Source organism: Kitasatospora sp. NPDC059827 (assembly GCF_042731675.1).
GTDB lineage: Bacteria > Actinomycetota > Actinomycetes > Streptomycetales > Streptomycetaceae > Kitasatospora.
On sequence record NZ_JBHWIV010000010.1, the window covers coordinates 1 to 57,345 of the forward strand.

The following is a 57,345-nucleotide window of genomic DNA, read 5'->3' on the forward strand; positions in this document are numbered from 1 at the left end:
CCCGCGAGATTTACCAGGTCCTGACCACGCCCGGCACCTCACACGTCACCGCCGAGCAGCTCACCACCGCTGCTTGACATCCATAAGAGCATCCCACCCCCACCCCCTCACCGAAGATCGGAACACCCCGCCATGCGCATCCCCCTGATCGCCCGCGCCGCGGCCGCCGCCACCGCCGCCGTCCTGCTCGCCGCAGGGTGCGGCAGCAGTGGCGGCACAGGCGCCGCGAACGGCTCGCACGGGCTGAACCCGCCGAAGCTGCCGATGCTCCAGTCCCTGGGCGCCGGGGAGGGCCAGGTGAACCTGGTCGCCTGGGCCGGATACGCCGAGGACGGCTCGGACGACAAGAGCGTCGACTGGGTCCACCCCTTCGAGCAGCAGACCGGCTGCAAGGTCAACGCGAAGATCGCCGGGACCTCCGACGAGATGGTCTCGCTGATGAAGACCGGCCAGTACGACGCCGTGTCGGCCTCCGGCGACGCGACCCTGCGGCTGATCGCCGCCGGCGACGTCGCCCCCGTCAACACCGCCCTGGTGCAGAACTACGCGGACGTCTTCGACGGCCTCAAGAACCAGCCCTGGAACTCGGTGAACGGCCAGATGTACGGCATCCCGCACGGCCGCGGCGCCAACCTGCTGATGTACCGCACCGACAAGGTCACCCCGGCCCCCGACTCCTGGAGCGTGGTCTTCGACGGCGCCGCGCCCTACGCCGGCCACGTCACCGCCTACGACTCCCCGATCTACATCGCCGACGCCGCGCTCTACCTGATGAAGACGAAGCCGGAGCTCGGCATCACCAACCCGTACGCCCTGGACGCGAACCAACTCAAGTCGGCCGTCGACCTGTTGAAGGCCCAGCACAAGGCGATCGGCGAGTACTGGAGCGACTTCCAGAAGTCGGAGAACTCCTTCAGGACCGGGGACACCGTGGTCGGCACCAGCTGGCAGGTGATCGCCAACCTGGCCCAGGCGGACAAGGCGCCGGTCAAGGCCGTGCTGCCGAAGGAGGGCGCCACCGGCTGGTCCGACACCTGGATGGTGTCGGCCAAGGCCGCCCACCCTAACTGCGCCTACCAGTGGATGAACTGGATCGTCTCGCCGACCGCGAACGCCCAGGTCGCCCAGTGGTTCGGCGAGGCGCCGGCCAACTCCAAGGCCTGCGACCTGACCACCGACAAGGGTTTCTGCACCACCTTCCACGCCGCCGACGAGGCCTACTGGAAGGACGTGTACTACTGGACCACCCCGGTCAAGAGCTGCCTGGACGGCCGCACGGTGGCCTGCACCGACTACGCCGCCTGGACGTCCGCCTGGACCGAGATCAAGGGCTGATGACCGCGACCGGCACGACCGGCCCGGCGACCGGCCCGACCGACACGGCCGCCGCACCTGCCCCGGAACCGCAGCCGCGGCGGGGCGGCGTGCGGCGGGCCGCCTCCGTACTGCACCGGCACGCCGGGCTGCGGCTGGCGCTGCTGCTGTCCGCCCCGATGGCCTGGCTGCTGCTCGCCTACCTGGGCTCGCTGGCCGTCCTGCTGCTCTCGGCCTTCTGGGCGGTCGACGACTTCACCTATGACCTCGTCCGGGTCTGGAACACCGCCAACTTCCACACCGTCCTCACCGAGCCGGTCTACCGGACGATCGCCCTGCGCACCCTCGGCATCGCCGCCGCCGTCACCGTGATCGACGCCGTGGTGGCCTTCCCGATGGCCTTCTACATGGCCCGGATCGCCCGGCCGCGCACCCGCAAGCTGCTGGTGGTGGCGGTCCTGACGCCGCTGTGGGCCAGCTACCTGGTGAAGGCCTACGCCTGGCGGGTCATCCTCGGCCAGGGCGGCGTGCTGGACCGGCTCGGCGCCCCGTTCGGACTGTCCAGCCCGGGGTACGGCACCACGGCGGTGATCCTGGTCCTCGCCTACCTGTGGCTGCCGTACATGATCCTGCCGGTCTTCGCCGGACTGGAGAACCTGCCCGGCAACCTGCTCGACGCCTCCGCCGACCTGGGCGCCTCCGCCTGGCGGACCTTCCGCTCGGTGGTCCTCCCGCTGGTCCTGCCCTCGGTGTTCGCCGGGTCGGTGTTCACCTTCTCGCTCAGCCTGGGCGACTACATCACCGTACGGATCGTCGGCGGCAAGACCCAGGTGCTGGGCACCGCGATCGCCGACAACGTGACACTCAACCTGCCGCTGGCCGCCGCGCTGTCCTGCGTCCCGGTGGTGATGATCGTCGGCTACCTGCTCGCCGTGCGCCGCACCGGCGCCCTGGACTCGCTGTAGGGCCCGTCTTCGAACTCCCGCCTGCGGGCCGACGCTCCCCCAGCCTTCGGCCGGGAGGTACCCCCAGGGCACAAGCGCGCCTCGCCGCGTTGTCGTCGGTCGCCAATGCGCTGCATTGGGCTCCCTCCTCCGCCTTGCGATGCACGCACCCCAACGCCGCCCCGCCCGCCCTCCGGGCGAACGACGCGAGTTCGAAGACGGACCCTAGACACCCCTCGGAGGCGTACCCCCGTGATCCTCTCCCACCGCACCCGGATCGCGCTGCGCGCGGCCACCGTCCTCGGCCTCGCCGTCGTCTACCTGCCGCTGCTGCTGGTGCTGGTCAACTCGTTCAACCGGGACCGCTCCTTCGCCTGGCCGCCGACCGGGTTCACCACCGAGTGGTGGGTCCGGGCCTGGCAGTCCGAGGGCGCCCGCAGCGCCCTGGTCTCCTCGCTGCAGGCCGGGGCGGGGGCCACCCTGGTGGCGCTGGTCCTGGGCACCATGACGGCCTTCGCCGTCCAGCGGTACCGGTTCTTCGGCCGCCAGGCGGTGTCCTTCCTGGTGATCCTGCCGATCGCACTGCCCGGCATCGTCACCGGCATCGCGCTCAACGCCGCGTTCCGCACGGTGCTGGGCCCGGCCGGCATCGGCTTCGGCCTGCTCACCGTGGTGATCGGGCACGCCACCTTCTGCGTGGTGGTGGTCTTCAACAACGTCCTCGCCCGGCTGCGCCGGCTGGCCCCCTCGGCCGAGGAGGCCTCGGCGGACCTCGGCGCCCACACCTTCCAGACCTTCCGGTACGTCACCTTCCCGGCCGTGCGGTCGGCCCTGCTCGCGGGCGGCCTGCTGGCCTTCGCGCTGTCCTTCGACGAGATCGTGGTGACCACCTTCACGGCCGGCCCGGCCGTCCAGACCCTGCCGGTCTGGATCTACGCCAACCTGGCGCGCCCCAACCAGGCCCCGGTGGTGAACGTGGTGGCGGCGGTGCTGGTGCTGCTCTCCGTCGTCCCGGTGTACCTGGCCCAGCGGTTGTCCGCGGACAGCGCCGGCGGGCGGTTGTGACGCGCGGCTGTGACGGGCGCTTGTGACGGCTGGTTCCGGAAAAGCTGCAATGTTGAAACGGTGACGTTTCACCGAATGTCGAAACAGTCTTCCGAGCGATATTCAGTGAATGCGAAGGGCTGTGAATTGACTTCTCATCAGCCCCTTCACCTGCCCGAACGCCGTTCTTAATGTTTCCTTACCCGCAGCCGTTGACCACCGTTCATCAACTCTGCTTTCCTTCATGCCCAAGCAGCTGGCCCCACCGAGAGACCGTCAATTCCGGCTGTCCGGAAGATAGAACCGGATTCGGCGCTCGGTGGATTCCGCCTGCTGCTCCTTCCCCACAAAGGGATCGTTCGCGGCCCCCCGGCCGCAACGGGCGATCGGTAAGCAGAGAGGCACCCTCACCCCATGGGTCACTCCCCCAGAATGCGGCGCGCGAAGAACGCGGCGCTCACCGGCCTGGCGTCCATCGCGCTCGCCGCCGCCGGTCTCGCCGGCGCGGCCGGACCGGCCGCCGCCCAGGACATCTCCAGCTCCTCGGGCAGCGTCAACAACGAGTTCAACCCCTGGAGCCCCCAGGCCGGCCACCCGTACCGCCACGGCGCGGTGATGGGCAAGCAGCAGCAGAAGAAGTACAAGGAGTGGATGGCCGCCCACAACCAGGCGGCGGCCACCGGCCAGGAGACGCTCTCCTACGGCGGCGGCGTCGACGGCATCGGCGTGCAGAGCGGCCACTCCAAGGTCTACCTGGTCTTCTACGGCACCCAGTGGGGCACCCAGAGCACCGACGCCAACGGCAACGCCAAGTTCTCCGGCGACTCGGCCGGCGCGGCCGGTGCCACCCAGCAGATGTTCAAGGGCATCGGCACCAACGGCGAGACCTGGTCCGCCGACCTGACCCAGTGGTGCGACGGCCCCAACGTCGCCTCCGGCGCGGTCAGCTGCCCGTCGAACGCCAACTTCATCCCGTACCAGAGCGGCGGCGTGCTCTCCGGCGTCTGGTACGACAACGCGGCCGCCTCGCCCGCCTCGGCCAGCGGCAACCAGCTGGCCCAGGAGGCCGTCAAGGCCGCCGGCCACTTCGGCAACACCACGGCCGCCGCCAACCGCGACGCGTACTACATCGTCCTGTCGCCGCACGGCACCAACCCGGACGACTACCAGAACCCCACCACCGGGTACTGCGCCTGGCACGACTGGAACGGTGACACCACCCTCAACGGCGGTGCGGCCAGCTCGCCCTACGGCGACATCGCCTTCTCCAACCAGCCGTACAACGTCGACCAGGGCAGCAGCTGCGGCGTCGGCTTCGTCAACTCGCCCGGTACGCTGGACGGCTACACGATGACCCTCGGCCACGAGTGGCACGAGATGATGTCCGACCAGAACCCGGCCGGCGGCTGGACCAACCACGTCTCCGGCAGCTCGTACAACGGCCAGGAGAACTCGGACGAGTGCGCCTGGATCCAGCCCGGCTCGACCGGCGGCGCCGCCAACATCTCCTTCGGCTCCTACGGCACCTTCGCCGAGCAGGCCAGCTGGTCGAACGACACCAACTCCTGCGCCATCTCGCACGCCATCCTGAACCACGGCGGCGGCACCACCAACACCGTCACGGTGACCAACCCGGGCAACCAGTCGGGCACCGTCGGCACGGCGGCCAGCCTGCAGATCGGCGCGAGCGACTCGGCCTCCGGCCAGACCCTGACCTACTCGGCCACCGGCCTGCCCGCCGGCCTGTCGATCAACTCCTCGACCGGCCTGATCTCCGGCACCCCGACCGCCGCCGGCACCGCCAACGTGACGGTCACCGCGACCGACACCACCGGCGCCGCGGGCAGCACCACGTTCAGCTGGACCGAGTCCGGCGGCTCCGGCGGCGGCAACGCCGTCACCAACGGCGGCTTCGAGACCGGCAGCCTGAGCGGCTGGACCGCCGCCGGCACCACCTCCGCCACCACGGGCGCGGCGCACAGCGGCAGCTACGGCGCGATGGTCGGCTCCACCAACCCGACCGGGGACTCCTCCGTCGCCCAGACCTTCACCGCGCCGACCGGATCCAGCAAGCTGTCCTTCTGGTACAGCAACACCTGCGACGACACGGTGACCTACGACTGGGCCACCGCCACGTTGAAGGACAACACCACCGGCACCACCACCACGGTCCTCGCCAAGACCTGCACCACCACCGGCAGCTGGACCAACAAGACGGCCGCCGTCACCCCGGGCCACTCGTACACGCTCACCCTGAGCAACCACGACGACAACTACCCGGGTGACCCGACCTACACCTACTACGACGACGTGACCGTCTCCTGACGATCGCCTCGGCTCGACGCACCGGGGTGGGCCTCGCGCCCGCCCCGGTGCGGTATTTCCGCATTCGGGGGGATCCGATCCGGCGTCCCGCGCGTCGAACCACCACCGCTTCCACCCCGACCCGAAGGAACCCCGTGAATCTCGGCAGACCCCTCACCCTCGCCCTCGGCTGCGCCGCCGCCCTGCTGGCCCTGACCGGCTGCGGCTCCACCGGCGCGTCCGCCCCGGCGTCCCCCACGGCCCTGGTCACGATCAAGCCGGCCGCCGTGACCGCCGACGAGAAGGCCAACCACACCACGGTGAAGGCGACCGTCGGGGCCACCGTCTCGGTCGAACTCCAGGGGACGTACTGGTCCGCCGCCACCAGCTCCGCCCCCGAGGTGCTCTCCCCGGTCGGCTCCCCGACCACCGCGCCGTCCCCCTCCTGCCGCCCCGGCGGCGGCTGCGGCACCGTCATCACCTCCTTCACCGCCCGCACGGCGGGCACGGCCCACCTGACCGCCTCCCGCACCGTCTGCGGCGAAGCCCTCAACTGCACGCCGAAGCAGCGCGGTTACGACGTGACCGTCGAGGTCACCGGCTGAGTCACCGGCTGAGTCCCCGGCGCGGTGCGCAGCGCCGCTGTGAGCCGGGTCACGCTTGAGCCCGCCCCTGGGGCAGGGTGGAGATTCGTCGCGGCAGCCGGACAGCGGTCCGGGCACGACGAACACCGGGGAGCACCCATGACCACCACCCACCCTGACCGGTCCGCCTACTCCGACCAGGGGCAGGACCGACCGGAACTGCGGCGGGCGATCGAGGAGCTGGCCGGCTCCGGCTTCCTCGGCGTGCAGCTGCGGGTGAGCGACGAACGGGGCAGCTGGGCCGGCAGCGCCGGAGCCCGCGAACGGGGCGGCGACGCCCCGGCGCTGACCGACGGGCACTTCCGGATCGGCAGCAGCACCAAGAGTTTCGTCGCCACCACCGTGCTGCTGCTGGTCGCCGAGGGCCGGATCGGCCTGGACACCCCCGCCGACCACTACCTGCCCGCGTTCGGGCTGGACCACCGGATCACCGTACGGATGCTGCTCCAGCACACCAGCGGCGTGTTCAGCCACACCGGCGAGCTGCTGGCGGACGGCACGGTCGAGCCCGGTGTCCCCTGGCGGGGCAAGGAGTGGGTGGACCTGCGCTTCCACACCTACCGGCCCGAGGAACTGGTCCGGCTGGCGCTGTCCCGGGCGCCGAGGTTCGCGCCGGGGGAGGGGTGGAGCTACTCCAACACCAACTACGTGCTGGCCCGGCTGGTGATCGAACGGGCCACCGGCCGGACGTTCGCCGAGGAGCTGCGGCGGCTGGTGCTGGCCCCGCTGGGGCTGACCGGCACCGTGGCGCCGGGCAGCTCGCCCGAGCTCCCCGAGCCGCACCACCACGGCTACTACCGCTACCGGGACGGCGGGCAGGAGCGCACGGTCGACGTCACCCGGCACGACCCCAGCTGGGTCGCGGCCGGCGGCGACATGATCTCGACCACCCAGGACCTGCACACCTACTTCACCGCGCTGATGGGCGGCCGACTGCTGCCCGCCGGACTACTGGCCGAGATGCGCACCCCGGAGGAGCGGGCCGGCTACGGCCTCGGCCTGTTCGCCCAGGACCTCGGCCCGGCCGGCGGCACGATCTACCACCACAACGGCGCCACCATCGGCTCGGCGGCGCTGATGTACGGCTCCGCCGACGGGAGCCGGGTCCTGACGGCCGGTCTGAACTTCGTGGACGACCCGGAGATGTCCGTGGCCGCGGGCTTCCAGCGGGCCCAACAGCTGCTGGTGGGCGCGGTGTTCGGCGGCGAGCAGGCGCCGGCCGGGCCGACCGGGTCGGCCGGCTGACCGGTCGGCGGGCTGACCGGCCGGCCGCCGGACCCGATCGCACGGGAGACTTGGCGCATGATGAACGGAGTCACGATCGGTCAGGCGGCGTCCTTCCTCGGCGTCTCGGTGAAGACGGTGCGGCACTACCACGAGCACGGGCTGGTGGCGGAGCCGCCGCGGGACGGCTCCGGCTACCGGCGGTACGGCTCGGACCAGCTGCTGCGCCTGGTGCAGGTGCGCACGCTGGCCACCGCCGGGGTCCCGCTGGCCGAGATCGGGCCGCTGCTCGACGCCGGGGCCGAGGAGTTCACCGCCGCCCTGGCCGACGTCCAGCGACGGCTGGCCGAGCGGATCGCCGAACTGGAGGAGCGCCGCGCCACGCTGCACCGGCTGGCCGAGGGCGACCGGGCCCTGCTGCCCGACCGCGCCTGCGCCGTCCTGGACCGGATGGCCGGACTCGGCTACGGCCCGGACTACGTGGCCGGGCAGCGCGAGGCGCTGGTGCTCGCCCGGGTGCTGGTGCCGGGCGGCTTCGACGCCTTCCTCGCCCAGCTCGAACGACAGCTGGACGACCCCGGGTTCGTCGACCTGGCCCAGCGGGCCTGGGAGGCCGAGGGCTGGGAGCCGGACGATCCCAGGATCGAGGAACTCGCCGACGCCATGGCCGAGCGCTACCTCGCCAACCCCGCGCTGCTGGCCGATCCGGCCGGCCTGGAGGCCTGGAGCAGGGCCGCCACCCAGTACCGGCTGATCGACCGCCACCGCGAGGACCAGACCCCGAGCGCGGCCCGGCTGACCACCCTCACCGAGGCCAGGCTCCGCTCCGCCGGGGCACCGGCGCCCCGGGTTCCCAGACGGTGAACCGCGCTTGGGCCGCCCCGACGGTGCGCCCCGCCCCGGAGGGCAACAGCCTTGCCCCCGGCGGCCGGCGGGGCTCGGCGCGGCCCCGCCGGCCGCCGTGGGGGAGCGGGCCTCAGTCGGTCGGGGCGCCGGTCTCGGTCAGCGTGCCGTCCGCCAGCCGCAGCCAGCGGTCGACGCCGATGCCGGCCAGGAAGCGTTCGTCGTGGCTCACCACCAGGAACGCCCCCTGGTAGGAGTTGAGGGCGCCCTCCAACTGCCCGACGCTGACCAGGTCGAGGTTGTTGGTCGGCTCGTCGAGCAGCAGCAGCTGGGGTGCGGGTTCGGCGCACAGCACGCAGGCCAGGGTGGCGCGCAGCCGCTCGCCGCCGGACAGTGCCCGCACCGGCAGGTGGGCGCGGGCGCCGCGGAACAGGAAGCGGGCGAGGATGTTCATCCGCTCGGCCTCGGGGCGCTCCGGCGCCGCGGCGGCGAAGTTCTCCGCCACGGTGCGGTCCTGGTCCAGCAGGTCCAGCCGCTGGGAGAGGTAGGCGACCCGGCCGTCGGCGCGCTTGACCTGGCCCTCGTCCGGGGCGAGGTCCCCGACGAGCAGGCGCAGCAGGGTGGTCTTCCCCGCGCCGTTGGCGCCGAAGAGGGCGATCCGCTCCGGGCCGCGGACGGTCAGGTCGATCCCGCCGTCGGCGAACAGCGGGCTGCCGTCGCGCCGGACCTGGAGCTGCTCGCCGATGAAGAGGTCGCGCCCGCTGGGCACCCTGGTCCCGGAGAGGTCGAGGGTGAGTCGCTGTTCCTCGCGCACGGCGCGCCCGGCCTCGTCCAGCCGGGCCTTGGCCTCGTCGACCCGGGCGGAGTGCACCTGGCCGGAGCGCCCGGCCGACTCCTGGGCGCCGCGCTTCATGTTCCCGGCGAAGATCCGGGGCAGTCCGGCGTTCTTGAGGTTGCGCGCGGCGTTGCCGGCCCGGCGTTCGGCGCGTTCCCGGGCCTGCTGCATCTCGCGCTTCTCGCGCTTGAGGTCCTGCTCGGCGTTGCGGACGTTCTTCTCGGCGACCTCCCGCTCCGCCTGGACCGCCTCCTCGTACGCGGTGAAGTCGCCTCCGTAGAGGCGCAGTTCGCGCGAGTCGAGTTCGGCGATGCGGTGCATCCGGTCGAGCAGGGCGCGGTCGTGGCTGACCAGCAGCAGGCAGCCGTTGAAGTCCTCCAACGCGTCGTACAGGCGGTGCCGGGCGCCGAGGTCGAGGTTGTTGGTGGGCTCGTCGAGCAGCAGGACGTCCGGTCGCTTCAACAGCTGGGCGGCGAGGCCGAGTCGGACGACCTGGCCGCCGCTGAGGGTGCCCAGTCGGCGGTCCAGCGGCAGCGCGCCGAGGCCGAGGCGTTCGAGCTGGGCGAGGGAGCGTTCCTCGACGTCCCAGTCGTCGCCGATGGTGGTGAAGTGCTCCTCGGCGACGTCCCCGGACTCCACCGCGTCGATGGCCCGGATCACCCCGGCCACGCCGAGCACCTCGGCGACCGTGAGGCCGGCCGTGAGCGGGAGGTCCTGGGGGAGGTAGGCGGCCGTGCCGTTGATCGTCACCGACCCGGTGGACGGGCGCAGTTGACCGGCGATCAGCTTGAGCAGCGTGCTCTTGCCCGAGCCGTTGGGCGCGACCAGGCCGGTGCGGCCGGTGCCGACGGAGAAGGAGAGGTCGTGGAAGACGGGGGTGTCGTCCGGCCAGGAGAAGGACAGCTGGGAGGCGACGACGGATGCGGAAGACGCAGAAGACGCAGAAGACATGGAGAACTACCTGGAAGTGAGCGGGCGGAGACGAGTCCGGCCCGGATGAGACAGGGGGACTGGGTACGACGATTCCGACCGCTGCACCGGGCGCCCTGCGCCCACAACGGTCAAGAAGCCCGGGACTCACCCGGAGATGTCGTCGTCACCCGCCATGTCTGCTGCACTCCTCGAAAGGGGGTAGGTCGTTCGCCAGCGTAGCAGTCCACTTCGCCCCGCGCCGTTCGTTTTTCCGGCGCGAGGCGAGGGACTCGGCGTCAGAGCCGGTCGGCGTCGACGACGGCCTGGGCGAAGGCCGTCGGCGCCTCCTGGGGGAGGTTGTGGCCGATGCCGGGCAGCGTCCGGTGCTCGTACGGGCCGGTGAACATGGCCCGGTACGAGGAGCCGTCGCCGGGGGCGGGGGTGAACGGGTCCAGCGCGGGGTCGAGGGTGACGGTCGGCACCTGGATGGTCGGCTTGCGGGCCAGCAGGTGCTCGTCGTGGTCGTAGCGGCGCTCGCCGTCGGCCAGGCTCAGCCGCCAGCGGTAGTTGTGGACCACGATCGCGGCGTAGTCGGGGTTCTCGAAGGCGGCCGCGGTGCGTTCGAAGGTGGCGTCGTCGAAGTTCCAGGTGGGGGAGGCGGTCCGCCAGACCTCCCGGGCGAGGTCGTGCCGCAGCTTCGGGTCCTGCATGGCACGTTCGCCGCGGTCGGTGGCGAAGTAGTACTGGTACCAGAAGGCGTGCTCGGTGACCGGTGCGATCGGGTTCCGCTGGGCGTCGCGGTTGGTGATGAGGTAACCGGTCACCGACACCAGGGCCTTGACCCGCTCGGGCCACAGGGCCGCCAGGATGTCGGCGGTCCGCGCGCCCCAGTCGAAGCCCGCGACCACGGCGCGGTCGATCCGGAGCGCGTCCAGCAGCGCGATGATGTCCCGGGCGATGGCCGACTGCTGGCCGTTGCGCACGGTCCGGGCGGAGCGGAAGCGGGTGCTGCCGTGGCCGCGCAGGTAGGGGACGATCACGCGGTAGCCGAGGTCGGCGAGCAGCGGGGCGACGTCCAGGTAGCTGTGGATGTCGTAGGGCCAGCCGTGCAGGCAGAGCACCACCGGCCCGTCGGCGGGCCCGAGTTCGGCGTAGCCGACGTCGAGCACGCCGGCGGTGACCTGGCGCAGCACCGGGAAGGTGGTGTGGGTGCCCGGGGTGATCGTCGGGACCACCGGGGCCGGGCCGGAGCGGCCGCGGGTGGGTGCGGGGGCGGCGCCGGCCGTGCCCGGCAGGCCGGCCAGCGCGAGGGCGGCCGCGCCGGCGCCGAGTCCGACGGTCCTGTGGAAGCTGCGCCTGTCGATCATGAGTTGCCCTCCGGAAGCTGCGGGGCCGGTACGGGAACCGGACCCGGGCGGAACGTTACTGGTCTGGACAGTGATGGAGCGGGCGACGCGGCGCATCGCCGTCGGGAAGTCCCCGGGAGGCCCGGGGAGGCCCGGGGGAGTGTGCCGGGCATTGCGTTCGGGGCGGTGACTGGTCAGTATGGTGACGTGATGCACGCCTTCCCCTGCGGGACCCTGCCCCTCGACTTCGTCGGCACGCTGCGCGCCCGGCGCAACGCCGCGCCGCTGGAGAAGCTGGCCGCCCCCGAGCAACTCGACGCCTGGTTCGTGGAGTCCGGGATGTTCGACGACGGCGCCGGTGCCGACGAGACCGACCTCGACATCGCGGTCGACCTGCGCGAGTCGATCTACGCCCTGGTGGCCGCCCGGCTGGACGGGCAGCCGATGCCGGCCCGGGCGATCGCCGAGCTGAACCGGCACGCGGCCGGACTGCCGGTGACGCTGCGCCTGCACGCCACCGGGGCGACCAGGAGCGGATCCGTCTCCCAGGGCCTCGCGGCCCTGGCCCGGGAGGCCGTCGAGATCCTCGGCGGCGACGACGCCGCACTGCTGCGGGAGTGCGCCCGGCCGGAGTGCACCCAGGTCTACCTGGACCGCTCCCGCGGCCACCGGCGTGAATGGTGCGCCATGCGGACCTGCGGCAACCGGGTCAAGGCCGCGTCCTACCGGGCCCGCCAGCACGGCGGTGCCGACGACTGACGCCCCGCCGCAGGGTCGGTCCTCCGCCCCCGCCCCGGCCGCTGCTGCGGCCACCGGGCGGGGGTTCGGCATTTCCGCGTCCGGTCGGGGGCCCGGACGCGACCCGTACCGGTGGCGTCAGCCGGACCGTGCGGCCCTCGCCCGTCACGATGACCGTTCCGGTGCAGCTGACTGCCATGGCTGTGCCTCCTGGTGAGTGCTCGTCCGATGAGCCCTTGTCGGCGTCACCGTTCTGACTGGTGATGAGTATTCGTGGTGACTTGAGAGAGTGTCAAGGCAAGGGCTCTCAACTGTCCTTGTTTCCTCCGGAAAGTGAGGATTATCAACCCAGGCTCAACCTTCATTCGATAACTCCCCCGATGGGTTACCCGATCTGGCGTCATGCTCGCCAGAAGGGAGGCCGACGGCCGCCACCGAGTCGACCCTCTGCTGTTCCCCCGGAGTTCAACCGCGTGCTCCTGACGCCACCCCGTCAACCCCCTACCTTCCCTGGGGGACTGCGAGAAGGAGCCATGGAAGACACGCAACCTGCCGTACGGGCACGGGGATTGACGAAGTGCTTCGGTGACGTCGTGGCGCTCGACGGAGTCGGGCTGGAGCTGCTCCCCGGGCGGATCCACGGGCTCGCCGGGCCGAACGGCGCGGGGAAGACCACCCTGCTCGGGCTGCTGCTCGGGCTGGCCGTCGCCGACGGCGGCGAGCTGGAGGTGCTGGGCAGACCGGTCGGCCGGGCGCTCGCGGCACCCGACGGCGTGGCGGGCTTCGTCGACGGCCCCGGCCTCTACCCCTCGCTGACCGCGCGGCGGAACCTGGCCGCGCTGGCGGCGCTGCGCGGGGAGGACACCGGCGCGGGCCGGATCGACGAGGTGCTGTACGAGGTCGGGCTGCGGGACGTCGCCGACGACCGGGTGCGCGGCTTCTCCCTGGGCATGCGCCAGCGACTCGGCCTGGCGGCCGCGCTGCTCACCCGGCCGCGGCTGCTGGTGCTCGACGAACCCTCCAACGGCCTGGACCCGGCCGGCCAGCAGCACGTCCACGGGGCGCTGCGCCGGCTCGCCGAGGACGGCGTGACCGTCGTGCTGTCCAGCCACCGGATGGACGACCTGGAGTCGCTCTGCTCCGAGGTGACGATCCTCGCCACCGGGCGGGTCCGGTTCTCCGGCCCGCTGGGCGGGTTGGCCGCCGACACCCGCGCGCTCCAGCACCGGCTGCTCACCTCCGACCTGGGCGCCGCGCGGCGGGTGGCCGTCGGGACGGCCGGGGTGACGGTGCTGGACGGGGCCGGGGCGTGGCGCGGTACGGAGGCGCTGGTGGTGCGCGCCACCGGGCCGGCCGTGGAGCGGCTGGTGGACGGACTGGTGCAGGAGGGCGTCCGGGTGCGCGAGGTCGCGCCCGTGGTGTCGCCGCTGGAGGCCGCGTACCTGGCCCTCACCGAGGAGCAGCAGGAGGACGGGCGATGAGCACGGTCACGGCCGGGGAGACGGCGGCCGGTGCGGCGGCAGGGGCCGGTGCGCGCCGGGTGCCGGTGGGCCGGGTGTACCGCTTCGAGCTGGTGAAGCTGGTCTCCCAGTGGCGGATCCGCCTGCTGGTGCTGGCCTGTTGGGCGCTGCCCGGGCTGTTCGTGGCCGCCGTCGCCCAGCAGGGCACGCTGCCCTCCGACACCCTGTTCGGCCGCTGGATGCACGCCACGGCGTGGGCCGGCCCGCTGGTGCTGCTGGGCTTCGCGGGCTCCTGGGCGCTGCCGTTGCTGACCTCGGTGGTCGCGGGCGACGTGTTCGCCGCCGAGGACCGGCTCGGCACCTGGCGGCACCTGCTGGTGGCGGTCCGTTCGCCGCGCCGGATCTTCCTCGCCAAGACCTTGGCGAGCGCAACCGTGATCGTCCTGCTGGTGGCCGGACTGGTGGCGTCCGGTACGGCGGGCGGGCTCGCCGCGGTGGGGAACCAGCCGCTGGTCGGCGTCGACGGGCACCTGCTGGCGCCGTCCGACGCGGCCGTGGGCGTCCTGCTGGCCTGGGCCGCCGCGCTGGCGCCGACGATGGCGCTGGCCTCGCTCGGCCTGCTCGGCTCGGTCGTGCTGGGCCGCTCCCCGATGGGCCTGCTGGTCCCCGCGCTGTCCGCGGTCGCGATGCAGCTCGCCCAGACGCTGCCGCTCCCGGTGCCGCTGCGGTTGGCCCTGCCCGGCTACGCCTTCGTCTCCTGGAACGGGCTGTTCGCCGATCCGAACCGGCTGCCGGAGCTGCTGATCGCGGTCGCGGTCAGCCTGGTCTGGGCCGTGGTGGCGACCGCCGCGGCCTACCGGCTGTTCGTCCGGCGGGACTTCACCAACGGCAGCGAGGACGGCGAGAAGCGACGCGCGCTCACCCACGGGGTGCTGCCGCTGGCCGGGCTGCTCGCGCTGACCACCGGGGTGGTCGCGGTGGCCGCGCCCTCGACGGGCTCGGGGATCAGCCGGGCGAAGGTCCAGCGGACGGTCTCCACCGTGTTCGCCCACCTGTACCGGCTGCAGACCGAGCAGTTGCACCGCCCCGCCGTGACCGAGGCCGACCTGCGGGTGGCCGCGGACTGCAACCGGGGCGACGGCCAGGTCGAACCGGAGGGCCCGGGCAACGACTGGCGCTGCGTGGTCACCTGGCACCTGCCCGGCACCGAGGCCCCCGGTACGGCGGTCTACCAGCTCGACGTCGCCTCGGACGGCCGGGTGATGGCCGACGGTGACGGGCCGAAGGAGGTCAACGGCTACTTCCTGGTCCACACCGGCACCGGGGACGCGCCGAACCCGCTCTGGCAGTTCGACGGCCAGATCGACCTGCTCGACTCCTCGACGGACTGAGCGCACTGAGCGCACTGAGCGCATGACCCGCACCACCCGCATCACCGGCACCACCCGCACCACCCGCACCACCCGCAGCGAAGACACCGGAATCAACGCAGCGCACTCACCACGAAGGGCTGACGCCATGCAGGTAACGCGTCGTCGACGAGTCCAGAAGGAGCACCCGGTGCTCCTCGGCCGCAAGGTCGGCCGCCGGGCCACCCTGGCCACGGCGTGCATCACGGCGGTGGCCGTGGCCACGGGCACCGCTTTCGCCACCACCCACCAGTTCGGCACCGACCAGGTCGGCCAGGTCACCGCCGACGGCCAGGTGATCTCCAGCGACCAGTACCTCGCCCCGTACGGCGACCGCCTGGTCATCGACAACGGCAAGCTGATGGGCTCCCGGGTCAGCCCGGACGGCACCCACCTGGCCGCCTCGCTGGCCGACGGCGACGCCTCGCTGGTCGTGGTCGACCTCAGGACCGGCAAGGTGCAACAGCGCGCCGGCAAGGCCAAGACCGCCGACCTGCACCTGACCGACGGCTCGGTCGGCCAGGAGGCCCCGGTCTACTCACCGGACGGCAAGCAGCTGTGGCTCGGCCAGCTCGACGGCTACACCAGGTTCACCGTGAACGCGGACGGCTCCCTGGCGAACCCGGTGAAGGTCGCCATCCCGGCCGACGGCAGCAAGCACGCGCTGGCCTCGGGCCTGGTGTTCTCGGCCGACGGCTCGACGGTGTACGCGGCCGTCAACGGCCAGAACCGGGTGGTCGAGATCAACACGGCCACCGGAGCGCTCGGGCAGAGCTGGACGACCGGCAACGCACCGCGCGGCATCGTCCAGGTCGGACACAAGCTGTACGTCAGCAACGAGGGCGGCCGCGCCGCCACCTCCGACGACGACACGCTGAACTCCTACGGCACCCAGGTGCCGGCCGATCCGGACACCGGTGCCACCACCACGGGCACCGTCAGCGTGATCGACCTGGCGGACCGCTCCGCCGCCGTCGGGTCCATCGAGGTGGGCCTGCACCCGACGGCCGTGTACGCCAAGGGCGGGACGGTCTTCGTCGCGGACACCTCCTCCGACCAGGTGTCCGTGATCGACGCGGTGCGGGGCAAGGTGGTGCAGCGGATCTCCACCAAGCCCTGGCCGGAGGCCTCCGTGGGCTACGAGCCCACCGCGATCACGCTCACCGACGACGGGCGCCTGCTGGTCACCCTCGGCCGGGCCGACGCCGTGGCCGTCTACCGCTTCGCCGGTGCCCAGGAGCCGGTGAGCTACGTCGGCCTGCTGCCCACCGACTACTTCCCGGCGGAGGTCACCACCGTCGGCTCCAAGGTGGTCGTCTCCAACACCCGTGGCATCGACGCGCGCCGCCCCAACTCCACCGGCGCCCACAACGCCCACGACACCACCTCCAGCCTGACGCAGTTCACCCTGCCGTCCGACCAGGAGATCCGCTCCCGGACGGACCAGGTCTTCCGGCAGAACGGCTGGACCAAGGGCGCCGTCCGGACGGCGGACGGGCACAAGGCGAAGCCCGTCGCGGTGCCGGCCCGGATCGGCGACCCGTCGACGATCAAGCACGTCTTCCTGATCGTCAAGGAGAACCGGACCTACGACCAGGTCTTCGGCGACATCGGCAAGGGCAACGGGGACCCGAAACTGGCCCAGTTCGGTGCCAACGTCACGCCCAACCAGCAGGCGCTGGCCAAGCAGTTCGGGCTCTACGACAACACCTACGACATCGGCACCAACTCCGCCGAGGGCCACAACTGGCTGATGCAGGCGGACAATCCGGAGTACACCGAGTCCTCGGCCGGGGAGTACGAGCGCAGTTACGACACCGAGGACGACGCCCTGGGCCACCAGCGCTCGGGCTTCCTGTGGACCGGCGCCCAGGCGGCCGGCCAGGACGTGCGCGACTTCGGCGAGTTCCACCAGTTCCTCACCAAGCCCGACGGCGCGAGCTGGCAGAACCTGTACTGCGACTCGAAGAACATGGACGCGACGGGCGACGACACCGCCTACCCGCTCAACTCCTCCTCGCCGATCCCCTCGCTCAACGACGTGTCGGTGCCCGGCTTCCCGAAGTTCGACACCGACGTGCCGGACCTCTACCGCTACCAGATCTGGAAGCAGGACTTCGAGCAGAACGGCCCGGCGGCCCTCAACATGCTGTGGCTGTCCAGCGACCACACCGGCGGTCCGGCCAGCCCGGCCGCGCAGGTCGCCGACAACGACCTCGCGGTCGGCAGGATCGTCCAGGAGATCTCGCACAGCGAGTACTGGAAGGACACCGCGATCTTCGTGGTCGAGGACGACTCCCAGGCCGGCCTCGACCACGTCGACGGCCACCGCGCCCCGATCCAGATCATCAGCCCCTGGGCCCAGCACGGCGCCGTCGACAGCCGCTACTACTCGCAGATCACCATGGTCCGCACCATCGAGCAGATCCTCGGGATCCACCCGATGAACCAGAAGGACAGCGCGGCCAGCCCGATGACCACCGCCTTCACCGACAAGCCGGACCTCACCCCGTTCACCGCGGTGCCCAACCGCACCTCGCTGACCGACGGCCTCAAGACCCCGCCGTCCTGCGGCGTCGACGTACCCGGCGCCCCGGACGCGAGCGCGGCGGCGGCGCCGGTGACCGTCGCCCCGCCGACGGCCGAGCGGCAGGTCGCTGCCCAGTGGGAGGACTGGAAGTCCAAGCAGCAGCTGACCGGCCCGAACGCGGCGCCGGACCGGGCCAACCCGGCCCAGATGAACCACCTGACCTGGTACCAGACGCACAACTGGCGGACCCCGTACCCGGGCGAGGACGCGATCCACGCCCCGAACGACGTCCCCGGCGCCTACATCCCCTCCGCGGAGAACGACGGCTGACACCCGCCGCTGACATCCGCCGCTGACACCCCGGACCGGCACTGCTCGGACCGGTCCGGGGCGTCGGCCCGCTCTCACACCACGATGACCCGGCGCCCGCGGGTGTGCCCGGCCCGGCTGTCGGCGTGCGCCGCCGCGGCCGCGGCCAGCGGGTACGAGGTGTCGACGGGGATGTGCAGCCGGCCCCGGGCGATCAGGTCGGCGGCCTCGGCGAGCGCCGCCGGGACGCTCCCGGCCGTGCCGGAGAACCGGACCCCGAGCCCGGGCGCGTCGAGGTCGGCGATGGACACCACCCTCCTCGGATCCCCGGTCAGTTCGACGAGTTCGCGGATCACACCGTTGCCGGCCAGGTCCAGGGCGGCGTCGACCGGGCCGAGCCCGTGCACCCGCTCCACCCAGCCCTCGCCGTACGTGGTGGCCAGCGCACCCAGGCCGCGCAGGTAGTCCTGGTTCGCGGCGCCGGCCGTGCCGATCACGGTGATGCCGCGGTCACGGGCGATCTGCAGCACCGCCGAACCGACGCCCCCGGCCGCACCGCTGACCAGCAGCGTCTGCCCCGGTCGTACGCCGACCTCGCGGAGGATGCGCAGCGCGGTCTCCACCACGGAGGGGTATCCCGCCGCCTCCTCGAAGCCCAGCCCCTCGGGCATCCTCGCCCAGGCGGACAGCACCGCGAACTCGGCGTAGGTGTCGACCCCCTCGCCGAACACGTGGTCGCCGACCTCGACCCCCTCGACCCCCGCCCCGACCTGGTCCACCACCCCGGCGGCGTCCAGTCCGACCCCGGCGGGCAGTCGGAGCGGATGGGCCCCCAGTACCTGGCCCTCCCGGAGCCGCCAGTCCACGGGGTTCACGCCCGCCGCCCGTACGGCGATCCGAATGCGGCCGGGGCCCGCCTCGGGCCGCGCGGCGTCCACCAGGCGCAGGACCTCCGGGCCGCCGAACTCGGTGTAGCTGACCTTCTTCATGGTCTCCATGCGGCCGACCGTAGCACTAACGGTTAGTATTTTGGAACTGTTCCGTTTTCATGGCTGATAGCATCACGGGCATGACCGAGCCGACCGGGACCACCGCCGTGACCGAGCCGACCGGCCGCCGCGAGCGCAAGAAGGCCGCGACCCGCCGGAAGATCGCCGACACCGCCCTGCGGCTCTTCCTGGAGCGCGGCTACGACGCGGTGGGCATCCGCGAGGTGGCCGCCGAGGCCGACGTCGCCGTCACCACGGTCTTCTCCCACTTCGCCGCCAAGGAGGCCCTGGTCTTCGAGCAGGACGAGGACTTCGAACAGCGCCTCGTCCTGGCCGTCACCGACCGGACCCCCGAGGAACCGCTGATCCCCGCCCTGCGCCGCGAGATCCACGCCATGGTGCGGCACTGCACGGCCGACGGCGCCGCCACGATCTGGCGCCTGATCGACTCCTCGCCCGCCCTGCGCGCCTACGAGGAGTCGATGCGGCTGCGCCACGCCGCGGCCCTGGGCGCGGCCATCACCGCCCTGCCCGGGCAGACCCGCACCCCCACCGCCTGCCGGGCCGTCGCCCGCTTCGTGATCGACGCCTTCTCGCTGGCCCGCGACGCGGCCGACCCGGCGGCCACGGTGGACGAGGTCTTCCGGATGATCGAAGCCGCCTGGGCGCCGCACCCCGCCTGACCGGACGCCGGAGCCCGGGGTGGGGCGGCCGCGTTCAGGGCCGCCCCACCCCGGGCAGTGTCAGGTCGCCGGTCGGGCTCGGTTCGGGCTCAGTACTGGCGGGACTGCTTCCACATGACGTACCCGTTCAGGTTGGTGGCGACCAGGTAGGCGCGGTAGGCGTCCATGATGAGCCGCGGGCCGTACGCCGAGGCGAAGGCGATGGCCTCGCGGGTCCAGTCGCCGTGCGAGCCGGTGTCCTGGACGTCCTCCAGGTACAGCACGCCCGTGCCCTGCTGCCGGACGGCGACCTGCCCCCAGCCGGAGCCCGCCATGGCGATGGCCGGCTCCGAGTCGGTCTGCACGCCGTCCAGGATGCTCCGCCCGTACCAGGCGTTGTCCTGGTAGTACGTGCGGATGACGTTCACCCGGTTGTCGAGCCCCCGGTAGGCCATCAGCAGCAGGTTGTTGGCGGGGCTGAACGCCAGCGCCGGGGAGGAGTTGCTCGTCGCGCCGGCGACCCGCACCGGGTCGCCCCAGAGGTTGTTCGGGATGTTGAAGATCATGCTCCAGATCTCGTTGCTGTTCGCGCCGTGGAACGCCAGCGAGATGTTGTTGTGCGGCAGCGCGGCGATGGCCACCGGGCGGCCGTCGTTCGTCTGGGCGCCGTTCGGGACCTGGATCCAGTTGCCGAAGTTCAGGTACCGCTGGCCGTTGTTGGCCTGGTTCACGGTCAGGACGCAGTAGAAGATGAACCCGTTGGTGCCGGTGTGGAACAGCACGAACTGGGCCCCGCCCATGTAGACCACCTGCGGGCTGGCATTGGTCGTCCCCGCGAGGCGGACCGGTCGGCCGTGGTCGAGCGAGAGGTACATGCCGGGGTTGTCGTATCCGCGCCACACCTGGATGAGATCGCCGTTGGTGGCCCGGGCCTCGCCCATGAAGCCGTTCGCCCGGACCGGGACGTTGTCCTCGATCTCGCTGGCCCAGGTGCTGCTCTCGCCGAACACGGCGGCGGACGCGGGGGCGTTGGAGAACATCAGCACGGCCAGGGCGGTCGTCGCGGTGACGGCGGCCATGCGCCACTTGGCGCGAAGGGAGCTCATGGGAATTCCTTGGAAGAGAACATCGGGGGACCGACGGCCGGGGGTGGGGCACCCTCCGACCGCCGACACCGATGCTTCCCGCTCCGACGCACACGCAGCATCAGTCATTTGACTGTCGAGTCCCGGACGTCGCGTCGGGGCCGCCCTGCTCGGCGGCGACGCCGAGGAGATCATCGCCCGGAACGCGCGCAATCCGACCTTCACCGACGTCCGCCACGGAGTGATGCCCGGGTAGCCGGGCCGCCCGCCGTCGGACTGCCGTGATTCCTCCGCTTCGTAGACGGAGTTCCCTTGTCCGTAAATGTCTGGCCATTCGGGCTGCGTCGGGGGAGACTCCGGACCATGGACATGGGTATCTCCGGTTTCGAACCGTCCTTCCTGATCGGGATCGAGGCGGTGCGGCAGGCGCACGGCCCGCGCCTCGCCGCGCTCGCGGGCAGGCGGCTGACGGGCTTCGCCGTGGTGCGCTTCGCCGAGGACGGGGAGTGGTTCGCCGACTGTCCGGTGGTGCTGGACTTCGACGGTGTCCGGGTGGAGGTCTGCCACCGGTACCTCGACAGGCTGTCCATCGGCTGGGGCACGATCGACACCGGGGCGCACATCGTCAACTGGGAGTGGTTCGAGTTCTCGCCCGAGTGGTCCCGTGCCGACGAGGTCCTGGAGCCGTTCGTCGGGCAGGAACTGCGCGAGGTCCGGCTGCTGGAATGGCGACCGGCGGGGCCCGATCTGGCGAACGGAACGGTGGCGGTGGAATTCGACTTCGGCGGTGGCACCCTGCGGATCGTCAACGGGCTGGACGAGAACCATCTGGAGGTCGGCGCGGCCCATCCTGACTACGTTGCGTACGAGTTGGTCGGCTGATCGGTCGGGCGGGTGCGGAGCGTGAACCTGGCCTTGGGGCGGCTCAGGGCCCCCGTCCGGTGGTAGAAGCGGATGGCGTCGGTGTTCCAGTCGGGTGTCTGCCACTGCACCTGCGCGGCGCCCAGTGCTGCGGCCGCTTCCCGTACGGCGTCGAGCAGGGCGCGGCCCCACCCGCCGCCCCGGTGGGCCTCGGTGACGAACAGGCAGTCCAGGTGGACGTAGTCGGCGGCCTGCCAGGTGGAGAACTCCCGGGAGAAACTCGCGTAGCCGGTCAGTTCGCCGCCGTGGTCGACCACCAGGCACCACGCCCTCGGCTGCGCGGCGAACAGTGCGGGCGCCAGCCGGGCGGCGAGGTCCGCGGGCACCGGCTCGGCGCGCTCGTAGGCGGCGTGGTCGGCGCACAGCCGGGCGAGCGCGGGCAGGTCGGCCGGGGTGGCCGGGCGGATCGTGCCGCCCGGCCGTGCGGCGGCGCTCAGCATGCGCAGGAGATGCCCGAGCGCGGGGCGGTCAGGTCGTCGACGGGGCGGCTCTCGGGGCCGGTGGCGGTGTCGTACGCGAAGCCCTCGCGGACCCAGTACTCGAAGCCGCCGAGCATCTCCTTGACGGGGTGGCCGAGGAGGGCGAAGGCCAGGGCCGCCCGGGTGGCGCCGTTGCAGCCGGGGCCCCAGCAGTAGGTGACCACGGTCCGGGTGGCCGGGTCGATCAACTTCGGTGCGAGCTCGGCGATCCGCGCGGTGGGGATGTGCACGGCGCCGGGGATGTGGCCCTGGTTCCAGGCGACCTCGCTGCGGGTGTCGACCACCACCACACCGGGTGCGCCGGACGCCAGGTCGGCGTGGACGTCGGAGACGTCCGCCTCGAAGGCGAGTCGGGCGGCGTAGTGGGCGGCGGCCTCGGCCGGGGTGGCGGCGGGCACGGTCAGGACGGCGCTGGCGGACATCGGAAACCTCGTGTTCCTGCTGGTGGGGAGGGGTTCGGTGCGGCCGTTCCGGGTTTCCCCGGTCGGCGATGACTCCATCCTCCGGTCCCGGGGCCCACCCCCACGAGTGGCGTGAACGCCGAAGGCCGTCAAGATCCCGCCAGGTGCTGTCGGCCCGTCGGGAGAGGATGACGACATGACGATCACACCCACGCTGGTGGCCAGCTACCCGATCCCGAGCGGGAGCAACTCCCGCTCCTCCGTCGATCCGACCGGCCCCGTTCCCCGCCTGGAGGTCCACGACGGCACCTCGCTGCGCCTCTACGACCTGCGGGAGCAGGCCGAACTGACGGCCGAGTTCCCGGCCCCGGGCCCCGAGTGGTGGGCGCCGGTGTGGACGGCTCCCGACCTCTCCTTCGCCGTCTTCGGCGCCGGGGACGGGTACGTCGCGATGGCCCAGGACGGCACGGAGCTCTGGCGGCAGCCGTACGGCACCTGGCGGGTGGACCGCTGGGGCCACGTCCTGTTCACGGTGACCGGTGCCGACCGGGAGCTCCGGATCTGGCTGCGACTGCCCTCCGGACTGCCGGACGCCACCGTCTTCCTGACCCTGGACGCCGAGGGACGGGTGCTGGCCCGGAGCGTGCTCGAGTGCGGCGGCTACGAGCGGTACGCCCACCTGCTCCTGGACGCGGACGGCGAGGTCATCGGGGTGGACGTCTCGGGCGGTTCCGGGCCGACCACCCGCCACCGGCTCCGCCGGGAGTCCGGCGCCCTCGTCCTGGCCGAGCCGCTGCCGCAGGACACGGTCCCCCGGCTCCCGGCGGACCGCGACTACCTGGACGCGGACTCCGGCAACACCCGCTGCATGACCGTCGATCGGAGGGGCCGGGACATCAGCTGGCACGCCGTGCCCTCCTACGAGGTCACCGCCACGCTCCGGCTGAGCGACTTCCCGGCCCCCGGCACCGGCGACTGCTCGGTCCACAACGACCCGTCCATCTCCTCCTGGTGCCGTTTCGTGGACGACTCCACCGTGCTGGTGACCCTGCACAACCGCTACGACGAGGGCGCCGTGCTCCTCTTCGGCGAGCAGGACTGGCGCGAGTACAGCCACTGGCTCGCCGACCCCGCCACCGGCGCCCTGCACGGCCGCCTGGAGTACCCGATGTCCGAGGTCGACTACGTGCTGCCCCTGGGCGACGGCACCTGGCTCACCCAGGAGTGGAACGCCTACCGCCGCTGGCGCCGCTGACCACCCCCGGTAATCAGACGTCGGGCAGGGCGGCCAGCAGCCGGTCGATCTCCTCGGGGGAGTTGTAGGCGTGCAGGCTGACCCGGACCGAGGTGTCGGTCTCGCCGGCGCGGGCCTGGCAGTGGCCGTCGGCGCGGACCATCAGGCCGTGGCTGGCGAGGACGAAGCCGAGGTCGTTGGAGGGGATCGCGCGGTGCCGGAAGGTGACGATGGCCTCGCGGCGCTGCACCGGGGAGTCGGCGGCCAGGCTCTGTCCGCAGCCGAGCACCTGGTAGGCGTCGGAGCCGCGCAGGCCGTCGGTGAGGCGGGTGGCCAGGGCGGTGGTCCAGCGTCGGATGCGGTCGGTGCCGGCGGCGTCGAGCCAGTCCAGGGCGGCCTCCAGGCCGGCGATCCCGCAGGTGTTGGGGGTGCCGCTCCAGCCGCCGGGGCGGAACTCCGGGCCGCGGGTGTTGCGGGCCCAGACGGCGCCGGTGCCGGGCAGGGCGAGCGCCTTGTGGCCGGAGAAGACCACGAAGTCGACGTCGAGGCGGCCGACGTCCACCGGCAGGTGGCCGACGCTCTGCGCCGCGTCCAGGCAGATCGGCACGTCGGGGCCGACGGCGGCCCGGATCCGGTGGACGTTCATGTCGGCGCCGTAGACGTGGTGGACGTGGGTGGCGGCGACGAAGGCCGTCCGCTCGGTGACGAGTCCGGGCAGCGCCCGGTGGTCGTAGTCGTGCGAGGCCGGGTCGTACGGGAGTTCGCGGACCCGGACGCGGACGCCGCGGTCGGCGAGCAGCTGCTGGGCCTCCAGCCAGGGCAGGGCGTTGGCCTGGTGGTCGGCGAAGGGCACGATGATCTCGTCGCCGTCCCGCAGGTGCCGGGGGAGCCAGTCCCGGGCCACCGTGCGCAGGCCCTCGGTGGTGCCGCTGACGAAGTGCACTCCGGAGGGCTGCCCGGGCGCCGGGTCGCCGAGGAAGGCGGCGACCCGGGTGCGGGTGCGTTCGACCAGCGCGGTGGTGGCGTTGGCCCAGGTGTAGGTGCCGCGCCCGGCGTTGGCGTTGGCGGTGGTCAGGTAGTGGTGGACGGCGTCGAGCACCGCCCGCGGCTTCTGGGCGGTGGCCGCGCTGTCCAGGTAGGCCTGCTCGGGGGCGCCGGTGATGATCGGGAACTGCTTCCGCAACTCCCGGTGCCAGCCGTCCAGTTCGTCGAGGGTGCTCATGCGCGGCCTCCGTTCAGTCCCGGACCAGCGGCGCGCCCGCGTCGCGCCAGCCGATGATGCCGCCCGCCAGGCTGCGGGCGTCCTGGTGCCCCATCCGGGTGAGCAGCGCGGCGTACCGGACCGACTTCTCGCCGACCGGACAGGTCAGCAGGACGGGCCGGCGGGTGCCGAACGGCATTCCCCCGTGCAGGAGTTCCTCGAACAGCTCGTCGACGATGTTGACCGAGCCCTCGATGTGCAGCGCGGCGTAGGCGAAGGGGCCGCGCAGGTCGACCACCAGCGGGTGCTCCTCGGCGATCCACTTGCGGGCGGCGTCCACGTCGACGGCCCGGGCGGCGGCGAGTTCGGCCTCGGTCAGGGTGCCCACCGAGTTCGGCCGGGCGGGCCGGTGGAACAGCTCGGGGCGGCGGTCGCGGATGTAGCCGAGGTAGCTCTCGACCCGGTCACAGACGATGAACACGGCCGTCCGACGCTCCTCGGTGCCCGTCGACTCGGCGTCCAGGGAGCGGAGGTGGCGCAGCGCGCCGTAGTAGGCGCCGCCGCCGGTCGGGCCGGCCAGCAGGCCGCAGCGGCGGATCAGGGTGAGCATGCCGTCGATGGCCTGATCGGCGGTCACCGAGGCGATGCTGTCGTAGGTGTCGGGGTCGAACAGACCGACCTCGTGCACCTCGTCGATGGTGCGGATGCCGGGGATGAAGTCGGACTTGTGGGCGACCAGTCCGAGCACCTCGACCGCCGGGTTGTGGGCACGCAGCACGGTTGCCACGCCGGTGGAGGAGCCGGCGGTGCCGACGCAGGCGATGAACACGTCCGGGGCGCGGCCGTCGAGGTCGCGGACGATCTCCGGGCCGGTGCCGGTGAGGTGGGCGTCGAGGTTGAGCGGGTTGAAGTACTGGTCGGTGTGCAGGTAGCCGGATTCGGCCGAGGAGAGCATCCGGTGGATGCGGGTGAGCGGGTCGTCGGCGTCGGTGGGGTCGAGGCACTCGGCGCGGCCGGGCAGTTCCTCGATCTCGGCGCCGAGCAGCAGCAGGAGGTCCTTGACCTCGGGGACCTTCATCCGGTTGGTGACGCTCTTGAACGGCAGGCCGTGCATGCCCGCGATCAGCGCGAGCGCCTTGGCGGTGTTGCCGCTGGAGAGTTCCACGATGGTGTCGCCGCGCGCGACGGCGGCGGGGAGCGCCTCGCGGGTCATGTTCCAGGCGGCGCGGTCCTTGACCGAGCCGAAGGGGTTGAGCAGTTCGAGCTTGGCGTACAGGTCGATGGTGCGCAGGCCGGTCACGGCCGGGTCGATCCGGACCAGCGGGGTGTCGCCGATCGCGTCGGTGATGCTGTCGTACCTCATACGCGTCCGTCCCCCTGGGGTGTCGCGGGCCCCGCGGTGTCGAGGGGCCAGTACTGCTCGTCGAGGCGCCAGTGCCAGGCGCCGTCCTGGCGGTAGGCGGCGACCTTGCGCGCGACGGGCTGCCGGATCGGTCCGCCGGCGTTGAAGTCCATCAGGTAGCCCGCGGTGTTGGCGAAGGCGAGCAGGTCGCCGGGGGCGGGGAGGCGGGGGAGGTGGACCACGCGACGGGTGATCAGGTCGGCCTCCAGGCAGAGGTTGCCGAGCAGGTGGACGCCGACGGGCTCGTCCGGGGTGGCCGGGTTGGCGGAGGTGGCGGGGGCGCCGGAGCGGGGGATCAGCACCGGGTCCATCAGTACCCCGTGGTCCTCCAGCCCGGCGTCCCGGGCGTTCATCTCCAGCCGCACCAGCTGCTCGTCGCCCGGCCCCCGCCGCACCTCCAGGACGCGGGCGAGGGTGGCCCCGCACTGGTCGACCAGGGCCCGGCCGGGTTCGACGGCCAGGTCGTACATGTTCTCCAGCAGCAGGGTGGCCAGCGGCCGGCCGAGGGTGGGTGCGGGGTGGGAGAGCAGTTCGTCCAGGTAGGCCTCGGCGGCGACCGGGCGGTGCGCGGGGTAGAGGCCCAGCGCGCCGCGCAGGGTGCCGGACTCGTTCCGGAGCCCGTAGCCGTGCCCCTGCCAGGTGAGCGGGGGCCGCCGGCCCAGGACGGCGTCGGTCAGTGCGGTGGTGTAGCGCTCCCACTGGGCGGCGTCGGCCAGGTAGTTGACGCCGAAGCCGCCGCCGATGTCGATGGTGCGGGGGTGCAGGCCGCGGCGGTGGCACTCGTCCATGATCCGGATGCAGGCTTCCAGGGCGACGGCCTTCTCGCCGATGCCGGTGGTGTCCAAGTGGTAGGCGACGCCGGTGAGTTCGACGGTGTCGCGGTGGCGTTCGAGGGCGTCCAGCAGTGCGTCGAGCTCGTCGGCCGGGACGCCGAAGCGGCTCGGCCGGGTGAGGACGGTGACGCCGGGCGAGCGGAAGCCGGAGAGCCGGGGCATGACGGGCACCCGGGGGAGGGCGTGCTTGCGCACCAGGTCGGCCAGCTCGTCGAGTTCGGCCAGGGTGTCCAGGTGGACGGTGGCGCCGGTGCGGGCGGCCAGCCAGAGGAACTCGCGGGTCTTCGGGCCGGTGGCCATGATCCGCTCGGGGGCGCAGCCGGCGCCGAGCGCGTGCTGGAGCTCGCCGAGCGAGGCGACGTCGACCCCGGCGTCGGTGGCAGTGTCTGCGGCGGCGAGCCGCCGGACCAGGGCGCTGGAGCGGTTGGCCTTGTGGGCGAAGTAGATCCGCCCGGTGAGCCGGTGCTTGCGGTAGACGGACCGGAAGCGGGCCAGGTTGTCGGCGAGCTGCTCGGGCAGCAGCAGGTTGAGCGGTGACCCGAGCGCGTCGACCAGGGTGTGCAGGAGGTCGGGGGTGTCCAGGAGGGATCGGAGCCGGGGCTCCAGCCGTGGTTCCAGGTACAGCGGTGAGGGCCGCATGGTGGTCAGCCTCCCGTCGGTGGTCCGGGGTGAGGGGCGCACGGCTCGCCGACGGGTTGCCCAGGCCGGTCGACGACCGAGGCAAACGGTAACTGTTTTCAGTTTGAATCAACAGCGGTTTCTGTCACGCCATAGCAAAGACTGTGCCCAGGTGAAAGTACTCAATCCGTTTGTGACAGAAGGAAGTTGGGTCAGCGATCAATTCCGGTCAGCGCAGCGCCACCAGGACGGAGCTGGCGCCGTACTGCCAGACCGACCCGGCCTGGCGGAAGCCCGCCAGCCGCAGCAGTCCGGCGTGCTGGGCGGCGGACAGGCCGTTGCCCTCGCCCTCGCTGGGCGGCAGCTGCCGCTCGCGGGCCGCCAGCAGTTCGGCGAACTCCGGGATCCGGCGGGCGGCGTCCCACCACTGCGACCAGTCCTCGGCGCCGCCCACGCCCCGGCGCTGGGAGCGGCGCCGGCCGATCGCCAGCGCGAGCTCGGCGAGGGAGGGCTCCTCGGGGATCAGGTGGTCGCCGTTGACCAGGACGGCGCCGGGTCGCAGCGCGCCCGCGAGGTCGCGGTAGATCCGGAGCAGCGCCTCCGGCGGCGGGTAGTGCAGCGCGGTGGAGGAGAGCACGGCGTCCAGCGGGCGGTCGAGTCCGAGGTCCTCGATCCAGCCGGGGCGCCCGATCAGGGTCTCCACCCAGCGGGTCACCCGGGGGTGTCCGGCCCGGCCGAGCGCGAGCAGCAGCGGGTCGATGTCGACGGCGACGACCTCGGCGTGCGGCAGCCGTTCGGCGACCCGCGCGGACAGCGAGCCGGGACCGCTGCCGAGGTCCGCGATCAGCGGACGGGCGCGGTGGCCGACGACCTGCTCCACCACGTCGACCATGACGGTGAACCGCTCCTCGCGCTCCACCGCGTACAGCTCCTGCTGGCGCTCCCAGCGTTCCAGCCAGGCCCCGGCCAGGGTCGCGTCCACCGGCATCCCGACTCCCGCTGTGTCCGTGCGCATTCGAGCTCCCCGTGCGATGCCAATGTGTGTCATGTCCATACGGATTGGCAACGGAACCGGCCGGTGCGATCCACTGCCCGCACCGTAATGATATCCGTTTTCATCTGAGGAGCCTGCCACGGGGCTGCCGCGGGCCTGCCGCGGGCCTGCCACGGGAATCCGCGAAGCGCCAGGACGGGGCGGGGCGGAGCGCAGCAGCGCCCCGCCCCGGCCCTTCCGGCGGGTCCTACCGCCCGGCGGACTGGTCCGCGACGGCGCGCACGGCCGCGCCCGCCCAGGCGCGGTTGCCGAGCAGTGTCTTGACGTCCGAGGCGAGCCCGTTGTCGGGGTTCACCCGGAAGCCCAGCTCGTACAGGGTGTTCTTGTCCCAGTTGGTGGTGAGCAGCCGGATCGGGACGTCCCCGGGGTGGGCCTGGAGGGCGAGCTTGAGCTCGGCGACGACCTCGGGCGTGATCCGGGAGACCGGCACGGTGATCTGCACCGGCGGCTTGGTGCCGAGCTCGGCGGAGGAGACGTCCAGGGTGGCGATCTCCTGGCCGAAGATGCTCAGCGAGCCGTCGCGCTCGTTGAGGCGGCCGCGGACCGAGATGACGTTGTCCTCGATCATCTGCTCGGCCATCAGGTTGTAGGTGGCCGGGAAGAACAGCACCTCGACCGAGCCGTCGCGGTCGGACAGGGTGATGATCGCCCAGGCGTTGCCCGCCTTGTTGATCCGCCGGTCCACGCCGGTGATCAGCCCGGAGAGCCGGACCTCGCCCTCGGAGCGGCCGGAGCCGAGGAGTTCGGCGATCGAGGTGTCGCGGTTCTGGGAGAGGATGTGCTCGGCGCCGTCCAGCGGGTGGCTGGAGACGTACAGGCCGAGCATCTCGCGCTCCAGGGCGAGGAGTTGGCGTCGGGGCCACTCGTTCTCGGTGAGCTGGAAGTCCAGTCCGATGGCGGGTCCGCCGCCGTCACCGGTGTCGAGGGCGCCGAACAGGTCGTCCTGTCCGATGGCCTGCTGCTTCTTCAACCCGGTGACGGCGTCGATGGCGCTCTCGTGGACGCTGCTGAGTGAGAGCCGGCTGTGCCCGAGCGAGTCGAAGGCGCCGGCCTTGATCAGCGAGTCGATGGTGCGCTTGTTGCAGACCACCAGCTCGACCTTGTCCAGGAAGTCGGCGAAGGAGGTGTACTTGCCCTTCTCGTCGCGGGTCCCGACCAGGGACTCGATCACCGGCACGCCGACGTTGCGCACGGCCTTGAGGCCGAAGCGGACGTCGCTGCCGACGGCGGTGAAGTCGACCACCGACTCGTTGACGTCGGGGGAGAGGATCTTGATGCCCATCTGCCGGCACTCGGCCAGGTAGACGGCCATCTTGTCCTTGTCGTCGGCGACCGAGGTGAGCAGCGCCGCCATGTACTCGGCCGGGTAGTTGGCCTTGAGGTAGGCGGTCTGGTAGGAGACCAGGCCGTACGCGGCGGAGTGCGATTTGTTGAACGCGTAGCCGGCGAACGGGACCAGGACGTCCCACACCGCCTGGATCGCCTCGTCGGAGTAGCCGCGCTCCTTGCAGCCCGCGTGGAAGGGGACGAACTCCTTCTCCAGCACCTCCTTCTTCTTCTTGCCCATCGCGCGGCGCAGCAGGTCTGCCTGTCCGAGCGAGTAGCCGGCCAGCACCTGGGCGGCTCGCTGCACCTGCTCCTGGTAGACGATCAGGCCGTAGGTGGGGCCGAGGACGTCCTTGAGCGGTTCCTCCAGCTCGGGGTGGATCGGGATGATCTCCTGCTGGGCGTTCTTGCGCAGCGCGTAGTTGGTGTGCGAGTTCATGCCCATCGGGCCGGGCCGGTACAGCGCGGAGACGGCGGAGATGTCGGCGAACTCGGTGGGCTTCATCAGCTTGAGCAGGGCGCGCATGGGGCCGCCGTCGAGCTGGAACACGCCCAGGGTGTCGCCGCGGGCGAGGAGTTGGTAGGTGGTGGGGTCGTCGATCGGGATCTTCTCGATGTCGACGTCGGTGCCCCGGTTGGCCTTCACGATCTTGATGCAGTGGTCGATGATGCCCAGGTTCCGCAGACCCAGGAAGTCCATCTTGATCAGGCCCATGGCTTCGCACGACGGGTAGTCGAAGCCGGTGATGATCACGCCGTCCTTGTCCCGCTTGTGCAGCGGGATCAGGTCGAGCAGCGGGGTCGAGGAGAGGATGACGGCCGCGGCGTGCACGCCGGTGCCGCGGATCAGGCCCTCGATGCCCCGCCCGGTGTCGATGATCTTCTTGACGTCGGACTCGTTGTCGTAGAGCGCCCTGATCTCGGTGCCCTCGTTGTACCGCGGGTGCTTGTCGTTGAACAGGTCGGCCAGCGGCACGCCCTTGCCCATGACGTCCGGCGGCATCGCCTTGGTGATCCGGTCGCCCATCGCGAAGGGGTAGCCCAGGATGCGGTTGGCGTCCTTGACGGCGGCCTTGGCCTTGATCGTGCCGAAGGTGTTCACCTGGGCGGTGTACGCCTCGCCGTACTTGTCGGTGACGTAGCGCACCATCTGGTCGCGCTGGCGGTCGTCGAAGTCGATGTCGACGTCCGGGGGGTTGATGCGCTCGGGGTTGAGGAAGCGTTCGAACAGCAGGTCGTGCTCCAGCGGGTCCAGCTCGGTGATCCGGGTGAGGTAGGAGACCATCGATCCGGCCGCCGAACCACGGCCCGGGCCGACCGGGATGCCGTTGTCGCGGGCGTACTGGCAGATGTCGGCGACCACGAGGAAGTAGGCGTCGAAGCCCATCGGGGAGATGACGCCCATCTCCAGCTCGATCCGGTCCAGCACCTCCTGGCTCGGGCTGTCGCCGTACCGGTGCTGGAGCCCGACCTCGATCTTCTTGCGCAGGAAGGAGGCCTGGGTCTCGCCCTCGGGGACGTCGAACTGGGGCATCCGGTCGACGTAGGTGAAGACCTCGTCGTACGACTCGATCCGTTCGGCGATGGCGAGGGTGTTGTCGCAGGCCTCCGGCAGCTCGCGGAAGAGCTCGCGCATCTCCTCGGCGGTCTTCACGTAGTAACCGGAGCCGTTGAACTTGAAGCGGTTCGGGTCGTCCTTGTTCTTGCCCACGCCGACGCAGAGCAGGCTGTCGTGGGCGTCCGCCTGGTCGGCGGTCACGTAGTGCGAGTCGTTGGTGGCCAGCAGCGGGATGTTCAGGTCCTTGGCCAGGCGCAGGAGGTCCTCGCGGACGTCCTGCTCGATGGAGAGGCCGTGGTCCATCAGCTCCAGGAAGTAGTTCTCCTTGCCGAAGATGTCCTGGTAGGCACCGGCCGCCTTGACCGCCTCGTCGTACTGCCCGAGCCGCAGCCGGGTCTGCACCTCGCCGGAGGGGCAGCCGGTGGTGGCGATGATGCCGGTGGCGTTGGCGGCGATCAGCTCGCGGTCCATCCGGGGCTTCATGTAGTAGCCCTCCATCGACGCGAGCGAGGAGAGCTTGAAGAGGTTCCGCAGGCCGGTGGCGTTCTGCGCCCACATGGTCATGTGGGTGTAGCGGCCGCCGCCGGAGACGTCCTTGCCGCCCTCGCCGTCGGAGCCGGTGGGGCGCTGGCCGCCGGGCGACCAGAACACCTGCTTCTTGAGGAAGCGGGAGGCCGGGGCGACGTAGGCCTCGATGCCGATGATCGGCTTCACCCCGGTCTTGGCGGCGGAGTGGAAGAACTCGTACGCGCCGAACATGTTGCCGTGGTCGCTCATCGCGATGGCGGGCATACCCTGTCTCTCCGCCTCGGCGAACAGCTTTCCGTTCTTCGCCGCCCCGTCCAGCATCGAGTACTCGGTGTGGACGTGCAGGTGCGCGAAGCTGTCGGACACGGCGCTTTGCTCCTCGGTGGACCGGGGGGTACGGAAGCGGTCCACGTTAGCGGGTCGCCCCGGGGAGTGCGGCATTCCGGGCCATAGGTGGGCGGACCCCGACGAGATCCTCCCGCCGCCTTGACAACCGCTCCCGCCGTCGGGGCGCCCCGACGGCGGGAGCGGTGCGGTCACGGTGCGGTCAGGCCGTCGGGGTGGCCTCGGGGAGGGCCGGGATCTCGGTGACGCTCGCCAGCACGTGGGTGTGCGGGTGCCCGTCGAAGTCGGCCCGGGTGAGCTCCCCGGTCAGCACCCCGACGACCACGCCGGCCCCGGCGTTGCGGCCGGCCTCGACGTCGACCACGGTGTCCCCGGCGGTCAGCACCCGGCGGGTGTCGATCACCCCGGTCTTCTCCATCGCCCGGTGGATCATGTGCGGGGCCGGGCGGCCGCGCGGGACCTCGTCGGAGGTGACGACGGCGTCCAGGTTGCCGCCCTCGCCGGTGGACCAGCCGAGCGACTCCAGCAGCGGGTAGGCGACGTCGTCGCTGAACCCGGTGGTGAGCGCGACCTTGATGCCGCGGCGGCGCAGCTCGGCCAGCGCCTCCTCGACGCCCTCGATGGCCTGCGGGGGGTTGGCGCGGTAGGCCTCGCGCAGGAACTCCGCGAAGGCCGCGTAGCTCTCCTCGACCAGCTCCGGAGTGGGGGTGCCGCCGCCGATGCGGACCAGGGCGGCGATGGCCTCGCGCTTGTCGGTGCCCATCCAGGTCTGGAGGTCGGCGTCGGCGACGGCCACCCCGTTGCGTTCGACGGCGGTGCGCAGCGCGCGGTACACGGCGCCGGACTCGTTGACGGTGGTACCGGCCATGTCCAGGGCGGCGAGCTCGATCACGGTGTTCAGTCCTCTTCGGTGCGGTAGCGGCCGATCACGGTTCGGCCTTCGACGGTGTTCTCGACGGTGAAGGTGGCCATCGCGGGCAGGTAGCGGTCGTCGGCGTCCTCCAGCGGGACGCCCCGGCCGGAGGTGGTGAGCCGGCGCACCCGCAGTAGCGGGTCCCCGGTGGCGATCCGGAGGAGCTCGGCGTCGCGCGGCCCGGCGGCGACGGCGTCGATGGTGTGCCGGGCGTGGTGCAGGTCGACCTCGCGGCGCAGCAGCTCCTGGTAGACCGAGCCGGTGTCCGGGTCGAAGTCGAACAGGAAGCGGCCGACCTCGTGGACGAAGGTGGAGCGTTCGAGCATGGCCGGGACGCCGTCCAGCAGGCGCAGCCGGACGAGTTCGACCACCGGCTCGCCCTCGGCGAGGCCGAGCCGGGCGGCCGCCTCCGGGGCGGCCCGGCGGCGGGCCACCTCCAGGGTGTGCTGCCCGGGCTCGCGGCCGATGCTGCGGGCCCACTGGGTGAAGGACAGGAAGGTGCCGAAGGGCTGGGAGGGCGCGGTGCGGTGGGCGACGGGCGGTTTGCCGCGTCCGCCGACCAGGCTGCCCGCGCTCCGCAGCATGGCCAGGGCCTGGCGGACCGGGCCGCGGGAGGTGCCGAACTCGGCGCAGAGCTGCGACTCGCTGGGCACCGGCTCGCCCTCGGGCCACTCGCCGGACTCGATACGGCGCAGGAACTCCGCGCCGAGCCGTTGGTGGAGGGGGAGGTCCTCACTTGTCTTCACAAGTCGACTATGACACCCGGGGCCGGAACTTCTCAAGGCCGGTCCACCTGCGGATTCTCCTGTTCATCCAAGTGAGCCAGAAGATCGTCCGCTGGGTGAACAAGGGGTGACTTGTACATACATCTCTTGACTCCGGCGCTCGTCGGCCGCTTGGCTGGGGCCCATGAGCAGCAGCACCGCATCCGTAACCACCCCCGCCGTCTCCCCCTCGCGCGACACCGCCGGCGCGCCCGGCCCCAGCGACGTGGTGATCGTCGGCGCCGGCATCGTCGGCCTGGCCCACGCCTTCGAGGCGCTCCGCAACGGGCTGTCCGTCACCGTCGTGGAGCGCGACCGGCAGCCGGTCGGCGCCTCGGTCCGCAACTTCGGCCACTGCTGCATCACCGCCCAGGACGGCGAACTGCTCGGACTGGCCCGGCGCTCCCGCTCCGGCTGGCTGCGCGCCGCCGCGGCGGCCGGCTTCTGGGCCGAGGAGGCCGGTGCCCTGGTGGTGGCCCGGTCGGAGACCGAGGCGGCCGTGCTGGCCGAGCTGCACGCCGACCGCGGCGGCGACGACGTACGGCTGCGCACCGCCGCGCAGACGGCCGAGGCGCTCGGCCGCGCGGGCGGCGAGGCCGGTGACCTGGTCGGCGGCGCACTGCTGCCCGCCGATCTGCGGGTCAACCCGCGCGAGGCCGCGCCCGCCCTGGCCCGCTGGGTCGCCGAGCACCCGCGGGGCCGGGTGTTGTGGGGCACCGCCGTCACCGGCGTGGAGTCCGGCGCCGTGCACACCACCCGCGGCCCGGTGCGCGGCGACCGGATCCTGGTCTGCGTCGGCCACGACCTCGACTACCTGTTCCCCGACGTCGCCGAGGACCACGAGATCCAGCGCTGCCGCCTGAGCATGGCGCGGGCCGAGGCCCCGGTCGGGTTCCGCACCAACGCGGCGGTGCTGACCGCCACCTCGATGCTGCGCTACGACGCCTTCACCGCCCAGCCGTCGGCCGGCCCGCTGCGCGCGGAGGTGCTCGGCCACAGCGCGGAGCTGCTGGGCATCGGCGCCAATGTGATGTTCACCCGGCTGCCGGACGGCACCGTGCTGGTCGGCGATTCGCACCACTACGACGCCACCACCCCGCCGTTCGTCGACGAGCGCACCCACGAGCTGCTGATCGCCGCCGTCGCCCGGGTGCTGGGCGTTCCGGACCTGCGGATCCTGGAGCGCTGGCAGGGCGTCTACGCCAGCAGTGCGCGCGGCCCGCTGCTGGTGCGCGACCTGGCCCCGGGCGTGCGGGCGATCACCGTCACCTCGGGCGTCGGGATGACTCTTTCCTTCGGCCTGGCGGCCGCCACCTTCGACGGGACCCTGGCCGCGACCGGCTGAGCCCACGAGCCCGGACAGCCGTCCGGCCGGGCCTGTGCGGCCCGGCCGGTGAGTGGTCCGGGCGCGTGCCCGGCGCGGCTCAGAACGCCGAGTGGGCGAACCAGTGCGCCAGCAGCTCCTCGTCCCCGGCGAGCTCGACCCCGGCCGCGGTGCGGTCCAGGCGCCCGTACAGGAGCAGCAGCAGCTCGGCGGCGTCCGCCCGGACGGTGGCGTCGGCGGCCACCTCGGAGCCGTCGGGGTCGGCGTCCGCCAGGCCGAAGCCGTCGGGGCGCAGCCGGACGAGCCAGTCGCCCTCGCCGTCGGTGCGGGTGAAGCGGATGGTCCGGTTCTCGGCGCGCAGCTCGGCCGTCCCGGGGGCGAAGAGGGTGGCGAAGGGCAGGTTGGTCAGGAACTCGGCCACGCCGTCGGCGGCGAGGGCCGGGTCGATCTCCGGCGCCAGGCCGAGCGCGGTCTCGGCGTCGACGCGGTGGACCAGGGTCTCGAAGAGCATCCGGCGCACCCAGAACCGGGCGTGCTGGTCCGCGCCCCAGGCCCACATCGGCTCGTCGAGGTCGCCCTCGGCGAACACGGCGGCGGACTCCCGGGCGGAGTCGGCGAGCCAGGCCGGGTACTGGTCCGCGCCCTCGGGCAGCCGCAGGTCGACGTCCCGGCTGCGCGGCGGCTCCTGGATCCGCTGCCGGAGCAGGACGGTGAACCAGCGGTGCACGCTGCCGGTGTGGCGGACGAGGTCGGCGAGCGTCCAGCCGGGGCAGCCGGGCACCGGGAGGGCCGGGTCGGCGTCCTGGACGGCGGTGACGAAGCGGGCGGTCTCGGCGGCGACGGCAGCGCCGTGGTCCTGCGGGGTCATGAGGGCTGTCTCCAGTGCTACGGATGTCGCGGCGCCCCGGGGCGGACTGCGCCCGATGGCTTGCGCTGTCAATTTTTCACCAGCTGAAACAATCGTCACGACGCTAGGCCTGAAAGGTTGAGCTTGTCAAGTAACTCTGCGGAGGCGCCGAGGGGCCGGAGCGCCGCGGTGACCGGGCCCGGCAGGGGTCGTTGAGCAGGGGGCCGGACGTCCCCGCGAGAAAGCGTGCAGCCCCGTGCCCCAGCCCTTCGAACTCCCCGCCTTCTACCTGCCGTACCCCGCCCGCCTCAACCCCCGGCTGGAGGAGGCGCACGAGCACTCCCGGCAGTGGGCCCGGCGGATGGGCATGCTGGAGGGCTCGGGCATCTGGGAGCAGCGGGACCTCGACGCCCACGACTACCCGCTGCTGTGCGCCTACACCCACCCGGACTGCGACGGGCCCGAGCTCTCGCTGATCACCGACTGGTACGTCTGGGTGTTCTTCTTCGACGACCACTTCCTGGAGACCTTCAAGCGCACCCAGGACCGGGCCGGCGGCAAGGCCTACCTGGACCGGCTGCCCGCCTTCATGCCGCTGAACCTCCCCTTCTCGACGCCCGAGCCGCGGAACCCGGTCGAGGCGGGCCTCGCCGACCTCTGGCTGCGCACCGTCCCCGGCACCTCGCGGGACTGGCGCGAACGCTTCGCGCTGAGCACCGAGCACCTGCTCGACGAGTCGATCTGGGAGCTGTCGAACATCAACATCGGCCGGATCCCCAACCCGGTCGAGTACATCGAGATGCGCCGCAAGGTGGGCGGCGCGCCCTGGTCCGCCGGGCTGGTGGAGCACGCGGCGGGTGCCGAGGTCCCGGCGTCGGTCGCCGGCACCCGGCCGCTGCGGGTGCTCCGGGACGCCTTCTCGGACGCGGTGCACCTGCGCAACGACCTGTTCTCCTACCAGCGCGAGACCGAGGAGGAGGGCGAACTGAGCAACGGCGTCCTGGTGCTGGAGACCTTCCTCGACATCTCCACCCAGGAGGCGGCCGACCGGGTCAACGACCTGCTGACCTCCCGGCTCCAGCAGTTCGAGGACACCGCGCTCACCGAACTGCCCCCGCTGTTCGCCGACCACGGCCTCGGCCCGGAGGAGGCGGCCCGGGTGCTCGCGTACGTCAAGGGGCTGCAGGACTGGCAGTCGGGCGGGCACGAGTGGCACCTGCGGTCCAGTCGCTACATGAACGGCGGGGGCGCGAACGGCGCCGGCCCGCAAGGGAGTTCCGCGCTCCCGCTGGGCGGCCTCGGCACCTCGGCGATGGACCTCAAGCGGCTGGGGGCCGCGACCGGCGCGCAGCGCGTACGGAACTTCTCCTTCGTCCCGCACCGGCGCACCGGGCCGTCCCTGGTGCCCGCACTCCGGTCCCCGGGCGAGGTACGGGCCAGCCCGCACCTGGCGCAGGCCCGACAGGCGTCGCTGGAGTGGGCCGAACGGATGGGCATGCTCGCCCCCGGACCGCGCACCGGCGGCCGGCCGGTCTGGAGCGAACGGACCCTCGCCCGCGCCGACTTCGGCCTGCTGGGCGCCCTCACCCTGCCGGACCTCGGCGCCGAGCAGCTGGCCGCCGCCGTCGGCTTCATCACCTGGGGCTGTTACGGCGACGACCACTTCGACGCCGCCTACGGGCAGCCGCGCGACCTGGCCGGGGCCAAACTGGCCGCCGCCCGCCTGCTGGCGCTCACCGCACCGGGCCAGGCCGCACCCGTCGCCCCCGCGGACGCGCTGGAGCGCGGGCTCGCCGACCTCTGGTCCCGGCTCGCCGAGCAACTGCCGTCCGCCGCGCAGGACACCGTCCGCGGCGTCCTGACGGACCTGCTGGAGGGCTGGGTGACGGAGGTCGCCAACCTGGCCCACCACCGCATCCCGGACCCGGTCGACTTCCTGGAGGTGCGCCGGCAGACCGTCGGCGGGGAGTTCTTCACCACGATCCCCGGCCTGCTGCGCGGCGAAGCGCTCCCGCCCGAGGTCCGGGCCAGCGGCACGATGCGGGCCGTGGAACTCGCGGCGGTCGACCACTCCGCCCTGGTCAACGACCTGTACTCGTACCAGCGGGAGATCGAGTTCGAGGGCGACTTCCACAACTCGGCGCTGGTCGCGGAGCACTTCTTCGACTGCGGCTACCGGGAGGCGGCGCACGTCGTCGCCGACCTCGCGGAGGCCCGGCTGGACCAGTTCGAGCACCTGGTGGCCGCCGAACTGCCCGTCCTCTGCGAGGACTTCCGGCTCGGCGCGGCAGCCCGGCAGGCCGTCGACGAGCACGTCCGCCACCTGCGGGCCTTCCTGGCCGGCAACCTGGACTGGCACGGCCGCAGCGGCCGCTTCACGGAGGCCGAACTGCGCCGCCACCACGGCCACGAGCTGCGGGGGCCGACCGGCCTCGGCACCTCGGCCACCCGGCTCCCGCAGCCGGCCCGCTGAGCCGGCGGCCGGGCGGCCTCCCCGGCGGGCCGTCCGCACCGGCGCGGCCCGCGTCGGGGCCGTCCGCACCGGGCGCCGGGCGCGGCTACCCGGCCGGTGCGCGGCGGGCGGACGGTGAGGCCGGGCCGGCGGCGGTGGACGGTGAGGTAGACCAGGCCGTCCTCGCCCGCACCGACCGCCCGCCGCGCACCGTGCGGCAGCCAGGCGGTGCAGCCGGGGGAGAGCAACTGCCGGCCGTTGGCCGTCTCCAGATGGCCGCTGCCGTCGAGCACCTGGACCAGTACGTCGAGGTCCGGCTCCACGTGGGCCGCGACCTCGGCGTTCGCCGGCAGGCGGACGATGTTGGCGTCGAGCTGGCGGCCCTCCTCCTGCAACCGCCACAGCGCCCCGCCCCGGTCGGCGGGGGCCCGGTGCAGCAGGGACTCCAGGTGGGTGAGCACACCTGGTCCGGGGTGGGACGTCAACGCGGCCTCCTGCGGGCGAGCGGGGGTGAGGGGATCGGCCCGTGGATTCTACGGAGGATCACCGGGCGCCCCTCGGTCGGCGGCGAGCAGCCGGTCGAGGGCCGTGTCGACGTCCAGGTGGTGGGACTCCGCTCCGGCGGGCACCAGCGCGAAGCAGTCCGAGAGGAACGCCGTGACGAGGTCCTCCGGGGCGCTCACCACGGCCCGGCCGACCGGCCCCTGGAGGGTGATCAGCACCTCGCCCGCCACCCCCGGGCGGATCCGCACGTCCCCGCTGCCGACCGGGCCGAGCCGCCCCTCGTTGAGCAGTTCGCGGCTGAAGTACCAGCACACCCGGGCGGCGTCGCCGGTGCACCGGCACGGGGTCAGCGGGAACGCCAGGCAGGCCGCGTACGGGAGGCTCGCGTCGAAGCGGAGCTCGGCCTCGACCGGGACGTCGGGCGTCGGGCCGTCGGGGAAGGTGACGGGCACCGGGCGGACGGTGGACAACTGCATCGGTTCGGCCTCCTGCGATCGCGACCCGCCGGACCGGGGCGGCCCGCCGTACCCGGGGGCGCCTACCCGGTGTGCCGGCCGGCAGCGGGCGGGGGAGGAATCTGCACAATTCCCCCGCATCGCCGGGTCGTCGGTCGTCGGTCGTCGGGCGTCGACGTGGGTACGGGGCCGTCGCATTCACTCACACGGATGAAACGGTGGGCTGTCCGGCGTCCTCGGCGTAGCCGCGACCGGCCCGTGGCGGCGGAGGCTGGGAAGCGCGCCGCTCCCGCCGCCGCACCCCTCCCGAACGGAGCCCGTCCGTGACCAGCCCCCGGCCCCTCCCGGCAGCCGCCGCGCTGCTGCTCTGCGCCGCCCTCGCCGCCTGCTCCAGCTCCGGCAGCCCGTCGACCGGCACCACCTCGAACGGCGCGCCCTCGGGCGCGGTCACCAGCCCCGTGCAGGGCGGCGGCGTCGCCACCAGCCCCGCGCAGGTCAGCAGTGCCGCGACCGCCGCCGCGCAGAGCAGCACCGGCGCCCTCCAGGTCATCATCAAGAACTTCGCCTTCGCCCCCGCGACCCTGACGGTGAAGGCCGGCCAGACCGTCACCGTGATGAACCAGGACTCCACCGCCCACACCCTGACGGCCTCCGACAAGTCCTTCGACACGGGGACGATCCAGCCCGGCGCCAGCGCCACCTTCACCGCCCCGCAGCAGACCGGCGACCACCCGTACATCTGCACCATCCACCCGTTCATGCACGGCACCCTCACCGTCGGCTGACCGGCCGTGGCCCCCCGCACGCACGCCCGCCCCCGCGACGGACGCCGGCCCGTCGAGCTCCTGCTGTGCCTGGTGGCCGTCGCCGGGCTCGCCGTGGACGCGGCCGTCCACGCCCGGCTCGCCGACCGGTACGACGCCATCGGCGACAGCATCACCCAGGGCACGCTGTTCCGGGCCGAGGCCGCCGCTGCCAGCCTCGCCGCGCTGCTCCTGCTGCTCGGGCGCCGCCAGTCCGCCGTCCTGTTCGGCTGGCTGGTCGCGGCCTCCGGCCTCGGCGCCCTGCTGCTCTACCGCTACGTCGACGTCGGCACCCTCGGACCGCTGCCGAACATGTACGAGCCGATCTGGTTCGCCGACAAGACCCTGGCCGCCTGGGCCGAGGGCATCGCCACGGTGGCGCTCACCGCCCTGCTGCTGTTGGGCTTCCGCCGCCGCCGAGGCCAGGAACCCGCCTGAGCGGGAGCCGCCGCGCCCGGGCGGTGCCCCGCCGCTCGGGTGAACGGGCGGCGCGGCGGGGGCGACGGGCCCGGGGGCGGATCGGGCGGAGGCGATGATCGCCGGGTTCCCCGGGCCCTCACCGTCGGAGGCGGACATGCGGATCCTGCTCCTCGCCAGCGCGTTCAACAGCCTCAGCCAGCGGCTGCACGCCGAACTGCGTGACCGCGGCCACCGCGTCGACGTCCAACTGGCGGGTGACGACGAGGAGTTGCTGGCGACGGTGGCCCGGCTGCGGCCGAGCCTGGTGCTCGCGCCGATGCTGCGCAGCGCGATCCCGCGCACGCTCTGGGAGCAGCTCACCTGCCTGGTCGTCCACCCCGGCCCGCCGGGCGACCGCGGCCCGTCCTCGCTGGACCGGGCGGTCCAGGAGGGCCGCACCGCTTGGGGCGTCACGGTGCTCCAGGCCGAGGCGGAGATGGACGCCGGACCGGTCTGGGCCTGGGCGCCCTGCCGGCTGCCGGAGCGCGGCAAGAGCGACCTCTACCGCAACGAGGTCTCCGACGCGGCCGTCACGGCCGCGCTGCTCGCCGTGGAACGCTTCGCCTCCGGCGGCTACGTCCCGCAGCCGCAGCACGGCCCCGGCTGGCACGGGACGGTGCGCACCCGGCCGCCGCTGCGCCAGGCGGAGCGCCGGATCGACTGGACGGCCGACCCCACCGAGGAGGTGCTGCGCCGGCTGCGCGCCGCGGACTCCCGCCCCGGGGTGCTGGACGTGCTGTGCGGCGCCGAGTGGTACCTGCACGGCGGCCACCGGGAGCCGCTGCTGCGCGGCCGCCCGGGCGAGCTGCTCGCCACCCGGGCCGGCGCGGTGTGCCGGGCTACCCCGGACGGCGCAGTGTGGCTCCCCGAACTGCGCCGCCGCCGCACGCCGGGCGGGCCCGTGACGGTCAAGCTCCCGGCGGTGACCGCGCTCGGCGCCCTGCTGCCGCCCCTGGCGGAGCACCCGGCGCCGCTGACGGCGGACGAGGGTGAGCACCCGGGCTGGTCGGACCTGGGCTACCACGAGGACGGCCCGGTGGGCTTCCTGCGGTTCTCCTTCCCCGGCGGGGCGATGTCCGCCGGGCACTGCCGCCGACTGCTGGCCGCGTACCGCTTCGCGCTCGGCCGCCCGACCACGGTGCTGGTGCTCGGCGGCGGCCGGGACTTCTTCTCCAACGGCATCCACCTCAACGTGATCGAGGCCGCGCCGGACCCGGCCGCCGAGTCCTGGGCGAACATCACCGCGATGGACGACCTGGTCGCCGAGGTGCTCACCACCACCGACCGGCTGGTGGTCGCGGCCGTCGGCGGGAACGCCGCGGCCGGCGGGGTGATGCTGGCGCTGGCCGCCGACGAGGTGTGGTGCCGGGCCGGCTCGGTGCTCAACCCGCACTACCGGCTGATGGGGCTGCACGGCTCGGAGTACTGGACGTACACCCTGCCGCGCCGGGTGGGCGCGGCGCAGGCGGAGCGGCTGACCGGGCGGGCCCTGCCGGTGTCCGCCGCGGCCGCCGAGCGGATCGGCCTGGTCGACCGGGTGCTCGACGCCGGGCCGGAGGAGTTCGGGGCGCACGCGGCCCGGCTGGCGGGGCTGCTGGCCGCCTCGCCGTCCGTCCACCGGCGGATCGCGGCGAAGAAGGCGGCGCGCGAGGCCGACGAGCGGACGAAGCCGCTGGAGGCGTACCGGGCGGAGGAGCTCGCGGTGATGCGCCGGCAGTTCTTCACACCCGAATCGCCGTACCACGCGCTGCGGTCCGCGTTCGTGCGCAAGACGCCGGTGCCCGCCGGGCTCCGCGCCGCGCCGTGACCCGAACGGCCCCGCCCGGCTTGCGCGCCCCGGGCGGTCCCGCCGGGCCGCTGGACCGGCGGAAGGCCCGAAGCGTTGCTATGACTGGGTCCGAGCCATTTTCGTCCGGCTCCCATCCCCGAGGAGGCATCCTCATGGGTGCTGCAACAACCGACACCGACGTGGTGCACATTCTCTGGATCAACGCCGGCCTCAGCTGTGACGGGGACTCCGTCTCGCTGACCGCCGCGATGCAGCCGAGCATCGAGGAGATCGTCACCGGCGCGCTGCCCGGTCTGCCGAAGATCGCGGTGCACTGGCCGCTGATCGACTTCGAGTGCGGGCCGGTCCAGGGCGCCGACAACTTCGTCGAGTGGTTCTTCAAGGCCGACCGCGGCGAGCTCGAACCCTTCGTGCTGGTCGTCGAGGGGTCGATCCCCAACGAGAAGATCAAGAAGGAGGGTTACTGGTGCGGCTTCGGTGACGACCCCGCCACTGGCCAGCCCATCACCACCAGTGAGTGGCTGGACCGGCTCGCCTCCAAGGCGACCGCCGTGGTGGCGATCGGGACCTGCGCCACGTACGGCGGCATCCACGCGATGGCCGGCAACCCGACCGGCGCGATGGGCGTGCCGGACTACCTCGGCTGGGACTGGAAGTCCAAGGCCGGGCTGCCGATCGTCTGCGTGCCGGGCTGTCCGATCCAGCCCGACAACTTCGCCGAGACGCTCACCTACCTGCTGTACCAACTGGCGGGCTCGGCACCGATGATCCCGCTGGACGACAAGCTGCGGCCCGCCTGGCTGTTCGGTGCCACCGTGCACGAGGGCTGCGACCGCGGCGGGTACTACGAGCAGGGCCAGTTCGCCACCGACTACGGCACCCCCGAGTGCCTGGTGCGGCTCGGCTGCTGGGGCCCCGTCGTCAAGTGCAACGTCGCCAAGCGCGGCTGGATCAACGGCGTCGGCGGCTGCCCGAACGTCGGCGGCATCTGCATCGCCTGTACCATGCCGGGCTTCCCCGACAAGTTCATGCCCTTCATGGACCCGCCGCCCGGCTCGCACATCTCGACGGGTGCCAGCGCCGCGTACGGCTCGCTGATCCGCCGGCTGCGCGCGATCACCCAGAAGACCGTCGACAAGGAACCGAAGTGGCGCCGCACCGGGCGTCACCTGACCACGGGCTACCGCCCGCCCTGGTGACGGGGGAGGGCCGCACACCCCTCCCGGTGTGCGGCCCGCGTCGGCCACCGCCCGGTCCGTCGAACCCCGCCGACCCCGCCGAACCCGTAGACCCCCGAGACAAGGACACCCAGAGACGATGGCAACACCGATGACCAGGGCGGCCGGCGACGGCAGCGGCCTGACCGAGATGTCGTGGGACCCGATCACCCGGATCGTGGGCAGCCTGGGCATCCACACGAAGATCGACTTCAAGCAGAAGCGGGTCGCGGAGTGCTACAGCACCTCGTCGGTCTTCCGCGGCTACAGCGTCTTCATGCGCGGCAAGGACCCGCGCGACGCCCACTTCATCACCAGCCGGATCTGCGGGATCTGCGGCGACAACCACGCCACCTGCTCGGTCTACGCCCAGAACATGGCATACGGCGTGAAACCCCCGCACCTGGGGGAGTGGATCATCAACCTCGGCGAGGCGGCCGAGTACATGTTCGACCACAACATCTTCCAGGAGAACCTGGTCGGGGTCGACTACTGCGAGAAGATGGTCCGCGAGACCAACCCCGGCGTCCTGGAACTGGCCGAACGCACCGAGGCCCCGCACGCCGGCGACCACGGCTACAAGACCATCGCCGACATCATGCGCTCGCTCAACCCGATCGAGGGCGAGTTCTACCGCGAGGCGCTCCAGGTCAGCCGCTACACCCGGGAGATGTTCTGCCTGATGGAGGGCCGCCACGTGCACCCCTCCACGCTCTACCCGGGCGGCGTCGGCACCGTCGCCACCGTGCAGCTGTTCACCGACTACCTGACCCGGCTGATGCGCTACGTCGAGTTCATGAAGAAGGTCGTGCCGCTGCACGACGACCTCTTCGACTTCTTCTACCAGGCCCTGCCCGGCTACGAGGAGGTCGGCCGGCGCCGGGTGCTGCTCGGCTGCTGGGGCAGCCTCAACGACCCGGACCACTGCGACTTCACGTACCGCAACATGACGGACTGGGGGCGGCGGATGTTCGTCACCCCCGGCGTCGTGGTCGACGGCAAGCTGGTCACCAACGACCTCACCGAGATCAACCTCGGCATCCGGATCCTGCTCGGCAGCTCCTACTACGAGGACTGGCAGGGCAAGGAACTGTTCGTCACCCACGACCCGCTGGGCAACCCCGTCGACCCCCGGCACCCGTGGAACCAGCACACCATCCCGCAGCCGCAGAAGCGCCACTTCGACGACAAGTACAGCTGGGTGATGTCCCCGCGCTGGTTCGACGGCAAGGAGCACCTCGCCCTCGACACCGGCGGCGGCCCGATCGCCCGGCTGTGGTCCACCGCGCTGTCCGGCCTGGTCGACATCGGCTACATCAAGGCCACCGGCCACAGCGTCCAGATCAACCTGCCCCGCTCGATGACCAAGCCCGAGGTCACCTTCGAGTGGAAGATCCCGCAGTGGAGCAATGCCATCGAGCGCAACCGCGCCCGCACCTACTTCCAGGCCTACGCGGCCGCCGCCGCCCTGCACTTCGCCGAGAAGGCGCTCGAAGAGGTCCGCGCCGGGCGCACCCAGACCTGGGAGCGCTTCGAGGTGCCGGACGAGTCGATCGGCTGCGGCTTCACCGAGGCCGTGCGCGGCGTGCTCTCGCACCACATGGTGATCCGCGACGGCAAGATCGCCAACTACCACCCGTACCCGCCCACCCCGTGGAACGCCAGCGTGCGCGACAGCTACGGCACCCCCGGCCCGTACGAGGACGCGGTGCAGAACACGCCGATCTTCGAGGAGAACTCCCCGGAGAACTTCAAGGGCATCGACATCATGCGCGCCGTGCGCAGCTTCGACCCCTGTCTGCCCTGCGGCGTGCACATGTACGTCGGCAACGGCCGCACCCTCAAGACCATGCACGTCCCCACCGGCCTGAGCGGGCTCACCGCATGACGGCCGAGCAGACCGGGCAGCGGATCCAGCAGGCCCTGGACGCCCTGGCCGGCAGCGACGCCGAACAGGCCGGCGAGCAACTCGTCCGCGAGCTCATGGAGTTCTACGGCGAGGGCCTGGCCCGACTGGTCCCCGCACTGCCCCCGCCCGCCCTGGAACGGATGCTGGACGACCCGGCGGTGGCCGGACTGCTGCTCCTGCACGACCTCCACCCCGAGGACGTCACCGCCCGGATCGACCGGGCGCTCGCCAACCTGCCCGAGCGGATCGAGGTGCTCGGCTTCGCCCCGGAGACCGGCACCCTGCGGCTGCGCCGGACCGCCTCCGGCTGCGGCTGCGGCGAGCAGGAGGTGGAGGCCGCCCTGGCCTGCCACGCCCCCGAGGTGACGGCCCTGGACCTGGAGCGCGCCCCGCAGCTGCTCCAGATCGGCACCCGCCCGCCCCAGCCCGCGGAGGCGCGATGAACACCCGGAGGGTCTCCCGCGACGGGACCGCCCTGCTGCGCCGGCTGCGCGAGCCGGCGCCCCCGCGGCCCGAGCAGTGCGGCCTCTGCGGCCACGACCTGCCGCCCGGCCACCGCCACCTGGTGGACGTCGAGGAACGCTCCCTGGCCTGCACCTGCACCGCCTGCGGCCTGCTGTTCCAGCAGCACGGCGCGGCCGGCGGCCGCTACCGCACGGTGCCCGACCGCTACCTGCACGATCCGGACGGCGCGCTGGACGAGCGGGTCTGGTCGGTGCTCGGCGTCCCGGTCGGCACCGTCTTCCTGTTCCGCAACGCCGTGCTGGACCGGCTGCTCGCCTTCTACCCAGGCCCGGCCGGCGCCACCGAGAGCGAGGTCGACGAGGAGGCCTGGCAGCGCGCCCTCGGCACCAGCCGGCTGGCCGCCGCCCTGGAGCCGGACGTGGAGGCGCTGCTGCTGCGCCGCACCGAAGGCCGGGTCGCCTGCTACCTGGTGCCGATCGACGTCTGCTACGAGTTGGTCGGCCGGCTCCGCCGGTGCTGGCACGGCTTCGACGGCGGCGCCGAGGCCCGGGCCGAACTCGACGCCTTCTTCGGCCGGTTGGCCCTCCGGGCCCGCCCGCTGACCGTGGCGGTGACGGCATGACGAAGCTCGGCTTCGCCTGCACCGGCGTGCGCTCCGACCCGTACGCGGCCGGGCCCACCCTGGTGTTCCGGCTGCGGATCACCGGGCCCGCCGACACCCGGGTGCACGCCCTCGCCCTGCAGTGCCAGCTGCGGATCGAACCCGCCCGCCGGCCGTACGGCGAGGCCGAGGGGGAGCGGCTGGGCGACCTGTTCGGGGAGCGGGAGCGCTGGGGGAGCACGCTCAACCCGATCCAGTTCGCCACCGTGCCGCTGCTGGTGCCCGGCTTCACCGGCGAGACCGAGGCCGACCTCGTGGTGCCGTGCAGCTACGACCTGGAGGTCGCCTGCGCCCGGTACTTCCGGGCCCTGGAGGGCGGTGAGATGCCGTTGCTGCTGCTCTTCTCCGGCACCGCCTTCGCCGGCCCCGGCGGGTTCCAGGTCACCCCGGTGCCCTGGGACCAGGAGGCCCGGGTGCGGATGCCGGTGCGGGTCTGGCGGGAGGCCGTCGACCAGCACTTCCCCGGGTGCGGCTGGCTGCGACTGCCGGAGGACCTGATGGACGAGCTGCTGGCGCACCGCTCCCGGCGGGCGCTGCCCTCCTGGGAGGCGACGGTGCGCGACCTGCTCGCCACCGCGGCGGTGCGGGAGGGAGTCCGGTGAGCGGGCTCACGGCCGAGCTCCCCGAGGGGATCGAGCGCGGCTTCGCGGGCGCCCGGCAGATCGCCGACGCGGTGCTGCTGGAGGGCTACGTGCTCTACCCGTACCGCGCGTCCGCCGCCAAGAACCAACTGCGGTGGCAGTTCGGCGTGCTGGTGCCGCCCGAGTACACCCGCCAGGGCGGCGAGCACTCGCACCAGCGCACCGAGTGCGTCACGGAGGCGCGGCAGGGCGACCGGCTCGCGGTCGAGCTGCGGTTCCTGCGGGTCCAGCGGCGCACCGTCGAACGGGCCACCGACGGCGGCGGGTTCGAGTCGGTGGAACGGCTGGAGCTGGCCGACCGGGTGCTGGTCGAATGGGACGAGGGAGTCGAGGAGCGGATCGAACTGCTCGTGCCCGTCGAGGAGTTGACCGGTGCCGGGGTGCAGCGCGACTTCCGGCTGCCGGGCGTCGGCTCCACCGAGCTGGTGCACGAGCACGGCAGCGCCGTCGGCCGGCTGGTGCGGCGGCGCGAACAGGTCGACGGGCTGGTCCGGTTGCGGATGAAGGAACTGCCCGGCCCGTACCGGGCGCAGCGGCTGACCGCCGAGGTGGAGAACGTCTCGGCCTGGACACCGCGCCGCAAGGCCGGGCGGGAGGAGGCGCTGGCGCGCTCGCTGGTCTCCGCCCACCTGCTGCTCGGGCTGGAGCACGGCCGCTTCGTCTCGGTCACCGACCCGCCCGAGTGGGCCCGCCCGGCCGTCGAGCGGTGCCGCAACGACCGCACCTGGCCGGTGCTGGCCGGCCCGGACGGCGGGTACCAGGTGATGCTCTCCTCGCCGATCATCCTGGAGGACCACCCGCGGATCGCCCCGGAGAGCCTCGGCACCCTCTACGACGCCACCGAGATCGACGAGATCCTGGCCCTGCGCACGGCGGCGCTGACCGAGGAGGAGAAGCGCGAGGCCCGGGGCACCGACGACCGGGCCGGGGCGGTGATCGACCTCGCCGAGTCCATGCCGCCCGAGGTGCTGGAACGGCTGCACGGCGCCGTCCGCGGCCTGCGCGAGATCACCGGCTCCGGGACGGACTCCGAACAGCCCTGGTGGGATCCCGGCAACGATCCGGCGGTCGACCCCGAGCGGGACAAGGTGCTGGTCGACGGCCGGCAGGTCGGTGCGGGCAGCCGGGTGCTGCTGCGGCCCGGGCGGCGGCGCACCGACGCCCAGGACCTCTTCCTGGACGGGCGCACCGCCCTCGTGGAAGCCGTGCTGCACGACGTCGACGGCTCGGTGCACCTCGCCGTCACGGTCGAGGACGACCCGGGCGCCGACCTGTGGCGGGCCCAGGGGCGGTTCCGCTACTTCCAGCCGGACGAGGTCACCCCGCTGGAGGAGTCGTGACCGGCGGCGCGGTGCTGGTCGCCGGGGTCGGCAACATCTTCCTCGGCGACGACGGGTTCGGCGTGGAGGCCGTCCGGCGGCTGGCCGGCGTCGAGCTGCCGGACGGCGTCGAGGCGGTCGACGTCGGGGTGCGCGGCGTCGACCTCGCGTACCGGCTGCTCGACGGCTACCGGACGGCCGTGCTGGTGGACGCCACCTGCCGGGGCGGCCCGCCCGGCACCCTCTACCTCATCGAGGCGGCCGCCGAGCCGCTGGAGGTGCCCGCCCTGGACGGGCACCGGATGGGACCGGACGCCGTGGTCGGGCTGCTCGCCACGCTGGCCGCCGGCACCGGGGCCGAACCGCCCGGGCGGGTGCTGGTGGTCGGGTGCGAGCCGGCCTCGCTGGAGGAGGGCATCGGGCTGAGCGAGCCGGTGGCCGCCGCCGTGGACGGGGCCGTCCGGATGGTGCTGGCGGCCGTCGAGGAGGCGGTGCGGGCGGATGCGTCAAGTCCGGACCCGGTGAGTACGGAGTCCGAGAGGAGGACAACACCATGCTGAGGAAACTGTTCTGCGCGGCCCTGCTGGCGGGGATCGGCGCACTGGTCTGGCAGAGCCTGCCGGACCTCAAGCGGTACCTGAGGATCTCGCGGATGTGAGCCGCGGATTGCTGCGAACGGTGCAGCCCCGGACCGGGTGGCGGCGCGGCTTCGAGCCGTCGCCGCCACCGCCCCCTGTAATGGGGCGCGTTGCCGCCCGCCGTGGGAAGGGACCGATGCACGAGATGTCGATCGCCGCCGCCGTGGTCGAGCAGGTGGACACGGCCGCGCGCGAACACCGGGCCGCCGGCGTGGCCCGGGTCCGGCTGCAGGTCGGCGAGTTGGCGGGCGTGGTGCCCGAGGCCCTCGACTTCTGCTTCGAACTCGCCTGCGCCGGAACGCTGGTGGAGGGCGCGGTGCTGGACACCGAGCCCGTCGCGGCGCGCGCCCGCTGCTCGCCCTGCGCCGTCGAATGGGCCGTCGGCATGCCGCCGGACCTCGGCTGCCCGGACTGCCGCTCCGGCGTGGGCGTCGAGCTGCTCGCCGGGCGCGAGCTCCAGATCCTCGACGTCGAGTGGGCCGCGGGCCCCGGCGTCCCGGCCGAACAGAAAGGCTGAAACCGATGTGCCAGTCGGGCCACACGGTCGACCTCCGCCGGGCGGTGCTCGCCCGCAACGACGACAGCGCCCACGAGCTGCGGGCCGCACTGACCGCCCGCGGGACGGTCGCCGTCAACCTGCTCTCCAGCCCCGGCAGCGGCAAGACCGCCCTGCTGGAAGCCGAGTTGGGGCTGGCCCGGCGGCGCGGGATCCCGGTCGCCGCGCTCACCGCCGACCTCGCCACCGAGAACGACGCGCTGCGGCTGGCCCGTTCGGGCGCACCGGTGAAGCAGGTGCTCACCGACGGGCTCTGCCACCTGGAGGCGCGGATGCTCGCCGGGCACCTGGACGGCTGGCTGCCGCAGGACTGCCGGCTGCTGTTCGTGGAGAACGTCGGCAACCTGGTCTGCCCGGCCTCCTACGACCTCGGGGAATCGCTGCGGGTCGTGCTCGCCTCGGTCACCGAGGGCGAGGACAAGCCGCTCAAGTACCCGACCGCGTTCGGGCTGGCCAACCTCGTGCTGGTGACCAAGGCGGACCTCGCCGCAGCGGCCGAGTTCGACGAGGCGGCGTTCCTGGCGAACGTCCAGCGGGTCAACCCCGGGGTGGAGGTGGTGCCCACCTCGGCCCGGACCGGGGACGGCGTGGGGGCGCTGCTGGACCGGGCGCTGGCGGTGCTGGACGGCGCGGCGCCGCACCGGCCGGTGATGGCGGCCGGGCAGGGCGAGCACGCCCACGCGGGGCACCCGCACGCGGCGCACTCGCACGCGGGGCAGGCGCACGCGGAGCACTCGCACGCCGTGCCGGGGACGCCGTGACGGCGCTCGACCGCGAACGACGGCGGGTCGCCGTCCGGGGGTTGGTGCAGGGCGTCGGCTTCCGGCCCTTCGTCTTCGCGCTGGCCGGGGAGCTCGGCCTGGCCGGCAGCGTCACCAACACCGGGGAGGGCGTCCTCGCCGAGGTCGAGGGCAGCCCGGCCGCCCTGGACGCCTTCTGCCGCCGGGTCGCCGCCGACGCCCCGCCGCTCGCCCAGGTCGCCGCCGTCGAGCACGCGCCGCTCGCCGTCACCGGCGCCACCGGGTTCGCCATCACCCCCTCCCGCACCGACGGGCCCCGGGCCACCCTGATCCCGCCCGACGTCGCCGTCTGCGCCGACTGCCTGGCCGAACTCGCCGACCCCGCCGACCGGCGCCACCGGCACCCGTTCATCAGCTGCACCAACTGCGGCCCCCGGCACACCATCGTCACCGGCCTGCCGTACGACCGGGCCAACACCACCATGGCGGGCTTCCCGATGTGCGCGGACTGCGCCCGGGAGTACACCGACCCGGCCGACCGCCGCTTCCACGCCCAGCCCGTCGCCTGCCACGCCTGCGGGCCGCGGCTCGCCCTCACCGTGCCCGGCCGCGCCGACCTCGATGGTGAGGACGCGCTCGGCGAGGCCCGGCGGCTGCTCGCCGACGGGGCGGTCCTCGCCGTCAAGGGCATCGGCGGCTACCACCTGGCCTGCGACGCGCGCGACGCCGCGGCCGTCGCCCTGCTGCGGCGGCGCAAGCGGCGCGGCGACAAGCCCTTCGCCGTGATGGCCCGCGACCTCGCCACCGTCGAGGCGCTGACCGCGGTCGGGCCGGTCGAACGGGAACTGCTCACCGGCGCCGTCCGGCCGATCGTCCTGCTGCGCCGCCCCGGCGGCTTCACGGCGCAGCTCCCGGCGGTCGCCCCGGGCAGCCCCGACCTCGGGGTGATGCTCCCGTACACCCCGCTGCACCACCTGCTGCTCGCCGCCCCCGGGCCCGACCTGCTGGTGATGACCAGTGCCAACCTCTCCGGCGAGCCGATCGTCACCGACGACCGGCACGCGCTGAGTGCGCTCGCCCCGCTGGTCGACGGCTGGCTCGGCCACGACCGGCCGATCCACGTGCCCTGCGAGGACTCGGTGGTGCGGGTGGTGGACGGCGAGCTGCTGCCGCTGCGCCGCTCGCGCGGGTACGCCCCGCTGCCGCTCCCGCTGCCGGTGCCCGTCCGGCCGGTGCTGGCGGTCGGCGGCGACCTCAAGAACACCTTCGCGCTCGCCCGCGACGGCTACGCCTGGCTGTCCGGCCACATCGGCGACATGGACGACCTGGCCACCCTGCGCGCCTTCGACCGGGCGGTGGAGCAGCTCGGCCTGGTCAGCGGGGTGCGGCCCGAACTGCTGGTCGCCGACCGGCACCCCGGCTACCGCTCGCTGCACCACGCCGAGCGCACCGCCGCCGGCCGCCCGGTGCGCCGGGTGCAGCACCACCACGCCCATGTCGCCGCCGTGCTGGCCGAACACGGCCTGGACGGCGGGCGGCCGGTCCTCGGCATCGCCTTCGACGGCACCGGCTACGGCGAGGACGGCGCGATCTGGGGCGGCGAGGTGCTGCTGGCCGACTACGACGGGTACCGCCGGGTCGCCCACCTCGGCTACGTGCCGCTGCCGGGCGGCGACGCCGCGGTCGAGCGCCCGTACCGGACGGCGCTCGCCCACCTGCGCGCCGCCGGGCTGCCCTGGGCGGCCGGGCTGCCGCCGGTGCTGGCCTGCCCGGAGGACGAACTGCGGCTGCTGGAACAGCAGTTGGAGCGCGGGCTGAACTGCGTGCCGACCTCCAGCATGGGCCGGCTGTTCGACGCGGTGTCCTCGCTCGCCGGGGTCTGCCACCGGGCCGGGTACGAGGCCCAGGCGGCGATCGAACTGGAGGCGGCCGCAGTGGAGTTCGGCCCGGTGGAGTGCGGCCCGGCGGCGGGCTACGCCTTCGGGCTGGTGGAGCGGGCGGGCGGCTGGACCGTCGAACCCGGGCCGGTGCTGGCCGGGGTGCTGGCGGACCTGGCGGCGGGCGCGCCGACCGGGCTGATCGCCGCCCGCTTCCACGGCGCGGTCGCCGGGGCCGTCCGGCGGGTATGCGCGAACGTCCGCCGGGAGTACGGGATTTCGACGGTGGCGCTGAGCGGCGGGGTCTTCGCCAACGCGCTGCTCTCCTCGGCCTGCGCGAGCGGCCTCGGGGAGGACGGCTTCACCGTGCTGCGGCACCGCCGGGTGCCGCCCAACGACGGAGGGCTGGCGCTCGGCCAGCTGATGGTGGCCGGCCGGTCGTCGGCCGCCCGGGAGGAGTGACAGCGGATGTGTCTGGCGGTGCCCGGCAGGGTGACGGAGATCGAGGAACGCGACGGGACCAGGATGGCGGTGATGGACTTCGGCGGGGTGGTCAAGGACGTCTGCCTGGAGTACCTGCCCGACCTGGCGGTGGGGGAGTACGCCATCGTCCACGTGGGGTTCGCGTTGCAGCGCCTGGACGAGGAGTCGGCCCGGCGGACCCTGGAGCTGTTCGAGGAACTCGGGCTGCTGCAGGAGGAGTTCGGCGATCCATGGGAGGCGGCGGGCAACCCCGCGGCGGTCGAGGAGGCGGGACGGTGAAGTACCTGGAGGAGTTCCGCAACCCCGAGCTGGCCGAGGGCCTGCTCGCCGACATCAGGGCGACGGTCACCCGGCCGTGGGCGCTGATGGAGGTGTGCGGCGGCCAGACGCACAGCATCATCCGGCACGCCATCGACCAACTCCTGCCGGACGAGGTCGAGTTGATCCACGGCCCGGGGTGCCCGGTGTGCGTCACCCCGCTGGAGGTGATCGACCGGGCGCTCGCCATCGCCGCCCGCCCCGGGGTGATCTTCTGCTCCTTCGGCGACATGCTGCGGGTGCCCGGCACCGACCGCGACCTGTTCCGGGTCCGGGGCGAGGGCGGCGACGTCCGGGTGGTGTACTCGCCGCTCGACGCGCTGAGGATCGCCCGGGAGAACCCGGACCGGGAGGTGGTCTTCTTCGGCATCGGCTTCGAGACCACCGCCCCGCCGAACGCGATGGCCGTCCACCTGGCCCGCAAGCAGGGCCTGCGCAATTTCAGCATGCTGGTCTCGCACGTCCGGGTGCCTCCGGCGATCGAGGCGATCATGGATTCGCCGGAGTGCCGGGTCCAGGCCTTCCTGGCCGCCGGGCACGTGTGCAGCGTGATGGGCACCGACGAGTACCCCGCGCTGGCCGAGCGCCACCGGGTCCCGATCGTCGTCACCGGCTTCGAGCCGCTCGACATCCTGGAGGGGATCCGGCGCACCGTACGGCAGTTGGAGCGCGGCGAGCACACCGTCGACAACGCCTACCCGCGGGCCGTCCGTCCCGAGGGCAACCCGGCGGCCCGCGCCATGCTGGAGGACGTCTTCGAGGTGACCGACCGGGCCTGGCGCGGCATCGGCGTCATCCCGCAGAGCGGCTGGAGGCTCTCCCCGCGCTACCGGGACCACGACGCCGAGCACCGCTTCGACGTCGGGGGCATTCGGACCAGCGAACCCGCCGCGTGCCGGGCCGGCGAGGTGCTCCAGGGGCTGCTCAAGCCCCACGAGTGCGAGGCCTTCGGCACCGTCTGCACCCCGCGCACCCCGCTCGGCGCCACCATGGTCTCCAGCGAGGGGGCCTGCGCCGCGTACTACCTCTACCGGCGGCTGAGCACGCCGACCGGGCCGAGCACGCCGAGCCCCGTCCAGGAGGCGAGCCCCGTTGGCTGACACCGACCTGCTCATCGAACCGTCCGGCGGCGCCGGTGCGGCCGGTGCGCCGGACCTCTCCGGCTGGAGCTGCCCGCTGCCGCTGCGCGACCACCCCCGGGTGGTGATGGGGCACGGCGGCGGCGGGGCGATGTCCGCCGAGCTGGTGGAGAACATCTTCGCTCCCGCCTACGGCAGCCGGGCGCTGGCCGGTCTCGGCGACTCCGCCGTGCTCGAACTGGGCGGCGCCCGGCTGGCGTTCTCCACCGACTCCTACGTGGTGCGGCCGCTGTTCTTCCCCGGCGGCTGCATCGGCGACCTCGCCGTCAACGGCACCGTCAACGACCTGGCCATGAGCGGGGCCCGGGCGGCCTACCTGTCCTGCGGCTTCATCCTGGAGGAGGGGGTGGAGCTGGCCGTGGTGGACCGGGTGGCCCGGGCGCTCGGCGCGGCCGCCCGCACCGCCGGGGTGGAGGTGGCCACCGGCGACACCAAGGTGGTCGAGGCCGGGCACGGCGACGGCGTCTACCTGAACACCGCCGGCATCGGGCTCGTCCCGGCCGGGGTCGACATCCGGCCGCAGCGGGCCCGCCCGGGCGACGTGGTGATCGTCAGCGGGCCGATCGGGCTGCACGGGGTGGCGATCATGAGCGTCCGGGAGGGGCTGGAGTTCGGGGTCGAGGTGCGCAGCGACTGCGCGGCGCTCGGCGGCCTGGTGGAGGCCATGCTCGCGGCGACCCGCGACCTGCACGTGCTGCGGGACCCCACCCGGGGCGGGCTGGCGGCGGCGCTCAACGAGATCGCGGCGGCGGCCGGGGTGGGCGTGGTTGTGAGCGAACGCGCCGTCCCCGTCCCGGACCCGGTGGCCAACGCCTGCGCGATCCTGGGCCTGGACCCGATGTACATCGCCAACGAGGGCAAGCTGGTGGCCTTCGTCCCGCGCACCGAGGCGGACGCCGTGCTCGCCGCCATGCGGGCCCACCCGCTGGGCGCGGAGGCGGTGGTGATCGGCGAGTGCGTCGAGGACCACCCCGGGATGGTCGTCGCCCGCACCGGCTTCGGCGGCACCCGGGTGGTGGACCTGCCGCTGGGCGAGCAGCTCCCGCGGATCTGCTGACCGCGCCGATCGTGGCTCCACCGGCGTCCGGCCGGCTCGACGGGCCCACCGGGAAACCGATTTCCGTTTTCGCCCGGCCGTGGTCTATGGTTGAGACATCGACGCGGGGTGGAGCAGCTCGGTAGCTCGCTGGGCTCATAACCCAGAGGTCGCAGGTTCAAATCCTGTCCCCGCTACTCAGTAGGAGCCGGGGTCGGCGCACTTGGTGCGTCGGCCCCGGCTTTTTGCGTCCGGTGGCGGTGCCGCGCCGAGAAGTCCACACAAGCGGAGGCACCGGCACTTCTGGTGGGGCGGGGCCGATCGTGCGAGCCTTGCGCGGGTTCGGCCGGGGGTCTGCTCAGGGCCGTCGGCCGCCGGTTCGTCGGGCACCGTGGACTTCCAGGGGGACGCAATGCGGATCAGGATCGGACGCCGTACGGCCGAGGTCGCCGCCGTGGTGGCGCTGACGCTCGGAGCGACGGGCATGGCGACGGGGGGTGCGTCGGCCGCGTCCCAGCCGACCGGGGCGGAGGCCTGCCCGAGCGGGAACGTGTGCCTCTACTTCCACTCGCCGCAGTACGGCTGGGGCGCGTGGGAGAACTGGTCGGTCGGGCAGACCGTCGACCTGCGCAGCGCCCACTTCGGCCACTGGGGCAACAACGGCGCCGGCTGGGGGCAGACCGTGGCGGACAACGCCGCCTCGCTGGTCAACAACACCGGGCAGACGGTGGCCGTGGTCGCGGACGACGGGACCTGGGACTACTACCGGGCGGGCTACTCCGACGTGCTCGACTACACCTACAACAAGGACGCCCAGCTCTGGAGTTGACCGGACCTTGGCACGGGAGGCCTCCGCACCGGATCGGTGCGGGGGCCTCTTTGCCTTCGGCGGCTGAGTGGCCATCAGGGTGAGGTGGCGTGAAGTCGGCTGGTGTGCGGTCGAGTTGACGGTATTGATGGGACCCTGACAGCGGATTTGGTTACTTTAGGGTAATTTAAGGGTGTCGTCCGGGTGAACGTCCCCGGCCTCGCATGAAGGACTCGTACGTGCTCTCTCCTCACTCCCGCCGCTCCGGCCGCCGTCTGGCCGGTACCGCGCTGGCCCTCGCCGCCGCCGTCGGTGCGCTGCCCGTCGCTCCCGCCTTCGCCGACCCGGCCCCGGTGCCGACGTCGACCGTCCCGGCCGCACCGGCCTCGCCCGCCGATGCCACTCCGTACCTGGACGCGGTGGAGCGGACGCTGCGTCAGGTGTCGCCCGGGCTGGAGGGAACGGTCTGGCAGCGGACGGCCGGCAACCGGCTCGACGCACCGGCCGGGAACCCGGGCGGGTGGCTGCTGCAGACGCCGGGCTGCTGGGGCGACGCCTCCTGCACCGAGCGCACCGGTACCAAGCAGTTGCTCGACAAGATGCGGGAGAACATCGGACGGGCCACCCGGACCGTCGACATATCAACCCTCGCCCCGTTCCCGGACGGTGCCTTCCAGGACGCCATCGCCGACGGCCTCAAGGCCTCGGTGGCCGCCGGGAACACCCCGCACGTGCG

Annotated in this window: 50 protein-coding genes and 1 tRNA gene (1 of these 51 only partly in view); 36 read left to right on the forward strand and 15 right to left on the reverse strand. The window is 72.9% G+C overall.

Translation table 11 applies throughout. The annotated features are described in order from the left end of the window. The first annotated feature begins 132 nt into the window (after positions 1–132). From ACFV8H_RS08720 to ACFV8H_RS08750, 7 genes are all read left to right on the forward strand, one after another. Positions 133–1,335 carry an ABC transporter substrate-binding protein gene (locus tag ACFV8H_RS08720; protein ID WP_380397652.1) on the forward strand — a complete coding sequence of 401 codons (1,203 nt, stop codon included), beginning with the start codon at positions 133–135 and terminating at the stop codon, positions 1,333–1,335. After that, entirely contained in the window at positions 1,335–2,279 is a 945-nt protein-coding gene (locus tag ACFV8H_RS08725) for an ABC transporter permease (RefSeq protein ID WP_380397654.1), read from the forward strand. The genes ACFV8H_RS08720 and ACFV8H_RS08725 overlap by 1 nt, the downstream gene beginning before the upstream one ends. Positions 2,280–2,510: 231 nt before the next feature. Beyond that, entirely contained in the window at positions 2,511–3,323 is an 813-nt protein-coding gene (locus tag ACFV8H_RS08730; RefSeq protein ID WP_380397656.1) for an ABC transporter permease, read from the forward strand. A gap of 393 nt (positions 3,324–3,716) precedes the next feature. Further along, complete coding sequence (locus ACFV8H_RS08735; protein ID WP_380397658.1) at positions 3,717–5,627, forward strand: putative Ig domain-containing protein; 1,911 nt, start codon at positions 3,717–3,719, stop codon at positions 5,625–5,627. Positions 5,628–5,761: 134 nt separating this feature from the next. Next, positions 5,762–6,211, forward strand: a complete 450-nt coding sequence (locus ACFV8H_RS08740) for a hypothetical protein (protein ID WP_380397660.1) — start codon at positions 5,762–5,764, stop codon at positions 6,209–6,211. Positions 6,212–6,349: 138 nt separating this feature from the next. After that, the gene (locus tag ACFV8H_RS08745; RefSeq protein ID WP_380397662.1) at positions 6,350–7,495 is read left to right on the forward strand and encodes a serine hydrolase domain-containing protein; all 1,146 of its coding nucleotides are present in this window, start codon (positions 6,350–6,352) and stop codon (positions 7,493–7,495) included. Positions 7,496–7,552: 57 nt separating this feature from the next. Beyond that, positions 7,553–8,338 (forward strand): MerR family transcriptional regulator, encoded by a 786-nt coding sequence (locus ACFV8H_RS08750; RefSeq protein ID WP_380397664.1) that lies wholly within the window; start codon positions 7,553–7,555, stop codon positions 8,336–8,338. 112 nt (positions 8,339–8,450) lie between these two features. Here ACFV8H_RS08750 and ACFV8H_RS08755 read toward each other — a convergent pair whose 3' ends face one another. Both ACFV8H_RS08755 and ACFV8H_RS08760 read right to left on the reverse strand, forming a co-directional pair. Continuing rightward, positions 8,451–10,103, reverse strand: a complete 1,653-nt coding sequence (locus ACFV8H_RS08755; protein WP_380397666.1) for an ABC-F family ATP-binding cassette domain-containing protein — start codon at positions 10,101–10,103, stop codon at positions 8,451–8,453. Positions 10,104–10,360: 257 nt separating this feature from the next. Continuing rightward, positions 10,361–11,431, reverse strand: a complete 1,071-nt coding sequence (locus tag ACFV8H_RS08760) for an alpha/beta fold hydrolase (protein WP_380397668.1) — start codon at positions 11,429–11,431, stop codon at positions 10,361–10,363. Positions 11,432–11,617: 186 nt separating this feature from the next. Between ACFV8H_RS08760 and ACFV8H_RS08765 the strand changes: the two genes are divergently transcribed. The 4 genes from ACFV8H_RS08765 (at position 11,618) to ACFV8H_RS08780 (ending at position 17,877) form a co-directional block, all read left to right on the forward strand. Further along, positions 11,618–12,169 carry a CGNR zinc finger domain-containing protein gene (locus tag ACFV8H_RS08765; protein WP_380397670.1) on the forward strand — a complete coding sequence of 184 codons (552 nt, stop codon included), beginning with the start codon at positions 11,618–11,620 and terminating at the stop codon, positions 12,167–12,169. Positions 12,170–12,681: 512 nt separating this feature from the next. After that, a complete protein-coding gene (locus ACFV8H_RS08770) occupies positions 12,682–13,629 on the forward strand; it encodes an ABC transporter ATP-binding protein (RefSeq protein ID WP_380397672.1) in 948 nt (315 codons plus the stop codon). Continuing rightward, positions 13,626–14,999, forward strand: coding sequence for an ABC transporter permease (locus ACFV8H_RS08775; RefSeq protein WP_380397674.1), 1,374 nt, complete (start codon positions 13,626–13,628; stop codon positions 14,997–14,999). The genes ACFV8H_RS08770 and ACFV8H_RS08775 overlap by 4 nt, the downstream gene beginning before the upstream one ends. A gap of 127 nt (positions 15,000–15,126) precedes the next feature. Next, positions 15,127–17,877 carry an alkaline phosphatase family protein gene (locus ACFV8H_RS08780; RefSeq protein WP_380397909.1) on the forward strand — a complete coding sequence of 917 codons (2,751 nt, stop codon included), beginning with the start codon at positions 15,127–15,129 and terminating at the stop codon, positions 17,875–17,877. A 74-nt stretch (positions 17,878–17,951) separates the two neighbouring features. Here the strand turns inward: ACFV8H_RS08780 and ACFV8H_RS08785 are convergent, their stop codons facing one another. Further along, entirely contained in the window at positions 17,952–18,845 is an 894-nt protein-coding gene (locus ACFV8H_RS08785) for an NADP-dependent oxidoreductase (protein ID WP_380397911.1), read from the reverse strand. Between the two features lie 107 nt (positions 18,846–18,952). Here ACFV8H_RS08785 and ACFV8H_RS08790 point away from each other — a divergent pair, with 107 nt between their 5' ends. Further along, positions 18,953–19,528, forward strand: coding sequence for a TetR/AcrR family transcriptional regulator (locus ACFV8H_RS08790; RefSeq protein ID WP_380397913.1), 576 nt, complete (start codon positions 18,953–18,955; stop codon positions 19,526–19,528). 89 nt (positions 19,529–19,617) lie between these two features. Here ACFV8H_RS08790 and ACFV8H_RS08795 read toward each other — a convergent pair whose 3' ends face one another. Continuing rightward, on the reverse strand, positions 19,618–20,613 hold the full coding sequence (locus tag ACFV8H_RS08795) for a hypothetical protein (protein WP_380397675.1): 996 nt from the start codon (positions 20,611–20,613) through the stop codon (positions 19,618–19,620). A gap of 342 nt (positions 20,614–20,955) precedes the next feature. Here ACFV8H_RS08795 and ACFV8H_RS08800 point away from each other — a divergent pair, with 342 nt between their 5' ends. Further along, entirely contained in the window at positions 20,956–21,474 is a 519-nt protein-coding gene (locus ACFV8H_RS08800; protein ID WP_380397677.1) for a hypothetical protein, read from the forward strand. On the opposite strand, the gene ACFV8H_RS08805 is transcribed toward ACFV8H_RS08800, so the two are convergent. Beyond that, the gene (locus tag ACFV8H_RS08805; RefSeq protein WP_380397678.1) at positions 21,447–21,953 is read right to left on the reverse strand and encodes a GNAT family N-acetyltransferase; all 507 of its coding nucleotides are present in this window, start codon (positions 21,951–21,953) and stop codon (positions 21,447–21,449) included. The genes ACFV8H_RS08800 and ACFV8H_RS08805 overlap by 28 nt on opposite strands. Continuing rightward, entirely contained in the window at positions 21,947–22,414 is a 468-nt protein-coding gene (locus ACFV8H_RS08810; protein ID WP_380397680.1) for a rhodanese-like domain-containing protein, read from the reverse strand. Before ACFV8H_RS08810 ends, ACFV8H_RS08805 begins: the two co-directional genes overlap by 7 nt. A 175-nt stretch (positions 22,415–22,589) precedes the next feature. Here ACFV8H_RS08810 and ACFV8H_RS08815 point away from each other — a divergent pair, with 175 nt between their 5' ends. Beyond that, entirely contained in the window at positions 22,590–23,648 is a 1,059-nt protein-coding gene (locus ACFV8H_RS08815) for a hypothetical protein (protein ID WP_380397682.1), read from the forward strand. A 13-nt stretch (positions 23,649–23,661) separates the two neighbouring features. Here ACFV8H_RS08815 and ACFV8H_RS08820 read toward each other — a convergent pair whose 3' ends face one another. The 7 genes from ACFV8H_RS08820 to ACFV8H_RS08850 all read right to left on the reverse strand — a co-directional run bounded on the left by ACFV8H_RS08820 (position 23,662) and on the right by ACFV8H_RS08850 (position 34,151). Beyond that, positions 23,662–24,849, reverse strand: a complete 1,188-nt coding sequence (locus ACFV8H_RS08820; RefSeq protein WP_380397684.1) for an aminotransferase class V-fold PLP-dependent enzyme — start codon at positions 24,847–24,849, stop codon at positions 23,662–23,664. Between the two features lie 13 nt (positions 24,850–24,862). After that, on the reverse strand, positions 24,863–26,191 hold the full coding sequence (locus ACFV8H_RS08825) for a pyridoxal-phosphate dependent enzyme (protein WP_380397686.1): 1,329 nt from the start codon (positions 26,189–26,191) through the stop codon (positions 24,863–24,865). After that, complete coding sequence (locus tag ACFV8H_RS08830; RefSeq protein ID WP_380397688.1) at positions 26,188–27,702, reverse strand: Y4yA family PLP-dependent enzyme; 1,515 nt, start codon at positions 27,700–27,702, stop codon at positions 26,188–26,190. Before ACFV8H_RS08830 ends, ACFV8H_RS08825 begins: the two co-directional genes overlap by 4 nt. A 208-nt stretch (positions 27,703–27,910) precedes the next feature. Further along, positions 27,911–28,696 (reverse strand): class I SAM-dependent methyltransferase, encoded by a 786-nt coding sequence (locus tag ACFV8H_RS08835; RefSeq protein ID WP_380397690.1) that lies wholly within the window; start codon positions 28,694–28,696, stop codon positions 27,911–27,913. Positions 28,697–28,922: 226 nt separating this feature from the next. Beyond that, positions 28,923–32,513, reverse strand: coding sequence for a DNA polymerase III subunit alpha (gene dnaE, locus ACFV8H_RS08840; protein ID WP_380397691.1), 3,591 nt, complete (start codon positions 32,511–32,513; stop codon positions 28,923–28,925). Between the two features lie 181 nt (positions 32,514–32,694). Further along, the gene (locus ACFV8H_RS08845) at positions 32,695–33,384 is read right to left on the reverse strand and encodes a phosphonatase-like hydrolase (RefSeq protein WP_380397693.1); all 690 of its coding nucleotides are present in this window, start codon (positions 33,382–33,384) and stop codon (positions 32,695–32,697) included. 5 nt (positions 33,385–33,389) lie between these two features. Next, positions 33,390–34,151: a GntR family transcriptional regulator gene (locus tag ACFV8H_RS08850; RefSeq protein ID WP_380397695.1), complete on the reverse strand. Its 762-nt coding sequence runs from the start codon at positions 34,149–34,151 to the stop codon at positions 33,390–33,392. 163 nt (positions 34,152–34,314) lie between these two features. Between ACFV8H_RS08850 and ACFV8H_RS08855 the strand changes: the two genes are divergently transcribed. Next, positions 34,315–35,514 carry a TIGR03364 family FAD-dependent oxidoreductase gene (locus tag ACFV8H_RS08855; RefSeq protein ID WP_380397697.1) on the forward strand — a complete coding sequence of 400 codons (1,200 nt, stop codon included), beginning with the start codon at positions 34,315–34,317 and terminating at the stop codon, positions 35,512–35,514. A 79-nt stretch (positions 35,515–35,593) separates the two neighbouring features. On the opposite strand, the gene ACFV8H_RS08860 is transcribed toward ACFV8H_RS08855, so the two are convergent. Further along, a complete protein-coding gene (locus ACFV8H_RS08860) occupies positions 35,594–36,361 on the reverse strand; it encodes a maleylpyruvate isomerase family mycothiol-dependent enzyme (protein ID WP_380397698.1) in 768 nt (255 codons plus the stop codon). A 235-nt stretch (positions 36,362–36,596) separates the two neighbouring features. Between ACFV8H_RS08860 and ACFV8H_RS08865 the strand changes: the two genes are divergently transcribed. Next, positions 36,597–38,813 (forward strand): germacradienol/geosmin synthase, encoded by a 2,217-nt coding sequence (locus ACFV8H_RS08865; protein ID WP_380397700.1) that lies wholly within the window; start codon positions 36,597–36,599, stop codon positions 38,811–38,813. 512 nt (positions 38,814–39,325) lie between these two features. Here the strand turns inward: ACFV8H_RS08865 and ACFV8H_RS08870 are convergent. Next, positions 39,326–39,772, reverse strand: a complete 447-nt coding sequence (locus tag ACFV8H_RS08870) for an SsgA family sporulation/cell division regulator (protein ID WP_380397702.1) — start codon at positions 39,770–39,772, stop codon at positions 39,326–39,328. Positions 39,773–40,074: 302 nt separating this feature from the next. On the opposite strand from ACFV8H_RS08870, the gene ACFV8H_RS08875 reads away from it, so the two are divergent. The 20 genes from ACFV8H_RS08875 to ACFV8H_RS08970 all read left to right on the forward strand — a co-directional run. Beyond that, positions 40,075–40,536, forward strand: coding sequence for a cupredoxin domain-containing protein (locus ACFV8H_RS08875; RefSeq protein ID WP_380397704.1), 462 nt, complete (start codon positions 40,075–40,077; stop codon positions 40,534–40,536). 6 nt (positions 40,537–40,542) lie between these two features. Beyond that, the gene (locus ACFV8H_RS08880) at positions 40,543–40,992 is read left to right on the forward strand and encodes a hypothetical protein (protein WP_380397706.1); all 450 of its coding nucleotides are present in this window, start codon (positions 40,543–40,545) and stop codon (positions 40,990–40,992) included. Between the two features lie 136 nt (positions 40,993–41,128). Further along, a complete protein-coding gene (locus ACFV8H_RS08885; protein ID WP_380397708.1) occupies positions 41,129–42,820 on the forward strand; it encodes a hydrogenase maturation protein in 1,692 nt (563 codons plus the stop codon). A gap of 134 nt (positions 42,821–42,954) precedes the next feature. Continuing rightward, positions 42,955–44,001, forward strand: coding sequence for a hydrogenase expression protein HypE (locus ACFV8H_RS08890; protein ID WP_380397710.1), 1,047 nt, complete (start codon positions 42,955–42,957; stop codon positions 43,999–44,001). 118 nt (positions 44,002–44,119) lie between these two features. After that, positions 44,120–45,907 carry a nickel-dependent hydrogenase large subunit gene (locus ACFV8H_RS08895; RefSeq protein WP_380397712.1) on the forward strand — a complete coding sequence of 596 codons (1,788 nt, stop codon included), beginning with the start codon at positions 44,120–44,122 and terminating at the stop codon, positions 45,905–45,907. Then, complete coding sequence (locus tag ACFV8H_RS08900; protein WP_380397714.1) at positions 45,904–46,371, forward strand: thioredoxin; 468 nt, start codon at positions 45,904–45,906, stop codon at positions 46,369–46,371. The genes ACFV8H_RS08895 and ACFV8H_RS08900 overlap by 4 nt, the downstream gene beginning before the upstream one ends. Continuing rightward, positions 46,368–47,015 (forward strand): DUF5947 family protein, encoded by a 648-nt coding sequence (locus ACFV8H_RS08905; protein WP_380397716.1) that lies wholly within the window; start codon positions 46,368–46,370, stop codon positions 47,013–47,015. Before ACFV8H_RS08900 ends, ACFV8H_RS08905 begins: the two co-directional genes overlap by 4 nt. Next, positions 47,012–47,656 carry a DUF6084 family protein gene (locus ACFV8H_RS08910; RefSeq protein ID WP_380397718.1) on the forward strand — a complete coding sequence of 215 codons (645 nt, stop codon included), beginning with the start codon at positions 47,012–47,014 and terminating at the stop codon, positions 47,654–47,656. The genes ACFV8H_RS08905 and ACFV8H_RS08910 overlap by 4 nt, the downstream gene beginning before the upstream one ends. After that, positions 47,653–49,035, forward strand: coding sequence for a hypothetical protein (locus ACFV8H_RS08915; RefSeq protein WP_380397720.1), 1,383 nt, complete (start codon positions 47,653–47,655; stop codon positions 49,033–49,035). Before ACFV8H_RS08910 ends, ACFV8H_RS08915 begins: the two co-directional genes overlap by 4 nt. Beyond that, on the forward strand, positions 49,032–49,574 hold the full coding sequence (locus tag ACFV8H_RS08920; RefSeq protein WP_380397722.1) for a hydrogenase maturation protease: 543 nt from the start codon (positions 49,032–49,034) through the stop codon (positions 49,572–49,574). The genes ACFV8H_RS08915 and ACFV8H_RS08920 overlap by 4 nt, the downstream gene beginning before the upstream one ends. Next, positions 49,568–49,672, forward strand: a complete 105-nt coding sequence (locus tag ACFV8H_RS08925) for a DUF6893 family small protein (protein ID WP_380397724.1) — start codon at positions 49,568–49,570, stop codon at positions 49,670–49,672. The genes ACFV8H_RS08920 and ACFV8H_RS08925 overlap by 7 nt, the downstream gene beginning before the upstream one ends. A 116-nt stretch (positions 49,673–49,788) precedes the next feature. Continuing rightward, entirely contained in the window at positions 49,789–50,169 is a 381-nt protein-coding gene (locus ACFV8H_RS08930) for a hydrogenase maturation nickel metallochaperone HypA (protein WP_380397726.1), read from the forward strand. A gap of 5 nt (positions 50,170–50,174) precedes the next feature. After that, positions 50,175–50,969 carry a hydrogenase nickel incorporation protein HypB gene (gene hypB, locus ACFV8H_RS08935; protein WP_380397728.1) on the forward strand — a complete coding sequence of 265 codons (795 nt, stop codon included), beginning with the start codon at positions 50,175–50,177 and terminating at the stop codon, positions 50,967–50,969. Next, complete coding sequence (gene hypF, locus ACFV8H_RS08940) at positions 50,966–53,287, forward strand: carbamoyltransferase HypF (protein ID WP_380397729.1); 2,322 nt, start codon at positions 50,966–50,968, stop codon at positions 53,285–53,287. Before hypB ends, hypF begins: the two co-directional genes overlap by 4 nt. A 6-nt stretch (positions 53,288–53,293) precedes the next feature. Next, a complete protein-coding gene (locus ACFV8H_RS08945; RefSeq protein WP_380397731.1) occupies positions 53,294–53,587 on the forward strand; it encodes a HypC/HybG/HupF family hydrogenase formation chaperone in 294 nt (97 codons plus the stop codon). Continuing rightward, positions 53,584–54,726 (forward strand): hydrogenase formation protein HypD, encoded by a 1,143-nt coding sequence (gene hypD / locus ACFV8H_RS08950; RefSeq protein ID WP_380397733.1) that lies wholly within the window; start codon positions 53,584–53,586, stop codon positions 54,724–54,726. The genes ACFV8H_RS08945 and hypD overlap by 4 nt, the downstream gene beginning before the upstream one ends. 13 nt (positions 54,727–54,739) lie before the next feature. Beyond that, complete coding sequence (gene hypE / locus ACFV8H_RS08955; protein WP_380397915.1) at positions 54,740–55,822, forward strand: hydrogenase expression/formation protein HypE; 1,083 nt, start codon at positions 54,740–54,742, stop codon at positions 55,820–55,822. Positions 55,823–55,924: 102 nt separating this feature from the next. Further along, a tRNA-Met gene (locus ACFV8H_RS08960) sits at positions 55,925–55,998 on the forward strand. Between the two features lie 215 nt (positions 55,999–56,213). Further along, positions 56,214–56,630, forward strand: coding sequence for a peptidase inhibitor family I36 protein (locus ACFV8H_RS08965; protein ID WP_380397735.1), 417 nt, complete (start codon positions 56,214–56,216; stop codon positions 56,628–56,630). Between the two features lie 218 nt (positions 56,631–56,848). Beyond that, positions 56,849–57,345: the start of a phospholipase gene (locus ACFV8H_RS08970; protein WP_380397737.1), read on the forward strand. The gene runs 1,186 nt beyond the window's last position; only the first 497 of its 1,683 coding nucleotides appear in the window; the start codon lies at positions 56,849–56,851; its stop codon lies beyond the right edge, outside the window.

Coding starts and splice junctions, on each gene's coding strand:
- ACFV8H_RS08910 (WP_380397718.1), top strand. CDS start 47,012: ATGACGAAGCTCGGCTTCGCCTGCACCGGCGTGCGCTCCGACCCGTAC.
- ACFV8H_RS08900 (WP_380397714.1), top strand. CDS start 45,904: ATGACGGCCGAGCAGACCGGGCAGCGGATCCAGCAGGCCCTGGACGCC.
- ACFV8H_RS08890 (WP_380397710.1), top strand. CDS start 42,955: ATGGGTGCTGCAACAACCGACACCGACGTGGTGCACATTCTCTGGATC.
- ACFV8H_RS08895 (WP_380397712.1), top strand. CDS start 44,120: ATGGCAACACCGATGACCAGGGCGGCCGGCGACGGCAGCGGCCTGACC.
- ACFV8H_RS08800 (WP_380397677.1), top strand. CDS start 20,956: ATGGACATGGGTATCTCCGGTTTCGAACCGTCCTTCCTGATCGGGATC.
- ACFV8H_RS08720 (WP_380397652.1), top strand. CDS start 133: ATGCGCATCCCCCTGATCGCCCGCGCCGCGGCCGCCGCCACCGCCGCC.
- ACFV8H_RS08830 (WP_380397688.1), bottom strand. CDS start 27,702: ATGCGGCCCTCACCGCTGTACCTGGAACCACGGCTGGAGCCCCGGCTC.
- ACFV8H_RS08925 (WP_380397724.1), top strand. CDS start 49,568: ATGCTGAGGAAACTGTTCTGCGCGGCCCTGCTGGCGGGGATCGGCGCA.
- hypB (WP_380397728.1), top strand. CDS start 50,175: ATGTGCCAGTCGGGCCACACGGTCGACCTCCGCCGGGCGGTGCTCGCC.
- ACFV8H_RS08770 (WP_380397672.1), top strand. CDS start 12,682: ATGGAAGACACGCAACCTGCCGTACGGGCACGGGGATTGACGAAGTGC.
- ACFV8H_RS08780 (WP_380397909.1), top strand. CDS start 15,127: ATGCAGGTAACGCGTCGTCGACGAGTCCAGAAGGAGCACCCGGTGCTC.
- ACFV8H_RS08905 (WP_380397716.1), top strand. CDS start 46,368: ATGAACACCCGGAGGGTCTCCCGCGACGGGACCGCCCTGCTGCGCCGG.
- ACFV8H_RS08745 (WP_380397662.1), top strand. CDS start 6,350: ATGACCACCACCCACCCTGACCGGTCCGCCTACTCCGACCAGGGGCAG.
- ACFV8H_RS08835 (WP_380397690.1), bottom strand. CDS start 28,696: ATGCGCACGGACACAGCGGGAGTCGGGATGCCGGTGGACGCGACCCTG.
- ACFV8H_RS08815 (WP_380397682.1), top strand. CDS start 22,590: ATGACGATCACACCCACGCTGGTGGCCAGCTACCCGATCCCGAGCGGG.
- ACFV8H_RS08735 (WP_380397658.1), top strand. CDS start 3,717: ATGGGTCACTCCCCCAGAATGCGGCGCGCGAAGAACGCGGCGCTCACC.
- ACFV8H_RS08805 (WP_380397678.1), bottom strand. CDS start 21,953: ATGCTGAGCGCCGCCGCACGGCCGGGCGGCACGATCCGCCCGGCCACC.
- ACFV8H_RS08965 (WP_380397735.1), top strand. CDS start 56,214: ATGCGGATCAGGATCGGACGCCGTACGGCCGAGGTCGCCGCCGTGGTG.
- ACFV8H_RS08825 (WP_380397686.1), bottom strand. CDS start 26,191: ATGAGGTACGACAGCATCACCGACGCGATCGGCGACACCCCGCTGGTC.
- ACFV8H_RS08820 (WP_380397684.1), bottom strand. CDS start 24,849: ATGAGCACCCTCGACGAACTGGACGGCTGGCACCGGGAGTTGCGGAAG.
- ACFV8H_RS08945 (WP_380397731.1), top strand. CDS start 53,294: ATGTGTCTGGCGGTGCCCGGCAGGGTGACGGAGATCGAGGAACGCGAC.
- ACFV8H_RS08755 (WP_380397666.1), bottom strand. CDS start 10,103: ATGTCTTCTGCGTCTTCTGCGTCTTCCGCATCCGTCGTCGCCTCCCAG.
- ACFV8H_RS08795 (WP_380397675.1), bottom strand. CDS start 20,613: ATGAGCTCCCTTCGCGCCAAGTGGCGCATGGCCGCCGTCACCGCGACG.
- ACFV8H_RS08725 (WP_380397654.1), top strand. CDS start 1,335: ATGACCGCGACCGGCACGACCGGCCCGGCGACCGGCCCGACCGACACG.
- ACFV8H_RS08760 (WP_380397668.1), bottom strand. CDS start 11,431: ATGATCGACAGGCGCAGCTTCCACAGGACCGTCGGACTCGGCGCCGGC.
- ACFV8H_RS08930 (WP_380397726.1), top strand. CDS start 49,789: ATGCACGAGATGTCGATCGCCGCCGCCGTGGTCGAGCAGGTGGACACG.
- ACFV8H_RS08860 (WP_380397698.1), bottom strand. CDS start 36,361: ATGACCCCGCAGGACCACGGCGCTGCCGTCGCCGCCGAGACCGCCCGC.
- ACFV8H_RS08885 (WP_380397708.1), top strand. CDS start 41,129: ATGCGGATCCTGCTCCTCGCCAGCGCGTTCAACAGCCTCAGCCAGCGG.
- ACFV8H_RS08870 (WP_380397702.1), bottom strand. CDS start 39,772: ATGCAGTTGTCCACCGTCCGCCCGGTGCCCGTCACCTTCCCCGACGGC.
- ACFV8H_RS08750 (WP_380397664.1), top strand. CDS start 7,553: ATGATGAACGGAGTCACGATCGGTCAGGCGGCGTCCTTCCTCGGCGTC.
- ACFV8H_RS08810 (WP_380397680.1), bottom strand. CDS start 22,414: ATGTCCGCCAGCGCCGTCCTGACCGTGCCCGCCGCCACCCCGGCCGAG.
- ACFV8H_RS08785 (WP_380397911.1), bottom strand. CDS start 18,845: ATGAAGAAGGTCAGCTACACCGAGTTCGGCGGCCCGGAGGTCCTGCGC.
- ACFV8H_RS08775 (WP_380397674.1), top strand. CDS start 13,626: ATGAGCACGGTCACGGCCGGGGAGACGGCGGCCGGTGCGGCGGCAGGG.
- ACFV8H_RS08855 (WP_380397697.1), top strand. CDS start 34,315: ATGAGCAGCAGCACCGCATCCGTAACCACCCCCGCCGTCTCCCCCTCG.